The organism is Actinokineospora sp. NBRC 105648 (assembly GCF_030269645.1).
GTDB lineage: Bacteria > Actinomycetota > Actinomycetes > Mycobacteriales > Pseudonocardiaceae > Actinokineospora.
Genome location: NZ_BSTR01000022.1, coordinates 77,947 through 129,570 on the forward strand (window position 1 = coordinate 77,947; position 51,624 = coordinate 129,570).

Annotated in this window: 43 protein-coding genes and 1 tRNA gene (1 of these 44 only partly in view); 18 read left to right on the forward strand and 26 right to left on the reverse strand. The window is 71.2% G+C overall.

Translation table 11 applies throughout. The features are described from left to right. Positions 1–279: the 3' end of an SURF1 family cytochrome oxidase biogenesis protein gene (locus QSK30_RS20225; RefSeq protein ID WP_285504864.1), read on the forward strand. It extends 513 nt beyond the left edge of the window; only the last 279 of its 792 coding nucleotides appear in the window; its start codon lies off the left edge, out of view; its stop codon occupies positions 277–279. Here the strand turns inward: QSK30_RS20225 and QSK30_RS20230 are convergent. Then, positions 266–1,195, reverse strand: a complete 930-nt coding sequence (locus QSK30_RS20230; protein ID WP_285504866.1) for a cobalamin biosynthesis protein — start codon at positions 1,193–1,195, stop codon at positions 266–268. The two genes, QSK30_RS20225 and QSK30_RS20230, sit on opposite strands and share 14 nt — an antisense overlap. A 100-nt stretch (positions 1,196–1,295) precedes the next feature. On the opposite strand from QSK30_RS20230, the gene QSK30_RS20235 reads away from it, so the two are divergent. The 4 genes from QSK30_RS20235 to QSK30_RS20250 are packed head-to-tail and all read left to right on the forward strand — an operon-like array spanning position 1,296 to position 9,322. Then, positions 1,296–2,855 (forward strand): DUF2397 domain-containing protein, encoded by a 1,560-nt coding sequence (locus QSK30_RS20235; protein WP_285504867.1) that lies wholly within the window; start codon positions 1,296–1,298, stop codon positions 2,853–2,855. After that, positions 2,845–4,086 (forward strand): TIGR02678 family protein, encoded by a 1,242-nt coding sequence (locus QSK30_RS20240; protein WP_285504868.1) that lies wholly within the window; start codon positions 2,845–2,847, stop codon positions 4,084–4,086. The genes QSK30_RS20235 and QSK30_RS20240 overlap by 11 nt, the downstream gene beginning before the upstream one ends. Further along, the gene (locus tag QSK30_RS20245; protein ID WP_285504870.1) at positions 4,083–8,207 is read left to right on the forward strand and encodes a TIGR02680 family protein; all 4,125 of its coding nucleotides are present in this window, start codon (positions 4,083–4,085) and stop codon (positions 8,205–8,207) included. The genes QSK30_RS20240 and QSK30_RS20245 overlap by 4 nt, the downstream gene beginning before the upstream one ends. Continuing rightward, entirely contained in the window at positions 8,204–9,322 is a 1,119-nt protein-coding gene (locus tag QSK30_RS20250) for a TIGR02679 domain-containing protein (RefSeq protein ID WP_285504872.1), read from the forward strand. The genes QSK30_RS20245 and QSK30_RS20250 overlap by 4 nt, the downstream gene beginning before the upstream one ends. On the opposite strand, the gene QSK30_RS20255 is transcribed toward QSK30_RS20250, so the two are convergent. Next, entirely contained in the window at positions 9,312–10,031 is a 720-nt protein-coding gene (locus QSK30_RS20255) for an IS30 family transposase (protein WP_285504873.1), read from the reverse strand. The genes QSK30_RS20250 and QSK30_RS20255 overlap by 11 nt on opposite strands. Positions 10,032–10,495: 464 nt before the next feature. After that, positions 10,496–11,170 (reverse strand): FadR/GntR family transcriptional regulator, encoded by a 675-nt coding sequence (locus tag QSK30_RS20260; RefSeq protein WP_285504875.1) that lies wholly within the window; start codon positions 11,168–11,170, stop codon positions 10,496–10,498. 100 nt (positions 11,171–11,270) lie between these two features. Here QSK30_RS20260 and QSK30_RS20265 point away from each other — a divergent pair, with 100 nt between their 5' ends. Together QSK30_RS20265 and QSK30_RS20270 are read left to right on the forward strand one after the other, a co-directional pair. Beyond that, positions 11,271–11,750 carry a gluconokinase gene (locus QSK30_RS20265; RefSeq protein ID WP_285504933.1) on the forward strand — a complete coding sequence of 160 codons (480 nt, stop codon included), beginning with the start codon at positions 11,271–11,273 and terminating at the stop codon, positions 11,748–11,750. Then, positions 11,747–13,102, forward strand: coding sequence for a GntT/GntP/DsdX family permease (locus QSK30_RS20270; protein WP_285504876.1), 1,356 nt, complete (start codon positions 11,747–11,749; stop codon positions 13,100–13,102). Before QSK30_RS20265 ends, QSK30_RS20270 begins: the two co-directional genes overlap by 4 nt. Before the next feature lie 608 nt (positions 13,103–13,710). On the opposite strand, the gene nudC is transcribed toward QSK30_RS20270, so the two are convergent. From nudC to QSK30_RS20295, 5 genes are all read right to left on the reverse strand, one after another. Continuing rightward, positions 13,711–14,679 (reverse strand): NAD(+) diphosphatase, encoded by a 969-nt coding sequence (nudC, locus tag QSK30_RS20275; RefSeq protein WP_285504877.1) that lies wholly within the window; start codon positions 14,677–14,679, stop codon positions 13,711–13,713. A gap of 68 nt (positions 14,680–14,747) precedes the next feature. Beyond that, a complete protein-coding gene (locus tag QSK30_RS20280) occupies positions 14,748–16,103 on the reverse strand; it encodes a M16 family metallopeptidase (RefSeq protein WP_285504879.1) in 1,356 nt (451 codons plus the stop codon). Positions 16,104–16,557: 454 nt separating this feature from the next. Further along, positions 16,558–17,841 (reverse strand): M16 family metallopeptidase, encoded by a 1,284-nt coding sequence (locus QSK30_RS20285; protein ID WP_285504880.1) that lies wholly within the window; start codon positions 17,839–17,841, stop codon positions 16,558–16,560. A gap of 61 nt (positions 17,842–17,902) precedes the next feature. Further along, positions 17,903–19,357 (reverse strand): hypothetical protein, encoded by a 1,455-nt coding sequence (locus QSK30_RS20290; protein WP_285504881.1) that lies wholly within the window; start codon positions 19,355–19,357, stop codon positions 17,903–17,905. 86 nt (positions 19,358–19,443) lie between these two features. Next, on the reverse strand, positions 19,444–21,177 hold the full coding sequence (locus QSK30_RS20295) for a DUF2207 domain-containing protein (RefSeq protein WP_285504882.1): 1,734 nt from the start codon (positions 21,175–21,177) through the stop codon (positions 19,444–19,446). A gap of 83 nt (positions 21,178–21,260) precedes the next feature. Between QSK30_RS20295 and QSK30_RS20300 the strand changes: the two genes are divergently transcribed. Beyond that, positions 21,261–22,466, forward strand: a complete 1,206-nt coding sequence (locus QSK30_RS20300) for a neutral zinc metallopeptidase (protein WP_285504883.1) — start codon at positions 21,261–21,263, stop codon at positions 22,464–22,466. Here QSK30_RS20300 and QSK30_RS20305 read toward each other — a convergent pair. Next, the gene (locus tag QSK30_RS20305) at positions 22,444–22,860 is read right to left on the reverse strand and encodes a hypothetical protein (protein WP_285504884.1); all 417 of its coding nucleotides are present in this window, start codon (positions 22,858–22,860) and stop codon (positions 22,444–22,446) included. The two genes, QSK30_RS20300 and QSK30_RS20305, sit on opposite strands and share 23 nt — an antisense overlap. A gap of 29 nt (positions 22,861–22,889) precedes the next feature. Beyond that, complete coding sequence (locus QSK30_RS20310) at positions 22,890–23,954, reverse strand: potassium channel family protein (RefSeq protein ID WP_285504885.1); 1,065 nt, start codon at positions 23,952–23,954, stop codon at positions 22,890–22,892. Positions 23,955–24,066: 112 nt separating this feature from the next. Here QSK30_RS20310 and QSK30_RS20315 point away from each other — a divergent pair, with 112 nt between their 5' ends. Beyond that, entirely contained in the window at positions 24,067–24,435 is a 369-nt protein-coding gene (locus tag QSK30_RS20315; RefSeq protein WP_285504887.1) for a DoxX-related protein, read from the forward strand. Positions 24,436–25,373: 938 nt separating this feature from the next. On the opposite strand, the gene QSK30_RS20320 is transcribed toward QSK30_RS20315, so the two are convergent. From QSK30_RS20320 to QSK30_RS20330, 3 genes are all read right to left on the reverse strand, one after another. Beyond that, a complete protein-coding gene (locus QSK30_RS20320) occupies positions 25,374–26,726 on the reverse strand; it encodes a ribosomal protein L7/L12 (protein WP_285504889.1) in 1,353 nt (450 codons plus the stop codon). 56 nt (positions 26,727–26,782) lie between these two features. Then, positions 26,783–30,031, reverse strand: a complete 3,249-nt coding sequence (locus QSK30_RS20325) for an ATP-dependent helicase (protein WP_285504891.1) — start codon at positions 30,029–30,031, stop codon at positions 26,783–26,785. Positions 30,032–30,184: 153 nt separating this feature from the next. After that, positions 30,185–33,355 carry an ATP-dependent helicase gene (locus QSK30_RS20330; protein WP_285504892.1) on the reverse strand — a complete coding sequence of 1,057 codons (3,171 nt, stop codon included), beginning with the start codon at positions 33,353–33,355 and terminating at the stop codon, positions 30,185–30,187. Positions 33,356–33,430: 75 nt separating this feature from the next. Between QSK30_RS20330 and QSK30_RS20335 the strand changes: the two genes are divergently transcribed. Beyond that, positions 33,431–34,156 (forward strand): alpha/beta fold hydrolase, encoded by a 726-nt coding sequence (locus QSK30_RS20335; protein WP_285504894.1) that lies wholly within the window; start codon positions 33,431–33,433, stop codon positions 34,154–34,156. 2 nt (positions 34,157–34,158) lie between these two features. After that, the gene (locus tag QSK30_RS20340; RefSeq protein WP_285504934.1) at positions 34,159–34,479 is read left to right on the forward strand and encodes an MGMT family protein; all 321 of its coding nucleotides are present in this window, start codon (positions 34,159–34,161) and stop codon (positions 34,477–34,479) included. A gap of 18 nt (positions 34,480–34,497) precedes the next feature. On the opposite strand, the gene QSK30_RS20345 is transcribed toward QSK30_RS20340, so the two are convergent. Together QSK30_RS20345 and QSK30_RS20350 are read right to left on the reverse strand one after the other, a co-directional pair. Beyond that, on the reverse strand, positions 34,498–34,692 hold the full coding sequence (locus tag QSK30_RS20345) for a hypothetical protein (protein ID WP_285504896.1): 195 nt from the start codon (positions 34,690–34,692) through the stop codon (positions 34,498–34,500). Positions 34,693–35,034: 342 nt separating this feature from the next. Beyond that, positions 35,035–35,919: an oxidoreductase gene (locus QSK30_RS20350; protein ID WP_285504898.1), complete on the reverse strand. Its 885-nt coding sequence runs from the start codon at positions 35,917–35,919 to the stop codon at positions 35,035–35,037. An 81-nt stretch (positions 35,920–36,000) separates the two neighbouring features. Here QSK30_RS20350 and QSK30_RS20355 point away from each other — a divergent pair, with 81 nt between their 5' ends. Beyond that, positions 36,001–36,540, forward strand: a complete 540-nt coding sequence (locus QSK30_RS20355; RefSeq protein WP_285504899.1) for a TetR/AcrR family transcriptional regulator — start codon at positions 36,001–36,003, stop codon at positions 36,538–36,540. Between the two features lie 84 nt (positions 36,541–36,624). Here the strand turns inward: QSK30_RS20355 and QSK30_RS20360 are convergent. From QSK30_RS20360 to QSK30_RS20375, 4 genes are all read right to left on the reverse strand, one after another. Then, positions 36,625–36,713, reverse strand: a tRNA-OTHER gene (locus QSK30_RS20360). Between the two features lie 490 nt (positions 36,714–37,203). Continuing rightward, positions 37,204–37,563, reverse strand: a complete 360-nt coding sequence (locus QSK30_RS20365; RefSeq protein ID WP_285504901.1) for a tetratricopeptide repeat protein — start codon at positions 37,561–37,563, stop codon at positions 37,204–37,206. Then, positions 37,560–38,546, reverse strand: a complete 987-nt coding sequence (locus QSK30_RS20370) for a pirin family protein (RefSeq protein WP_285504903.1) — start codon at positions 38,544–38,546, stop codon at positions 37,560–37,562. Before QSK30_RS20370 ends, QSK30_RS20365 begins: the two co-directional genes overlap by 4 nt. An 849-nt stretch (positions 38,547–39,395) precedes the next feature. Beyond that, positions 39,396–39,914 carry a hypothetical protein gene (locus QSK30_RS20375; protein WP_285504905.1) on the reverse strand — a complete coding sequence of 173 codons (519 nt, stop codon included), beginning with the start codon at positions 39,912–39,914 and terminating at the stop codon, positions 39,396–39,398. Between the two features lie 124 nt (positions 39,915–40,038). Between QSK30_RS20375 and QSK30_RS20380 the strand changes: the two genes are divergently transcribed. After that, positions 40,039–40,836, forward strand: a complete 798-nt coding sequence (locus QSK30_RS20380) for a DUF1206 domain-containing protein (RefSeq protein ID WP_285504907.1) — start codon at positions 40,039–40,041, stop codon at positions 40,834–40,836. An 18-nt stretch (positions 40,837–40,854) separates the two neighbouring features. On the opposite strand, the gene QSK30_RS20385 is transcribed toward QSK30_RS20380, so the two are convergent. From QSK30_RS20385 to QSK30_RS20400, 4 genes are all read right to left on the reverse strand, one after another. Next, positions 40,855–41,646, reverse strand: coding sequence for a TIGR02569 family protein (locus QSK30_RS20385; RefSeq protein WP_285504909.1), 792 nt, complete (start codon positions 41,644–41,646; stop codon positions 40,855–40,857). 131 nt (positions 41,647–41,777) lie between these two features. Further along, positions 41,778–42,956, reverse strand: a complete 1,179-nt coding sequence (gene moeZ, locus QSK30_RS20390) for an adenylyltransferase/sulfurtransferase MoeZ (protein ID WP_285504910.1) — start codon at positions 42,954–42,956, stop codon at positions 41,778–41,780. A gap of 124 nt (positions 42,957–43,080) precedes the next feature. Then, positions 43,081–44,160, reverse strand: a complete 1,080-nt coding sequence (locus QSK30_RS20395; protein WP_285504935.1) for a DUF3152 domain-containing protein — start codon at positions 44,158–44,160, stop codon at positions 43,081–43,083. A 59-nt stretch (positions 44,161–44,219) separates the two neighbouring features. Next, positions 44,220–45,221: an alpha/beta fold hydrolase gene (locus QSK30_RS20400; protein WP_285504911.1), complete on the reverse strand. Its 1,002-nt coding sequence runs from the start codon at positions 45,219–45,221 to the stop codon at positions 44,220–44,222. Positions 45,222–45,405: 184 nt separating this feature from the next. Here QSK30_RS20400 and QSK30_RS20405 point away from each other — a divergent pair, with 184 nt between their 5' ends. The 3 genes from QSK30_RS20405 to QSK30_RS20415 are packed head-to-tail and all read left to right on the forward strand — an operon-like array spanning position 45,406 to position 47,497. Further along, positions 45,406–46,041, forward strand: coding sequence for a TetR/AcrR family transcriptional regulator (locus QSK30_RS20405; RefSeq protein ID WP_285504912.1), 636 nt, complete (start codon positions 45,406–45,408; stop codon positions 46,039–46,041). A 56-nt stretch (positions 46,042–46,097) separates the two neighbouring features. Then, complete coding sequence (locus QSK30_RS20410; RefSeq protein WP_285504913.1) at positions 46,098–46,814, forward strand: PP2C family protein-serine/threonine phosphatase; 717 nt, start codon at positions 46,098–46,100, stop codon at positions 46,812–46,814. Next, entirely contained in the window at positions 46,802–47,497 is a 696-nt protein-coding gene (locus QSK30_RS20415) for a hypothetical protein (protein WP_285504915.1), read from the forward strand. Before QSK30_RS20410 ends, QSK30_RS20415 begins: the two co-directional genes overlap by 13 nt. Here QSK30_RS20415 and QSK30_RS20420 read toward each other — a convergent pair. Genes QSK30_RS20420 through QSK30_RS20430 form a run of 3 tightly spaced genes read right to left on the reverse strand, consistent with a single transcriptional unit; the run spans position 47,415 to position 50,182 of the window. Next, positions 47,415–48,353 (reverse strand): alpha/beta fold hydrolase, encoded by a 939-nt coding sequence (locus tag QSK30_RS20420; protein ID WP_285504917.1) that lies wholly within the window; start codon positions 48,351–48,353, stop codon positions 47,415–47,417. The genes QSK30_RS20415 and QSK30_RS20420 overlap by 83 nt on opposite strands. A gap of 12 nt (positions 48,354–48,365) precedes the next feature. Next, on the reverse strand, positions 48,366–49,274 hold the full coding sequence (locus QSK30_RS20425) for an alpha/beta fold hydrolase (RefSeq protein ID WP_285504919.1): 909 nt from the start codon (positions 49,272–49,274) through the stop codon (positions 48,366–48,368). Then, entirely contained in the window at positions 49,271–50,182 is a 912-nt protein-coding gene (locus QSK30_RS20430) for an AurF N-oxygenase family protein (protein WP_285504920.1), read from the reverse strand. The genes QSK30_RS20425 and QSK30_RS20430 overlap by 4 nt, the downstream gene beginning before the upstream one ends. A gap of 67 nt (positions 50,183–50,249) precedes the next feature. On the opposite strand from QSK30_RS20430, the gene QSK30_RS20435 reads away from it, so the two are divergent. Together QSK30_RS20435 and QSK30_RS20440 are read left to right on the forward strand one after the other, a co-directional pair. Next, positions 50,250–50,996, forward strand: coding sequence for a TetR/AcrR family transcriptional regulator (locus tag QSK30_RS20435; RefSeq protein WP_285504922.1), 747 nt, complete (start codon positions 50,250–50,252; stop codon positions 50,994–50,996). 8 nt (positions 50,997–51,004) lie between these two features. Further along, a complete protein-coding gene (locus QSK30_RS20440) occupies positions 51,005–51,328 on the forward strand; it encodes a DUF4873 domain-containing protein (RefSeq protein ID WP_285504924.1) in 324 nt (107 codons plus the stop codon). Positions 51,329–51,624 lie beyond the last annotated feature (296 nt).

Consider the following 51,624-nt stretch of genomic DNA (forward strand, 5'->3'; position numbering starts at 1 on the left):
AACTTGAGCATCCGTCCGGGCTACCTGCAGTTGGAGGTAGGAGCACCGGGTGTGCTCGGCGCGCTACCGCTACCGCAACTGGAAGCTGGACCGTTCTTGTCCTACGCGCTGCAGTGGATCGCGTTCGGCACGATGGCACTGCTCGCGCTCTTCTACTTCACCTGGCGCGAGATCAAGCCCGGCGGCTCCCTGGCGGAGACCCGATCGCGCCGCCAGTCCGTCTCGGAGATCTTGGCCGAAGACGAGGAACGCGAACGCGCGGAACTCAGCGGCGGCTGAACAAGGCCACCACGGCAGCGACAAATGCCGTAAGAGCACCGACCACGCGAGACAGCTCTACCGCGCGCGTCACGTGACCCGCGTCGGGCATCCGACCGTCACCCAGCACCGGGCGGTCCTCGACGCCGTAGGAATAGGCCGTCCGCCCGCCTAGCCGGACCTCCAGCGCCCCCGCGAACGCCGCCTCGACCCTGCCCGCGTTGGGGCTCGGGTGCGCCGAGGCGTCCCGCTGCCACGCCACCCATGCGCTGCGCCGGTTGCCGCCCACGACCGGGGCGCCAACGACCGTCAACCCCGCCGCTACTCGCGCGGGGACCAGGTTGACCACGTCGTCCAGCCGCGCCGACGCCCACCCGAAGCGCAGATAGCGGGGGGACCGGTGGCCCACCATCGCGTCCAGTGTGTTCACCGCGCGGTAGCCCAAGAGGCCGGGGACACCGAAGACAGCGCCCCACAGCAACGGCGCCACCACCGCGTCCGAGGTGTTCTCCGCCACCGACTCGACCGTCGCCCTGGCCATCGCCGGGCCGTCGAGCACCTCGGGGTCGCGGCCGCACAGGTGCGGGATCCGGGTCCGGGCGGCCTCGATCTCGCCCGCGTCCAGGTGCTTGCCGATCAACGCGCCCTCAGCCGCCAGCGACCGCCCGCCGAGCACGACCCAGGTGGCGACGGCCGTCGCGGCGGTCCGGACCAACGGGTTGCGCGCGCGCTCCGCGAGCACGCCCACGCCGACCGCGCCGCCGGTGAGCAGCGCCGTGTACACCGCGCCCGCCACCCGGTTGTCGCGGTAGGCGAGCTTCTCCAAACGCTGCGCGACCTGGCCGAACCCGGCGACCGGGTGACCGCGGCGGGGATCCCCGTAGACCGCGTCGGCGGCGACCCCCAACAGCAGTCCCAACGCGCGTGCGGCGGCCACCGGGCCCTCCTCCTGAGCTTTCCCCCTGGTGGGGGAACCGTATCGCGGGCGGGCGGCCGGGGTGCGCGGGTGTCGGCGGCTCGGGCTATCGTGGCCCGCCGTGGAGGACGAGCAGGGGCGCGACGTGGGCAGGCTCCAGCTCTACGCCTACCTGCAGCCGCGGGAGCACCACCACACCTACCTCGCGATCATGCGGCTGTTCACCTCGACGCTGCTGGCCGACCTGTCCGCGGGCGAGGTGTCCAGCGCGCTGGCCGCCGCCGAGCGCGACGGGCGCGTCGACATCGGCGAGTCGCACATCGACGTGGTGATCCCCCGGCTGCGGCAGCTGGTGGAGTGGGGCAACCTGGTGCACGGCCGCCGGGAGACGATCGCGGCGAGCATCGCGGAGTTCCAGCAGGGCTCGATGCGCTACCAGGTCAGCAAGCTCGCGGTCCGCGTCCAGCGCGACGTCGACGAGCTGCTGCGGGTGCCCGAGGGCGCCCGGGAGGTCTCCCGCGAGCTGCTCCCGGCGATCGAGCGCGGGGTCAGCGAGCTGGGCGAGGCGCTGGCCGTGGCGCTGTCGCGGTCCCAGCGCGACCCGGGGTCGCTGCCCGCCCGCCGGGCCCGCGAGCAGTTGGCCGAGCGGGTCACCACGCTGTTCCTGCAGCACGCCGAGCTCGCCGTGACGGTGCGCGACTTCTACGCCTACCTCGGCCAGATCCTCACCCGGCACCACCTGGCGCCCGAGGAGATCGCGGGCTTCCGCGACCTGCTGGTCGAGTACATCCAGCTGGTCGTGGAGGACGTGCTCCGGCACACCCCGGCCATCGCGGGCGCGTTGGCGAGCCTGGCCGGGGCGCGTCCCCAGCTGCTCGGGCTGCTGCGTCCCGCGGAGCAGCTGGGCACCGCGGTCGAGCGCACCCGCGGCCGCGGCAAGGCCGACTGGCAGGAGCTGACCGACTGGTTCGCCGACCGGCCGGGCAACCCGAGCCAGGTCACCGCGTTGCGGGAGGCGACCACCCGGGCGATCGGCACGCTGCTGGCCACGGTCCGCCGGGCCACCACCGGCGGCGGGTTGCTGCCGAGCAGGCGGGCCGAGCTGATCACGCTGGCGGGCTGGCTCGACGCGGCTGAGCCTGACCGGGCGCACGCGATCTACGCGGCCGCCTTCGGCCTGTACTCCGCGCGCAACCTGCTGCCCGCGCCAGAGCACGACGGCGACGACGAACACACCCCCTGGCGTGACGGGCCCGCGCTGGACGTGTCGGTCAGCGTGCGCGGCCGGGGCGACCGGGGCGCGCGCGGGCGGACCTCGCGGATCATGGACGACCCGATCACCGAGCAGGGGCTGCTCGCGCAGGCCCGCGAGGCCGACGAGGCCCGTGAAGCCGCGGCGGCGGAACTCGCGGCGGCCGCGGCGAACCTGGACGAGGTCACGCTGTCCGGCCCGGCGCTGGGCGCGCTGTGCGAGCTGCTGACGCTGGCGATGGCGCAACGCGAGGGCGCCGCCGACCCGGGCGCGGCCACCGACCAGGTGCGCGGCTTGGCGCTCACCCTCACGCCGGAGAACGGTCACACCACGCGCATCCGCAGCACCGCGGGCACGTTGACGTTGCGCGACACCATCTTGGGGATCAGTCGCGTCGAGACGGGTAAGAAGGTGCGCGATGGCCGCTAAGACGGAGGTCTTGGGCAACCTCTCCGACATCGACGCGGGCAACGTCGCCCGTTGCGCGAAAGTCTTGCTGCGTCACCCTCTTCTCCGCCCCGGCGGGCCGGACGGCGACCTCTTGCCGCTGGTTTACCGCTATCGCGTGTCACTGCAAGAGATGTTCGCGAGCCTCTTGGGCTACCGCTTGGTGGTGGAGCGCCGCTTTGCGCGGCTCTACAAGACCGGCCCAGGCGAAGACAGCACGCGCGGGGAGCCCGGCCTCTCCCCAAGGGCGTACGCGTACGTCTGCCTGACGATGGCAGCGCTAACCGGTGTGGGGCGCCAAGTCCTGCTCTCCCGACTGGTGGCCGACGTACGCGCCGCCTCAGCCGAGGCGGGCATCCGACTGGCCGACGACGTCACCGATCGCCGTGCGCTCACCGCCGCGCTGCGCCACCTGATCGGCCTCGGGGTGATCACCGAGACCGACGGCACGGTGGCGGGCCTGATCTCCGAGGTGCCGCCGGAGGCCCTGATCACCATCCACACCGACCTGCTCGGCCAGCTGCTCGCGGGCCCGCTCGCCGAGGCGCGCTCGGCCGACGAGCTGGTCGAGCTGGCCGCCGCGCCGGGGCAGTTGGGCACCGAGCACGCGGTGCGGCGCAGGCTGGTGGAGAACCCGGTGACGCTGCACGCCGACCTGCCCCGGGCCGAGGCCGAGTGGCTGCTGCGCGGGCAGCGCCGGGAGTCGGTGCTGCTGGAGCGCTGCTTCGGGCTGATCACCGAGATCCGGGCCGAGGGCGTGGCGGTGACCGACCCGGAGGAGTACCTGACCGACGTGGTCTTCCCGTCCACCGGCACGGTCGCCCGCATCGCCCTCTTGGCTTTGCCGGAGCTCTTGGCCGAACGGTTCGAAGAGTCCACAACGGACACGGAGGACTCGGGACCCGCAAGAGCGGACGGTCGGGTCGCGGTGAGCCACGCGACGCTGCGCGAGGTGTGCGAGCGGCTGGTCGAGGACTACCCGGCGGCGTGGTCGCGGCAGGCGACCGAGGACCTGGACGCGCTGGTGGCCGACGTGGCCGAGCTGCTGGTCCGGCTGACGCTCGCGCGCCCGGACGGCGACGGCTGGCTGATCAGCCCCGCCGCGCACCGCTGGCTGCCGCAGCCCGACGACTCCCCCGGCAGGCCTGCCGTGGTGTCCGAGCTGCCGCCGGAACCGGGGTGGTCGTTGTTCGACGAGGAGGGGACACCGTGACCGTTGGGCTCGGGCACGACCCGGACGAGCGGGACGAGCCGCTGTTCGGTCGCTGGCGGCTGCACCGCGGCGGGATCGTCAACATCTGGCAGTACCGCGAGCAGACCTTCGACTTCTCCGGCGGCCGGGCGATCTTCCAGGGCACCAACGGCTCGGGCAAGTCGCGCACGCTGGAGCTGCTGCTGCCGCTGTGCCTCGACGGCGACCTGCGCTACCTGGGCTCCAAGGGCGCGGGCACGGTGTCCATCCGGCGGCTCATGCTCGACGACTACGACGGCGGCCCGAACCGGATCGGCTACGCCTGGATCGAGCTGCACCGCACCACGCCCGCGGGCGCCGACGAGTACCTGACCTGCGGCATCGGGGTGAAGGCCTCGGCGACCTCCCAGCAGATCAGCGACTCGTGGCGGTTCGTCACACCGTCGCGGGTGGGCACGCACTTCCAGCTCGCTTCCGCTGACCGCGTACCTCTTGGACCGGCCGCGTTGCGCGAAGTCCTTGGGGCAGACAGGGTCTACGACGAGGCCGCTTTCCGCGCGAAGGTAGCGGAGACCGTCTACGGCGTGCCTGCCGCGCGCTACGGCGACCTCTTGCACCTACAGCGCACCTTGCGCAACCCAGACATCGGTCTGAAGGTCCAAGACGGTCAGCTGGAGCAGATCCTCTCCGACGCGCTACCGCCGCTGGACGCGGGCGTGGTCGAGCAGTTGGCCACCTCGTTCGAAGACCTCGAGTCGATCCGGGAGAACATCGGGCGGCTCAGCGCGGCCGACGCGGCGATGAGCGCGTTCCTCTCCGGCTACTCCGGCTACGCCCTCGGCGCGCTGCACGCCGCCGGTAGTCGTTCCCAGGCCGCCGGTCGCGCGCTGGAGAGCGCGCACGCGGAAATCCGCAAGCTGGAAGGGAAGCTGACCACCGACGGCTCCCGGCACAGCGCGGCCGAGGAGCACGTGCGCGTGCTGGAGGAGCGCGACGCCGAGCTGGAGAACAGCATCGACTCGCTCAAGTCGTTGCCCGCCTACCAGGGCCTGCGCGACCTGCAGGACCGCGAGAAGCTGGTCGAGCGCACCCGCGAGGCGGCGGGCGCGGCGCTCGACAACGCCGGTGTGCAGCGCAACCACGCCGACCGCGCGGTGGAGACCGTGCTGACGGTGCTGCGCAGACTGGGTGGCGACCTGGAGGACGCGGGCGAGCTGGCGCAGTCCACCATGGCGGACGTGGCCGCCGCCGGGCTGGACGCGGCGCTGTGCCCGCCGGTCCCGGTCGCGCCGAGGCCGGTGCCGCGCACCGAGTCCGACACCGTGCGCGCCAAGCCCGACCCCGAGGCTGAGCCGATGGCCATCCAGCGCCGCACGCCGCCGGAGGTGGCGCCCGACCAGCTCGCCGAGGCGCTCGCCACGGCCGCCGGGATGGCGGGTGACCTGGCGAGCGTGGTCGCTCGCCGGGCCGCGCTGGCGATGTCGCTGCACGACCGGTCGAACGCGCTCGACGCCGACCGGCAAGAGCTGGACAAGCTGCAGGCCGGGGCCCGGGACGCGCAGATCGAGGCCACCGAGGCGGCCGGGCGGCGCAACGAGGCCCGGCAGGGTTTCGGCGTGGCCGCGCAGATGTGGCGCGAGCAGGCGGCGCGGTGGACCAGCGCCGGGCCGTTCGCCGAGGAGCACGCCGCGCGTCCGCCGCGCCCGCCGTCGGCCGAGGACGTGCAGGCCGGGCCGGAGTCGACCCGGGCGGCCAGGGACGCCGCCCGGCAGTGGGCGGCCCCGCACCTGGCCGGGCTGCGCCAGCGGGTCGTGGCCGCGCGGCAGGGCGTGGACGAGCTGGTCGGCCGGATCAAGGACGGCGAGGCCCGGCTGATCGAGCTGCGCAAGGGCACTGACGCGATCCCGCCCGGCCACCTGGCCGAGGGTGTCGCGGGCGCGCCGTTCTACCGGCTGGTCGACTTCGCCGAGGGCCTCGGCACCGCCGAGCGCGCGGGCGTGGAGGCGGCGTTGCAGGCCAGCGGCCTGCTGACGGCGTGGGTGCACCCCGACGGTGGCCTCGGTTCCGCCGACCTGGCGGGCCTGCTGGCCACTGTGGACGGTGCGGCGCCGCGGTCGCTGGCCGCCGCGCTGGTCCCGGCGGTGGAGCCGGGCGGACCGGTGCCCGCGTCGGTCGTGGCCGCGCTGCTCGCGTCGGTGTCCTACGACGAGGAGTACGCCGGTCTGGCCGTGTGGCCGTCCGGCCGGTGGCGCGCGGGCGTGCTGCGCGGGTCGATGACCAAGCCGGAGGCCGAGTTCGTCGGCGCGGGCGCCCGCGCGGCGGCCCGCGAGCGGGCGATGGCCGAGCTGTCGGCGACCCTGGAGTCGCTGCACGACTCGGTCGCCACCGCCGAGGCGGAGCTGCGCGAGCGCACCCGCGGGGTGGAGGTGTGGGACCAGCACCTGGACGCGTTCCCCGACGACCGCGAGTTGATCGGTGCCCGCGCGACAGCCGCGCAGGCGGGCCGCCAGGCCGACGAGGCGGCGGCCAAGGCCGAGCGCCGCCGCACTGAGCACCTGGCGGCCGAGGGCCGGTTCCTGGCGATGGAGACCGAGCTCGCTCAGGACGCGGGCGCCGCGGGCCTCACCCCGGACACCGAGGCGCTCGGACAAGCGCACCGCGCGGCCACGCAGGCGCGCGGGTCTGCGGAGAGCCTGCGCGATGCGTTGGCGAAGAGGTCTGCGGGCACCGTGCGCGACTTGGTCGAGGCGCTGCACGACCACAACGCGGCGGTCGACGATCGAGAGACCGCCGAACGAGTCGCCGACGAAAAGTGTGTGGCCTTCCACCGTGAGGCGTCAGCGCTAGCCGAACTGACAGCGGCGGTAGGCGGTGAGGCGGAAGAGGTCGCGCAACAGCTCGCGGACCTTGAGCGTCAGCGGCGCGCCGCGCGACAAGAGCTTCCGGAGGCCCGGAAGGCCGCTGGCGAGCTGTCGAACCAGGTAGTGAAGACCCAGACTCTCTTGGACACCCGCGCCGGAGAGATCGACGGCAAGCGGTCAGCCGCCCGAACAGCGGCGCAAGCGTTTGCCGAGGCGTTGGACGCGCCCGGCGCCTGGCCTGCGGCGCTCGACGAGGACCGGCCGTCGAGCGACGACGACGCGTGGGCGCTGGTGGAGACCGCGGTCGCCGAGTCGAAGCGGTTGCCGAGCGAGGAGAACGTCCTCACCAAGTTGCAGGCGTTGCAAGCCTCGTTGGCCGGGACGCACAACGTGCTGCCTGAGCGGCACGCCGGGATCCTCACCGTGGTCGTGTCGGCCGAGGAGGGCCCGGCACCGGTCGCGGTCGCCGCCCGGCGGGTGGCCAACCGGCTGGCCGAGCGGCGCGGGTTCCTCACCGAGCAGTACCAGGGGATCTTCGCCCTGCACCTGGTGCGCGAGCTGGCCGAGCGGCTCTCGGCGCAGATCTCCGTGGCCGAGGACCTGACCCGGCGGATGAACGAGGTGCTGGACTCGGCGCGCTCGAGCCAGGGCGTGCACGTGCAGCTGGAGTGGCAGCCTGCGGCGTGGCTCGACGAGGCCACCCTGGAGGCGCTGCGGCTGCTGCGGGTGCCGTTCGCCCAGCGGACCGAGGAGCAGGACACCCGGCTGCAGCAGGTGTTCACCGAGCGCATCGAGTCCGAACGCGACAGTGCGGCAGGCGGTTACGGCGAGATCTTGGCGCGGGCGCTGGACTACCGGTCGTGGTTCGCCTTCACCGTGCGGGTGCGCGACACCGGCCCGGACGGCAAACCGCGCTCGCGGCGGCTGCGCCAGCTGTCCTCCGGTGAGACGCGGTTGATCTCGTACGTGACCCTCTTCGCCGCGGCCGCCGCGTTCTACGGCGCGATCTCGGCGGGCCTGGCCGCGTCGATGTCGCCACTGCGGCTGGTGCTGCTGGACGAGGCGTTCGAGCGGCTCGACGACCCGACCATCGCGCGGATGCTGGAGCTGCTGGTCGACCTGGACATGGACTGGGTGATCACCTGGCCGAGCGGCTGGGGCGTGTCCGACCGGATCCCGCGGATGCACATCTACGACGTGCTGCGCCCGAAGTCCGGCCACGGCGTGGCCTGCACGCACACCACCTGGGACGGCGCCGGACTGGAGCGCGACGACCCGTGACCGACGTGGAGCTGGGCCGCCCGGAGTACGCGGTGCTGTGGAAGCAGGCACGCACCGCGGTGGCCCGCGGGCAGGTCCGGCTGGGCTACAAGGCACCGGACGCGGCGGCGGCCACCGCGGTGTCGGCGCTGCTCGGCCGCGAGCTGACCGCGGGCGTGGGCACCACCATCGCGGTGACCGACCTGGACGCCCGCCTGCGCGCGGTGTTCCACTGTGGACTGGAGGACGTGCTGTCCGCCGGATTCGTGGCTCAGGCGGTCTCCGGGCCCGCGGCGGCGGACGAGGTCCTGCACGCGGCCGTGGCAGGCCTGCCGGTGCCGTGGGCGGCGCAGTGGGTCGACCAGGTGCGGCGCTACGCCAAGATCGCCCCGGACCGGCTCGCCGCGCTCGCGGGCACCGCCGTGCAGATCTTGAGCCGGATCCACCTCGATCCCGCGGGGCCGCCCAGTTCCTGGGTGGTCCGGGCCGACCTCGGGCCAGACCTCGACCGCGGCCGACGACTCGGCGGCGTGGTCCTGCGCGGGGCAGCCCTGGCCCACGGCTTGCCCCTGCCCCGGTCGGCGGAGGAGGAGCGCCGCCTGTGGGAACGCTGCGGCGTACTGGTCGACGGCCTGTCTACAACCGTGCTGACGTGGGCCTTTCCGGGTTTCGACGATCGGACGGCGGCCGGTCTGCCCGGCCACCTGACCATCCGGGACGCGGTGCCGGCGGGAACGGTGGCGGTGGTGTGCAGCAGCCCACGAGTCCTTGAGGAGGCCATCGCCGCCGGAGTACGCCACCCGATCGTGTGCTTGTCCGGCCACCTGAACCCGGTGGCGCGGCACGTGTTGCCGCGACTGACCGGCGCGCGGGTGCACTGCGACTTCGACGCCCACGGCCTCCTGATCGCGGGCCAAGCCCTGGCCCTGACCAACGGCACCCCGTGGCGGATGGGCGCGGACGACTACCGATCGGCGCTGGAACTCGCCCGCCGCGACGAACTCGACCTGCCACCGCTGGGCGCCGAACCCGGCCCGGCCCCTTGGGACCCGTCGCTGATCGAGGCGATGCGCGCCGGATGGGCGGTACCAGAGCACTTGGTGGCCGACTTGCTGGTGGACGACCTCAAGCCGTGACCGCCCGGCCGCACGCGGTGGGTGGGTCGCGCAGCAGGTCGTCCAGCCTTTCGCGCGGTGTATCCCAGTCGAGGGTCTGCCGGGGGCGACCGTTGAGTTCGAGAGCGACGGCGTCGAGGTCGACCTGGGTGTGCCCAGCGAGGTCGGTTCCCTTGGGGAAATACTGGCGGAGCAGGCTGTTGGTGTTCTCGTTGCTGCCTGCGCGCCAGGGCTCGAGCGGATCGCAGAAGTAGATCGGCATATCGGCGGCGATGGCGAGGTTCTCGTGCGCGGTGAGTTCGCGGATCTGAGCCCGCTTGGGCTTGACGCGCAGGAAGTCGGGCAGGGTTTCCATTTTCCTCGCCAAGAGGTAGGCGACGCGTTCCGGCGCGCGGTCATACGGAATCCGCACGAGCAGCACGAACCGGGTGTCCCGCTCCACGAGCGTGCCGATCTGGGAGGTGCCGTTCATCCCCAGGATGAGGTCGCTCTCCCAGAACCCGGGGACCGCCCCGTCCTCGGTCACCTTCGGCCGCTCACTGATCATGACCGTGTCCACCGTCCTGGTGCGGGTCCTCTGGGCCGGGTCGACCCGGCGCGTCCACCCCGTGCGCAGCGCCGACTTCAGCTGAGCCCGCAGCTCACCGCGAGCCTGCACGAACAGCGTCCGGTAGATCGTCTCGTGCGGCACGCACCTGTCCTCTTCATCGGGAATCTCAGATTCTGCCACTGATCTGCCCGTCGACTACGTGCTCCGCAGCGCACCCCACAGCGATTGTCGCGCCCGACCGGCCATGACCGAGCACCCCCTACGACACCGGTCATGACCACGCACGGCATCGCCCCCTGTGGACAACTCCCGTCTCGGCTCCCGTTCTTGTCGGTGCCACCTGGCAGAATTGACATCGGGGGTCCCCCTCATGCCGGAGGGTCAAGCGACCTCGTCCGGGAGGCGAGCGACCTCGTCCGGGAGGCAGACTCCCCCGTCCAGAAGGCAGGCGGCCTCGTCCAGGCGGCGAGCAACCTCGTCTGGGACGCAGGCTGCCCTTCCACGAGGCAGGAAACCTCGTCGAGAGGGCAGGCGGCCTCGTTCGGGAGGCGAGCAATCTCGTCTGGGAGGCAGGAAGCCTCGTCCGGGAGGCGTGCGACAGGATCGCCGACCTAGGAGTCCCGGCGCGCGGGGTTGGGGCGCCGTCAGGGGAGTTCCGACATCACCTCGGTGACGATGGCTCGCATGGCGGTCTCGGCCCGGTCCGGGTCGCCTGCCGCGATCGCCTCGGCCACCGCCGCGTGCAGGCGCACGGCCTCGGGGTGCGGCCGCTCGGGCATCAGGTGCAGGTGGGTGCGGGCGGTCAGCACCTCGCCGACGACGTCGCCCAACTGGGCGAACATCTCGTTGCCGGACGCGGCCAGCACCAGGCGGTGGAAGGCGATGTCGTGGACCAGGAACTCGTGGAGGTCGTGGGTCGAGGACCGCAGGCGCACGGCCAGGACGGTGAGGTGCCCGGCCTGCTCCGGGGTCGCGCGCCTGGCCGCGAGCGCGGCGGCCACCGGTTCGCTGGCGGAGCGCAACTCGGTCAGCGAGCGGAGCTGGTGGACGCGGTCGTCGCAGGCGAGGCGCCAGCGGATCACCATGGGGTCGTAGAGGTTCCACTCGGCGCGCGGGCGCACGGTGATCCCGACCCGGCGCCTGCTGGACACCAGGCGCATCGACTCCAGGACCCGTAGCGCCTCGCGCGCGACGGTGCGCGAGACGCGGTACGAACGCTCCAGTTCCTCGGTGCGTAAGACGGTGCCCGCGGGGTACTCGCCGCTCACGATGGCGGGGCCGAGCCCGGCGAGCAGCAGGCCGGGGAGTCCGGAGGTCATGCGGGCCAGTGTTCCACTCATATGACTTTTGCGTGGCGAACTCTTGAATAAGTAGTACTTATCAGCTTCACTGAGCGCTGTGCACACTGTCGTGGTCGTGATGGGCGTCTCCGGTTCGGGCAAGACCACCGTCGCCGCGCTGATCGCCGAGCGCCTGGGCGTCCCGCTGGCCGAGGCGGACGAGTTCCACCCACCGGCCAACATCGCCAAGATGAGCGCGGGGACGCCGCTCACCGACGACGACCGCTGGCCTTGGCTGGACGCCATCACCGCGTGGATGGCCGAACGCGGCCACCAGGGCGGCGGCGTGGTCACCTGCTCGGCGTTGAAGCGCACCTACCGCGACCTCTTGCGCCAGGCGACCGACGACGTGTGGTTCGTCCACCTCGACGGTCCCCGCGAGGTGCTGGCCGACCGGATGTCGCACCGCAGCGGGCACTTCATGCCGACGTCGCTGCTGGACTCCCAACTGGCCGACCTGGAACCCCTGACCGACGACGAACGCGGTGTCCGGCTGGACATCCGCTCGGCCCCGGACGAACTCGCGGGCGCGGCGCTCGCGGCGGAGGAGCGCTCATGACCATGGTCACCGCCGCGGGCTGGACCGGCCACGACACCCGGCTCATCGGGGCGGCCGTGCTCGGCATCGCGCTGATCGTCGTGCTGATCACCAAGGCGAAGCTGCACCCGTTCCTCGCCCTGGTGCTCGGCGCCGGGCTGCTCGGCCTGGTGGCGGGCATGCCGGTCGACAAGCTGATCGACAGCTTCACCAAGGGCGTCGGGTCCACGGTGGCGGGCGTCGGTGTGCTGATCGCCCTGGGCTCGATGCTCGGCAAGCTCCTGGCCGACTCCGGCGGCGCGGACCAGATCGTCGACACGATCCTGGGCAAGACCCCCGCCCGCAGGCTGCCGTGGGCGATGGCGCTGGTGGCGGCGCTGATCGGGCTGCCGATGTTCTTCGAGATCGGCCTGGTCATGCTGATCCCGGTCGTCCTGCTCACCGCCCGCCGCAGCGGGCAACCGCTGATGCTGCTGGCCATCCCGGCGCTCGCGGGCCTGTCGGTGCTGCATGGACTCGTGCCCCCGCACCCGGGACCGCTGGTGGCGGTGGACGCGCTCAAGGCCGACCTCGGCCTGACCCTGGCCCTGGGCGTGCTGGTCGCGATCCCGACGGTGATCATCGCGGGCCCCCTGTTCGCCCGCCTCGCCGCGCGCTGGGTCCCGGTCGTGGCGCCACCGGAGGAGGCGGAGGAGACCGAGCGCCGAACAGACCGGCCGAGCTTCGCCGCGACCCTGGCGACCGTCCTGCTGCCGGTGGTGCTGATGCTGGGCAAGGCCCTGACCGACATCCTGCTGCCGAAGGAGAACGGCCTCCGGCGCGCGATGGACTTCATCGGCAACCCGCTGGTGGCCCTGCTGCTCGCGGTCCTGGTCGGCATGTTCACCCTCGGCAAACACCTGGGCCGCGACAACCTCTCCACCTCGATCGCGGAAGCCCTGCCCCCGATCGCGGGCATCCTCCTGATCGTCGGCGCGGGCGGCGGTTTCAAGCAGACCCTGGTCGACGCGGGCGTGGGCGACGTGATCACCAGCCTGGCCAAGGACTCGAACTTCTCCCCGCTGCTGCTGGGCTGGCTGATCGCGGTGGCCATCCGCCTGGCGACCGGCTCGGCCACCGTGGCCACCATCTCGGCGGCCGGGATCATCGCACCGCTGGCAGCTGGTCTGGAACCCACCCAGTCCGCGCTACTGGCGTTGGCGGTGGGGGCCGGGTCGCTGTTCTTCTCGCACGTGAACGACGCGGGGTTCTGGCTGGTGAAGGAGTACTTCGGGTTGAGCGTGGGCCAGACGATCAAGACCTGGTCGCTGATGGAGACGATCATCTCGGTGGTGGGCATCGCGCTGATCTACCCGTTGAGCTTGCTGCTCTGAGCTTCTGGCCTCCGCGGCGGGGAATTGCCATCTTCGTTGCCTGGGTATGTGCGGGGGCGCGATCCAATGAACTCGCTCTTGCGTTGCCGTCTTCGTTGCCCGAGTTACGAGCATGGCTCGATCTAGTGAACTCGCTTCGTGTGGGGCCCCTAGAGCACCGCTGTGGGGAAAAAGCGTGGGGTGAAGGGCATCCCCACCACAGGTCAAGTTTAGCGGTGCTCTCCCCCCACACGAAGCGAGTCCACTAGATCGAGCATCCGTAGCGGGACTTGCGTACCAGCGGGGTCGGCCTCACCGCTGCGGCCTGGTGGGCGGGGCCGCCTTGCCGCTGCGGCCTGGTGGGCGGGGCGGCCTTGCCGCTGCGGCCTGGTGGGCGGGGCGGCCTTGCCGCTGCGGCCTGGTGGGCGGGGCCGCCTTGCCGCTGCGGCCTGGTGGGCGGGGCGGCCTTGCCGCTGCGGTTTGGTGGGGGTGGGGGCGGCCTTGCCGCTGCGAGAACCAGCGTGGTCGGCCTTCGGCTGCGGGACCAGCGGGGCGGGATTCCCTTGCGTTTTCAGCGGGGTCGGGAACCTGTCGTGTACCTGCCAGGTCGGCTTTTCTGCTATCGAGACTTAAAGAGCCCAGCCTGCGATCATCTGCCGCGCGATCGAGGTCTCCCCCGGCAGGATCAGGCCATCTACCTGTCCCCCTGCCGCCAATGCTCGTTGGATCTCGTCTCGGGATACCCACCGGGCTTCTTCGATCTCGCCGTCGGCTAGGACGAATGGCTCGCTTGGATCGGCTGTTGCCGAGAAACCGATCATGATCGACCGGGGGAAGGGCCACGGTTGGCTCCCCAGGTAGCGGATGTCGCTCACCTGGACGCCTACCTCCTCGGCGATTTCCCGCTCTACGCAGGCTTCCAGGGACTCGCCGGTCTCCACGAAACCCGCCAGTACCGAGTAGCGGTCTGCGGGCCAGATCGGTTGTCTGGCTAGCAGGACCTGGTCGGCGCCGTCGTGGACCAGGCAGATCACCGCTGGGTCGGTGCGCGGGTATTCCTCTCGCCCACAGCCAGTGCAGTGTGTTGCCCAGCCAACCGCCGTTCGCTCCACTGGTGCGCCGCACTTGGCGCAGAACGATGCTCGGGAGTGCCAGTTGGCCAGGCCGACGGCGGTGGTGAACAGGCCCGCGTCGGTGTCGTCGAGGAGGGCGCCGATGCCGCGCAGGTCGTGCCATTCCTCACCCGACTCCGATCGGGCTCCCGGCCACATGCCCCAGGCGTTGGCGGGCGGTGCCACGGCGTGGTCACCGATCGGCTCCACGGCCGATAGCGCCCAGTACGCCGTGTCCCCCTCTTCGCCGAGCAGCATTGCCTCGGGTGGGCGGGTGTCGGCGATGAGTGCCGCCGGGCGCAGGACCAGCTCGGTGCCGCCCGCGCGGACCGGGGTGCGGCCCTTGGCGTCGACCAGGAGGACCTGCCCGGCCTTCCACAGCCGGTCGAGCCGGGCGTCGTCCTTGCGGGCGGTCTCGTCGCGTTGGACGGTGGCGCGGGACAGGGTGGGGCGGGCACCGAGCTGGAAGGGCTCGCGGGGCGTCATGGGCTCATCACCTGTGGGGAGGGGACCGGGTGCCCGCCGCACGGGTGTGGCCCGTGCGGCGGGGGCGGTCAGGGGAAGCGGACTCCGCCGATGCGGCTGAGCGGGGCCAGTTTGTCCGGGTCGCCGACGATGACGCCGGTGAACCGGGACGGGGCGAAGAACTCGGCGGCGGCCTCGGCAACCTCGGCGGCGGTGACCGCCTTGAGCCGCTCCGGGTGGCTGACCAGCCAGTCGACCCCGAGGCCGAGCACGGCCAGGCCCGCGACCTGCGAGGCGATGCCGCCCTGCGAGGACGTACCGGTGAGCAGCGAGCCGACCGCGTACTGGCGCACGATGTCCACTTCGGACTCACTCGGCGCCACCAGGGCCAGCCTGCCCAGCTCGTAGCGGATCTCCAGCAGCGCGGCGGCGGTGACGTCGCTGGCGGTGTCGGTGTCGACGAGCAGGGTGGCGCCGTGCGGGGTGAACTCCGGGTAGGAGCGGGCGTGGTAGGTGTAGCCCTTGTCCTCGCGGATGTTCTCCACCAGCCGCGAGGAGAAGAAGCCGCCGAAGGCCAGGTTGGCCAGCTGCAGCGCCGGGTAGCGCGGGTCGGTCCGGGAGATCGACTGCGCGGACAGCCGGATCTGCGACTGCACCGCGCCCGACCTGGGCACCACGAGCAGGTCGCCCGGGGTGAGGTCGGGCAGCTTCGGCAGCACCGAGGCCGACCGGTCGGACTCCCAGCCAGCGAGCGCGGCCGAGACCCGGGCGACGGCCTCGTCCGGCACGACGTCGCCGACGACCACGAGCACGGAACCGCGCGGCAGCACCGCGGCGGTGTGCAGCGCGCGCACGTCGGCGGGCTCGACCTTGGCGACGTCGACAGCCTCGGGCATCTCCCGGGTGAACGGGTGGTCGCCGTAGCGGTGCTTCTGCAGGGCTTGGCGGGCGATCACGCTCGGCTGCGAGCGGGCGACGGCGATCCGCTCCACCAGCCGGGCCCGCTCCCCCTCGACCTCGTCGTCGCGGTAGATCGCGCCGGTCAGGGCGTCGGCGAGCACGTCGAGCAGCGTGTCCAGCCCGCTGGCCAGGGCGTTGCCGCCGAGCGAGAGCACCTCCGGGTCGACGACGGCGGACAGCTCGCCACCGACCAGGGCCAGCTCGGTGTCGACGGCCACCCGGTCGCGCCGCTCGGTGCCGGTGAGGATCGCGGCGGCCAGGACCTCGGCGGTGGCCGCGTGCGCGGGGGCGTCACCGGCGAACGGGATCCGCACCCGCAGCTCCACCATCGGCACGGTGGGCTGGTGCACGGCGATGACCCGCAAACCGTTGGCCAGCACGGTGTCCACTGAGGACAGGTTGCCTGCCGCCCGCTGGTCGCCGAGCGGTGGGAGCGGACGCGGCCCGACCTCGGTGCGCCCGATCTCCTCTGCGGTGCGGCTCACTGCTCTCCTCCTGCGTTGTGTGGCATGGGCTGTGGCGGGTTTGTTTGTGCGGGATTTCCGGAGGTCGGGCTCAGCTGGGTGCTCGATTGGGTGGAGCGCCTTTGCGCGGGGCCCCTAGGGGCGATCGTCGTGGGAAAAGCGGATGGGGAAGGGCATCCCACGACCACAGCGAGTTTACGATCGCCCCTCCCCCCGCACAAAGGCGCTCCACCCAATCGAGCAGTCGCGTTGTCAGGTCGCGAATGGCTGCGGGTCGGCTTGCCGAATCGGGGTGTTTCGACGAGGGGCGACTCATAGATGCGGTGCGATTCGCTGAGGGGCGACTCGTTGATGCGGTGCCATTCGCTGAGAGGGGCCTTGTTGGTACGGCGCGATTCGCCGGGAGTCGCCTCGCTAGTACAGCGCCATTCGCCGAGGGAGAGCCCGTTGGTGGGATAGGTGCCGATCACCGTGCTCACTCCTGGTCCGCTACCGGCGACACGGTGAGGACCGCGCGGGAGTCGGGGCGCAGGGCCTTGGCGGCCGCGGAGACCGCGTCGGGGGTGATGGCGTTGATGCGGGTCGGCAGTTCGTAGACCAGGGCCGGGTTGCCGTAGAGCAGTTCGAACGCGCCCAGGGCCAGGGTGCGGCTGACGATCCGGTCGTGCTCCTTGTACAGGCTCGCCGCCCAGCGGGCGGTGACCTTGGCCAGTTCGGCGGGCTCGGGCGGGGTGCTGGCCAGCTTCTCCAGCTCCTCGTCGACCGCCGCCAGGACCGTGTCGACGGTGACCTCGGGCGAGTGCATCGCGGTGATGGTGAAGGTGTCCGGGTCGCGGGCCTCGAACGGGCCGAACATGCCGCAGCCCGCGTTCACGTCGGTGACGAGCTGGTCGCCGTAGACGAGGCGCTGCTGCAGGCGCGAGCCGTCGCCGTCGGTGAGGACGCCCGCGAGGACGAGGTAGGCCAGGTAGGCGTCGAGCTCGTCGATCGGGTCGGGGATGCGGTAGCCGACGGCGATCGCGGGCAGCGGGGCCAGCGGGTCTGGGTGGTCGGCGCGGACCTCGGCGGCGGGCGGCGGCTCGGCGAAGGAGGGCCGCTGCGGGCGCGGGCGGGCCGGGACGTCGCCGAAGTGGCGCTCGATCAGCTCCTGGGCGGTGGCCAGGGCGAAGTCGCCCGCGACGGTGAGCACCGCGTTCGACGGGGCGTAGTAGGTGTCGAAGAACGCGGCGCAGTCGGCGACCGTCGCCTGCTCCAGGTCCTCGAAGCCGCCGTAGCCGTTGTGCGCGTTGGGGAAGGTCTCGAACAGGACCGGCGGCAGCAGGATCCACGGGAACCCGCCGTAGGGCCGGTTCAGCACGTTGAGCCGGATCTCCTCCTTGACCACGTCGATCTGGTTGCGCAGGTTCTCCTCGGTGAGCTTCGGCGCGCGCATCCGGTCGGCCTCGAGGAACAGCGCGCGCTCGAGCGCGGCGGAGGGCAGCACCTCGAAGTAGTCGGTGTAGTCCGGGTGGGTGGAACCGTTGAACGTGCCGCCCGAGGATTGCACGTGCCGGAAGTGCGCCAGCTTCTCCAGGCTCTCGCTGCCCTGGAACATCAGGTGCTCGAAGAGGTGCGCGAACCCGGTGCGCCCCTCCGGCTCGGAGCGGAAGCCCACGTCGTAGTGCACGCTGACGCCGACCACCGGCGAGGTGTCGTCAGGGGCGAGGACCACCCGCAGGCCGTTGGCGAGGGTGTACCTGTGCAGCTGGGAAACGGTCACGTCGCGAGCCTACGGGAGGTTCGGCACCCGCGGACACCGTGCGTGTTCGCCTGTGGATAACTCAGTTCGCCCGGCGCCTGCGGGCCACCACGAGCAGGAAGCCGCCCAGGCCGAGGGCCGCGGCGCCCAGCACGACCATGCCACCGATGGCGGCACCGGTCACCGGGAGACCGCCGTCGACCGACGGGCCCGCGCTGCCCTGGGCCACCGGGAGCGCGCTCGACGAGGTCGCCGGGACGGTGCCGGGCGAGGTCGTCGTCGTGTCCGGGTTGGACGGTGTGGACGGTGTGGTCGACGCGGGGGTGGTGGTCGGGGCCTTCTTGCAGTCCACAGTGAACTTCTCGACGGTCTTCAAACCGCTGCCGACCAGGTGGGCGGTGTACACGCCGTCGTCGAAGAGGCCGGTGCTGCGCGTCCACTGGTAGACCCCGGCACCGTCGAACCGGACCGTCTCGTTGAAGCGCGGGTTGCCGTCGACGCTGAACTTCCGCTCGGCCGGGTACGGCCCGACCGCGTAGAACCGGGCGGTGACGACGGAGTCGCCGTCCACGCACCGCACCGAGACCTGGAGGCCGTCGCGGTCGACGACCACGTCGGCGCAGTGGTCTACCGCGCCCCCGGTCTCTACCTCGGTGCCGTCTGAGCCCTTAACTGTCACCGGGTAGTCCCCCGCGGGGAACGCACCCAGGTCAGCACTACCGTGGCCCGCACCGGCAACAGTGACCTTCTTGGTCACCTTGCCCGCGGTGACCGTGTAGTCGACGGCCGCGCGGTTGGGGTTGTCGATTTCGACGAACACCACTGCCGGAGTCGTCACGTCGGTCTTGTCGTCGCACTGCGCATAGGTGCCCAGCTGCGGCGAGTTCTCCGAGGCGCACTTGACGGTGAAGTGCTTGACCAACGGCGTCTCAAACCCGTCGCCGCTAAGAGCTGCCTGGTAAGTGCCGTCGTCCCAGAGGTTCTCGTGGATGTTGAGGAACACCCCCGGGGAGAGCTCGATGTTGTAAGAGGTCGGGCCGTTGATCGCCAGCGCGTACGTGCGCACGTCGTCGCCGCTGGGGTTGGCCACCTCGAAGGTCACCAGGCCCCAACCGCCGCGGCACTTGACGTCGATGGACAGCTCGCCCTTGGTCGGGTCGAGGTCCGAGCACGGCTTGACCACCACCGGGACGCCGTCGGACGCCTCGTCGGCCCCCGCGACCTCGACGGTGTACTCGCCCACCGGGACCGGGGTGAACACGACCCGGTTGACCTCGTGCTCGTCGTCGTAGGTCGACTTCTTCGCGGGGAGGCCGGAGCCCGCGAGGGTGACCGTGTACGGCTTCGTCCGGTCGTCCAGGACGACCTCCACCCCGGAGGTGCCGCCGTCGCACACGCTGATCGCGGTGGCCAGCGTCGGCTGACCCACCTCGATCGGGTAGTCCGGCTCGTCCTGAGCGGAGGCGGGCGTCGCCGACCAGGCCAGGGAGAGGCCCACGGTGACGGCGAGGACGAACCGGGTCGCCATGGTGCGCAACGCGCCTCCCCAGTACACGATCGAGTGAAGTGCGCGAAACGTACACCGCGCCCCCGCCGGTTGGCGAGTCACCCCCTTTGCCCAGCTCAGCGCCCGGCGAGGGCCTCGTCGAGACCGGCCAGGAAGGACTGGAACTGGGCGGTGAACCGCTGGTGGTCACCGGCCGCCGCCTCGTCCTGGGTGGCGTACCAGTACAGGCCTGGCGCACCGTCGGCCGACGAGTCGAGAGTGGCGAACCGGGACAACCACTGCTCGGTCTCCCCTAGCGCGACCGCGTAGGGCAAGGAGCGGGAGAACACCATCTCGCGGTCTGCGGCGGGGACCGCGTCCGGCTGGGTCTCGCGCAAGAACACCAAGACGCCGCGTACCTGCTGCACCAGCACGCTGCCGCGCTTGGTGCGGGCTGGCATGAACCGCGCACCCACCAGAAGTCCTAGACCACCGACGGCTACCGCGATGCCGATAAGAGCGGGGCCGTTGCCAACCGCCAACAGGACAGTGCCGACCGCACCAACCACCAAGAGCCCCGCACCTGTGACGCCCCAGCGGCCGATGCCGTTCGGTCGCCTGCCAAACCAGTCACGCTTGACCGCGTCCGTATAGAGGGCAGAACGCACGGCGGTGACGTCCAGCGAAGTGGAGCGCAAGGCAGACAGGGTGACCGATTCGGCGCCGTTAGGTAAGAGGACGTCGTAGACAGCACGTTCGTAAGAGGTCAGTGAGTCGTCGGCAGGATTGCGTCGCACGAGCTGCCAATCGCCACCAGACTCGGTGATCCACAGGTAGTTGCGGACCGCGAGGTCGATCACGGTGGCGCTCAGATCACGGGCGTCCACCTTCTCGTCCACAACGGTTCCAGCCTGACCGGGCAGCACACCGTCCGGCGAGGCGAATGTGACCCGGTTGCCGTCCCTGGCCAAGAGGTCGACGGGCGCTACCTCGCTGACCAGTGCCTTCGCGTCACGACCGCGCGCCGACCACAACACGACGAAACCGCCGAGCAGCAAGAGGGTCACCAAACCCAGGCCGATGCCACCGGGCACGGTTAGCGCGAACGGACCGTTAGTACGACCGGATGTGTCGAACCGGGCGGTCGCAGGCACCATCCCCGCGTCCAGATCGGCGGCGAGATCGACCCGGGCTCCACTGTCCAGATCGGACTGGACGACCCGGAGGATCCCGCTCTCGTCGGTGATCGCCGAGTCACAGCGGTCCTCGGTGCCCGCCGCGCCCGCGAGGCAGACGAAGTCCTGGCCCGGTCGCGGGGTGAGCAGGGAAGCGCGCAGGAACACCAGTTTCGTGTCCCACCCGCTCGCGACCTGCCAGCGGAACTGCAGGCGGTCGCCCAGGTCGGCGACGGCGCCGTCCACGGTGTAGCGGACCGTCGACGCGCCACCCTCGAGCTTGATCGTGAGCGTGTCGCCGGTGACCTCGGCGGTGCCGTTGCCCTGCACGTGCGCGTCGCGCACGGTGAAGACCCGGTCACCGATCCGCAGCGGCGCGACCCGGGTCATGGTCTGCCGCGCCTGCACGACGACCTGCTCCTGCACGGTGAGCCTGCCGTCGCGCTCCACCTTGAGCTGGACGTTGACGCTGCGCGGCAGCACCGGCTGCACGCCACCGGTCGGGCGGGCCGGGCGACCGGTGGGCGGCACCGGGTCGATCGTCGGCGCCGTGCCGGACCCGGTCGGCCCCGGCCGGGGAACCGGGAAGTCGATCGACGGCACGCCCGTTGGCACCGACGGGAACGACGGCTGGGCCGCCGCGAACGCGATGCCTGCCGCCAGCGTGGTGGCGGCGACCCCCCAATTCGTCAACACGCCAGCGAACGATAGTCGAGCGCCCCTATGCTCACCGCCGGTCTGGCCAAATCGGGCGGACCGGGGTGACGCACGGGGGATCGATGAACCAGCCGCCGATGGGGCCGTGGCGTCCGCACGGGCCGTACCCGCCGCCGATGCCGGTGGCGCCGCCGCCGATGGCCCGGCCGATGCCGCCGTTCCCCGGTTACCACCCTCCACAGCAGACTTATGGCCCCGGGCCCTACGGCGCCCCTTATGGCTACCGACCGCCGGTGTGGGCGCCGCCGATGCGGCCGAAGTCGAACACCGGGCTGATCGTCGCGATCTCGGTGGTAGCGCTGCTGATCGTCGGGGTCGGATTGGTGGGGTTCGTCCAGGGGTCATCGGGTAAGCGCAAGTCGACTAACGACGTCGGTTACAGCTCTCCGACCACCTCTTACCGCGAAAGCCCCACAACGACCACCCGCACGACAACGACGACGACAGCCACCACCACTCAGTCCACTCGAACGACGTCGACGACCAGCACCACCACGCGCGCCAGCACGACCACCGCCACCACAACACCTACCCCGGCCGGTCCCCAGCCGGTGTACACGCTGGCCGACAACCCGCTGTTCAGCGCGAGCAACGGGCTCAGCGCGGTGACCTGCGCACTGCCCGCCTGGCGCAGCGACCCGCAGAGCACGAAGGCGTTCTTCACCACCGCGCTGCCCTGCTTCGAGCAGGCTTGGGCGCCCGCGATGCAACGCGCGGGCCTGCCGTACGCCACGCCCGGCCTCGAGTTCCCCTCCGGCACCCAGTGGGACAGCCCGTGCGGCACCAGGACCAAGGGAACCGCGGCGGCGTTCTACTGCTCGCGCAACAGCACCCTGTACATGCCGTTCGAAGGTCTGCAGGTGGAGACCAGCGGGACCAAGACCGGCGAGTACCTGGCGCTGTTCGCCCACGAGTTCGGCCACCACATCCAGGCGCTGGCGGGCATCGGTTCGGCGTACTGGGACGCCCGCTACGAGGCGGGCGACCAGACCGCCGCCGGGTTGGAGCTGTCCCGGCGCTCGGAGCTGCAGGCGCAGTGCTTCGGTGGGATGTGGTTCGCGGGCGGTCAACACGGCGGCGCAGCGATCACCGACAAGGTGATCCGGGAGATGCTCGCCGACGGCTACAACCGCGGCGACTGGGACAAGAGTCTCCCGCCCGACCACGGGACCCCGCAGCACTCCGGCGCGTGGCAAGAGCACGGGTTCACCAACAACCGCACCCAGCCGTGCAACACGTGGGCCGCTAACGCAGCGGACGTCGCTTGAACAGTTCGACGAAGCCCGCTCCGCCAAGACAAGCGAAGATGAGCAGTACTACCGCAAGAGGGCGTGCGTCGGTCGTAGCACCTACCGTCGCTTCAGCGAGGTGAACAACTTCACCCGGTCTTACCTCGACGGTCTCTCCCGATTGATGACCGCACGCGTCGAGCGTGGCCTCTTGGGTGGATCCGTCCAGTTGATAAGAGATCCGCTCTTGCCCCGACTGGTTGCACGGCACACCGGCCAGCACCTTGGCACTGACGCTCTTCACGTCACCTGGACCGGAAGACCAATGGCCCAGTGCGCCCATCATCGCCAACAGCAGTGACACCACGACGCTGCCCAGCGCGACACCCGCCAACTTGACGACGGACGCCGGGAGTGCGAACGGGACACGCATCCCCGGATAGTCGCAGACCGCGCAAGAGGTCAGTCTTCGGCGGGAGTGACCTTACGGATGTAGAGGAGGCGGTCGCCCTGTTCGATGGCGTCCGCCTCGGACGAGTCGACCCGGTAGAGCCGCCCGGCGCGCACGATGCCCAGCACGATGTCGGGCAGGTGCCGCGGCGAGCCGCCGATCTCGGACTCCTCGACCTCGCGCTCGGCGATGGCCAGGCCCTCGTCCGGGGTGATCAGGTCCTCGACCATGTCCACCACGGTCGGGGTGTGCGTGGCCATGCCCAGCAGGCGGCCCGCGGTCTCGCTGGACACCACGACCTGGTTGGCGCCGGACTGGCGCAGCAGGTGCACGTTCTCGGTCTCGCGCACCGCGGCCACGATCTGCGCGTTCGGCGACATCTCGCGGGCGGTGAGCGTGATCAGCACGGCGGAGTCGTCCCGGCTGGCGGCCACCACCACCGACTTGGCCCGCGGCACCCCGGCTACCCGCAGCACGTCCGAGCGGGTGCCCGACCCGTGCACGGTGACCAGCCCGAGCAGCGACGCGGCGTCGAGCATCGCCTGGTCGGTGTCGACCACCACGATCCGACTGGGCTCGACACCGTCGGAGAGCACCGCGCTCACCGCCGAGCGGCCCTTGGTGCCGTACCCGACGACGACCACGTGGTCCCGCACCTTCGACCTCCACCGTTGGATCTTGAAAGCCTGACGTGAGCGCTCGGTCAGCACCGCCAGGGTGGTGCCGACCAGGACGATGAGGAACAGGACGCGCAGCGGGGTGATCACCACGATGTTGATCAGACGCGCGGAGTCGCTGGCCGGGGTGATGTCCCCGTACCCGGTGGTCGAGAGCGAGACGGTGGCGTAGTAGACCGCGTCGAGGAACGAGATGCCGTCCTCGTTGACGTCGCGGTAGCCGTCCCGGTCCAGGTAGACCAGCAGGACCGCGGCGAACAGGGCCAGCACGGCCCAGACGATCCGGCGCAGGATCGAGGTGACCGGGCTGACGCTGCTCTCCGGCATGCGGATGATGCCGACCAGGTCGTGCTCGGCCCGCTCGGTCAGGCCGCCGGTCGACCGCTTGGGCCTGATCACCGGAAATCCCCCAACACCGTGTGACTCACGGGCGGAAGGTTAACCGCCGCGGCGCCCGGGTGTGTGGTGAGCCTCATCGCTGCCCGGGTGGCGCCGTGGCACGGTGGTCCGCGTGACCGAGTCCCGCCGAGCCATCGCCCTCGCCCTCCTGCTCGGCGGGGCGGGCACGCTGCACTTCACCGCACCTAGGCAGTTCGACGCGATGGTCCCCGGCTGGCTACCGGGCGGCCCGCGGCTGTGGACCCGACTCTCAGGCGTCGCCGAGGGAGCGGTGGCGGTCGCGGTGGCCGTCCCGCGCACCCGCGGCCTGGGTGCGCTGGCCGCGGCACTGCTGTTCGTGGCGGTGTTCCCGGCGAACGTGAAGATGGCCTTGGACTACCGGAGCAAGCCACTCCCACACCGACTGGTGGCGTGGGGCAGGCTGCCGCTGCAGTGGCCGTTGATCACCTGGGCCCTGCGCGTGCGCGCCTCGGCCCGCTGAGGGAGATCGACAGGGGTGCCGGGCAGGCCGACCGCCCTGGCGGTTGAGTGGACTGGGGCGAATCAGGTCGAGTTCGGAGAGGACCCAGGAAGCCCGGGGTTGGCGGATTCTGGCTCGCCGGTGGGCCGGGCTGAGCCAGGCCAGATCGGCGACGGCAAACCGGGCTGGCTGGGGTTGGGTTCGAGCGACCTGGCTGGGCCGGGCACGCCAGACCGACCGGAATCCCCGACCCAGGTCCAAGCGGACCGCCCGAGCCGATGGCCCAATCGACTCGGATTGACCACGCCGGCGCAAGCCAGGCCGGACCGGGGTGGGTCGGGCTGGTCGGGCCGGATCGGGTGGGCCGGGCGGGGTTTGGTCGGACCGAGTCAGACCGGTTGGGTTGGCGGGTCAGGTTGGTCGGGGCAGGCGCGCCGGACCGAGCCGGATCAACCAGTGCTGGCAGGAGCGGACCGACCATGTCGGATGGCCGAACCGAACCCGGATCGACCAAGCTGGCTGGGGCCGGACCGGACCCGGTTGAGGCGAGCCGGCGGAACTGGTCGGTCGGGGCGGGATGCCAGACCGAGCGGAATCATCTGAGCTGGGCCGAAGCGGACTGACCGAGCCGAGGCCGGGCCGAGTCGGTCGACCTTGCAGGCGCAAGCTGGGTGAGCTGGTTGGGCCGGGTCGGGAAGCGGCTGTGCCCGGCGAAGGACCTTGGCGTGGACCTCGTCCAGGCGGGAGTTGTGGCCGAGGTCTCGACCACGCCGTACTGCTCCTCCATCCCGTAGCACCGCAGCCCGTGCAGCGCGGCGTGGGGAATTGGGCCCAGTTGGGTTGCGGCCAGCCAGCGGGTTCGGCCGGGGCGGGAGCAGTGGGGTGGGGCCGTGAGTGGGGCTGGGTAGGCGGTTCCCCACCGTGCCCGGTCAGCTCCCGGGTCGGGTCCGGTGGGGTGGTCAGCTGATCTCAGCGGAGCTGCCGACCTCGCGGGCTTGTTCGACCAGGGCTTCGGCGGCGGCGCGGGTCAGGCCGGTGCCGATGGTGACCGGTGGCTCGCCCTCGACCAGATCCTTGGCCTCCTTGAGGCCCAGGCCGTTGTGCTCGCGGACCACCCTGATGAGCTGGATCTTGTTGTCGCCGATGTCGGTGACCAGCACGTCGAACTCGATGCGGCGGACGCCGACGACCTCGGAGAGGTGGATGTAGCCGTCGAGGGCGGTGGGGTCGCGTTCGACCGCCGCGGTGAGGCGGGCGATGGCGCGGTCGTTGCCCAGCAGGTTGACGGTCTTGTCCGCGGTGTCGGCGTCGGGGAGCAGCGCTTCGCGGGACTCGGTGAGTTCCTTGTAGAAGTCCGGGCGCTGGTACTGCACCACCAGCAGCGCCGCCAGGGTGCGCGCCTCGTAGCTGCCCGTGGCGAAGGTCTGCTTGGCCAGCTCGTCGTTGAGGATGAAGGAGTTGACGAACCGCTTGATCCGGCGCGGGTTGGTCCCCAGGCCCGCGACGATGTCCTCGGCGATGTCGTGCAGGCCGTCGGGCAGCAGGGTGCGCACGAAGGTGGTGGTCGCGGCCGAGGACACCGGCGGCAGCGAGAACGGGACCTGGACGATCTTGTCCAGGTACTGCCCGCTGATGTCGCGGTCGGTGTACTTGGTGCGGATGGTGTTCTCCAGCGCCTCCCGGTCGACGCCGAGCACGTAGACGCAGTTGGGCATGTTGAGGAACAGCTTGAGCGCCTCGAGGGTCTTGAGGATGTTCTCCGGCAGGCAGCGGTCGAGGTCGTCGATGAAGAAGACCAGCCGGGCGGTCGAGCCGTCGGGTGCCCGGGTCGCCTTGGCCAGCAGGGCCTCGAACCGCTGCCGCAGCCGGACCTGCTTGTCCCGGACCTGGAACCGCTCCTCCTCGAACTTCTCCTCGAACTTCTTGAAGTCGGTGGCGGCGTCGACCAAGGTCATCGCGCGCAGCGCGGCGTTGCTGAAGGCGCCCGCGATGGCGGTGAGCAGCTTGCGGCCCTCCTCGCCCATGCCGAGGGTCTCGACCATGGTGTGCAGCAGGGCGATCGCCGGGTTCTCGTCGAACTGGTGCTGCCAGGCGTCGAACCAGATGGTGTGGCAGTTGGCGCCCCTGGTGTTGTCGAGGTGCCTGCCGATCAGCCGCATCAGCGTCGTCTTGCCGCTGCCCCAGGACCCGTAGACGCCCACGACCAACGGGGTGTCGCAGACGAAGATCGAGCCGGCCAGCGCCCGGGCGATCTTGTCGCGGTCGAGCGCGTCCTCCCGGGCGGGCTCGTCGTTGCGGATCGCGATCGACACAGCGGCCCCCTCCACTCGGCTGCGGCCATCGTAGATCTTTTCGCCCCGGTGACCCGCTACGGGGCGTGAGGGACCGTGCGCAGCAGGGCTCGCAACCCGTCGGCGTCGAGGAGGTCGGCGGGGCGCAGCGTGGTGTCGTGGCGGACGTAGTGGAACGCCGCCCGCACCCGGTCCAGCGGCACACTGGACAGGCTCGCCCAGGCGAGGCGGTAGGCCGCGAGCTGCACGGTGAGGGCGGGTAAGCGGTCCTTCTCGGGGACGCGGCCGGTCTTCCAGTCGACGACGGTCCAGCCGCCGTCCGGGTCGAGGAAGACGGCGTCCATCCGGCCGCGCACCGCGACACCGTCGATCTCGGTGGAGAACGGGACCTCGACCTCGTGCGGGGTCCGGTCGGCCCAGTCGCTGCGCAGGAACGCCTCGCGCAGGGTGTCCAGGTCGGCGTCCGGGGCGGCGTCGTCGTCGGCCGCGCCGGGCAGCTCGTCGAGGTCGAGCAGGGCACGCGAACCGAACCGCTTCTCCAGCCAGGCGTGGAAGGCGGTGCCGCGGCGGGCGACCGGGTTCGGCGGGAACGGCAGTGGCCTGCGCAGCCTGCGGGCCAACGCGTCCGGGTCGGCGGCGAGTTCGACGAGCTGGCTGACCGAGAGCTGCTCGGGCAGGGTGACCTGCTCCCGGTGCCCGGCGGCGGCCCGCTCGGTCAGCAGGACGTCGGTGTCGCGGACCCAGCCGTCCGGGTCGTCGGGCGGGTCGTCGAACTCCTCGCCCGCGCGCACCGCGGCCAGCTCGGCCCGCACCAGGGCGGCGCCGGTGGCCACCTCGGAGCGCCGGTCCTTGAGCGGGTCGGCGGGCCACTGCGCGGACTTGACCACGCTGGCGATGGGGTTCTCCGCCCCCTCCTCGGGTTCGTCGGCCCAGAGGTCGACGAACTCGGTGCGGTCGGACAGCTCGGTGAGGAACTCCGACGGACCGCGCGGCTTGCCCCCGGTGCGCCCCCACCAGTGACCGGACACGAACAGCGTGCGCTCGGACCGCGTGAGGGCGACGTAGAACAGCCGCCGTTCCTCGACCAGGCCGCGCTCGGCGAACTCCTCGTGGTGGATCTTGAGCGCCTGTTCGACCTCCTTGCGGTCGCCCGCGCCCGCCAGGTTGAGCCTGGGCAGGTCGACCGCGTCGCCGCGCAGGTCGGCGGGCAGCTCGGTGACCGTGCGCAACCAGCTGCCCCCGCGCCTGCCGCTGGGGAAGACGTCGTGCACCAGGTGCGGGACGGCGACGACCTCCCATTCCAGGCCCTTGGCCGAGTGCACCGTGACGATCTGCACCCGGTCCTCGGCGACCTCCACCTCGCCGGGCTCCAGCCCGTCCTCGGCGGCCTCGGCGGTGGCCAGGTAGTCGAGCAGGGCCGACAGGCTGGCTGACGGGCTGGCCTGGGCGTAGTCGGCCACGACATCGGCGAACGCGTCCAGGTGGGCCCGGCCCGCACCGCCACGACGGGCGGTGGCCTCGATGTCGAGCAACATCGTGCGCTCGACGTCGGCGACGAGTTCGGGCAGCGGCTGGTCGAGCCTGCGGCGCAGGTTGGTCAACTCCCGCCCGAGGCCGCGCACCCGCTGGTACCCCAGCTCCGAGTAGGCGTCCTCCGCGCCCGGGTCGTCGATCGCGTCGACCAGGCCCGCCTGTTCGGCACCCTCGCCGGGCAGCAGGTTGCCCGGTTCGGTGGCGTAGGCGCCCGCCAGGGTGCTCGCCCGGCGCCACAGCGCGGCCAGGTCGGCGGCCCCGATCCGCCAGCGGGAACCGGTGAGCAAGCGGGCGGCGGCGGTACCGGCCAACGGGTCGATGAGCACCCGCAGGGCGCTGACCAGGTCGCGCACCTCGGGCTCGTCGAGCAGTCCGCCGAGACCGACCACCTCGACCGGCAGCCCGCGCTCGCGCAGCGCCACGGCCAGGTCGGACATGTCGGCCCGGCGCCGGACCAGCACCGCGGCCGTGGGCGGCGTGCCGCGTTCCTCGACGGCGGCGTGCCAGCGGTCGGCGACCTGGTTGGCCACCCACTGCACCTCGGTGTCCACATCGGACAGCAGGGCCAGTCGGATGTCGCCCGGGTGCGCGTCCTCGCGGGCGCGCAGCTCGTCGACGTCGACCCCGTGCGCGCGCAGCGGGGCGGACACCGCGTTGGCCAGGTCGAGCACCTCCGGCGGGTTGCGGAAGCTGGTGAGCAGACCGTACTTGTGGGCCGGTTCCTTGCGGCCGCCGTGCTTCTGCGGGAAGTCGGTGGTGAACCGGGGCAGGTTGGCCGCGCTCGCGCCGCGCCAGCCGTAGATGGCCTGCGCCGGGTCGCCGACCGCGGTGACCGGCATCGGCTCGGCGTCGGGGTGTTCGAGCGAGCTGCCGAACAGCGAGCGCAGCAGCACCCGCTGCGAGTGGCCGGTGTCCTGGTACTCGTCGAGCAGCACGGCGCCGAACCGCTCGCGCTCGCCGCGGACCACCTCGACGTGCCCGGCGGCGAGCCGGGCGGCCAGCGACATCTGGTCGCCGAAGTCGAGGGCGCCCTCCCGGCGCTTGCGGTCGGCGTAGGCGGCGACCAGCGGCAGCAGCGCGATGCGGAACCGTTGGGTGACAACGACCTTCTGCAGGTCCTGGGACAGGTCGGCGCGCTGCCCTTTGGCCCTGGGCGCGGACTCGATCGCGGCGCAGACCGCGGCGGCGTGCCCGGCCAGGGTGTCCGGGTCGACCAGGTGCTCGGACAGCTCGCCCGCGAGCGCGAGCAGGTACTGGGTGACGGTGGCGGGCACGTAGTCGGTGTCCAGGTCGTGCCCCCAGGTGGACACCACCCGGTGCGCGGCCTGCCAGGCCGCGGTCTCGGTGAGCAGCCGGGCGCCGGGCTCGACCGGCAGCCGCAGCCCGTGCTCGGCGACGAGCCTGCCCGCGTAGGCGTGGTAGGTCAGGATGGTCGGCTCGCCCGCGAAGACGGCGGCCCGGCGGTCACCGGTGGGGTCGAGCTTGTCGAGCAGGGGGGAACCCGCGAGCCTGCGCAGCCGGGCCCGGACCCGGTCGGCGAGCTGGCGGGCGGCCTTGCGGGTGAAGGTGAGGCCGAGGACCCGGTCGGGGGTGACCAGGCCGTTGGCCACCAGCCAGACCACCCGGCCCGCCATCGTCTCGGTCTTGCCCGCGCCCGCGCCCGCCACCACGAGCGCGGGCTCGGGCGGCGCGGCGATGACCTCGGCCTGCTCCCGGGTGGGCGGGGCGAGGCCGAGCTCGTGGGCGAGGTCGCGCGGGCTGACGAGCGCGAGACCTGGCAGCGGCAGACTCATGGCACGAACGCGCCCGGGTCGGCCGGCGGTGGGCAGCGCACGTCGACCCCGGGGACGACGAGCGGCTGCGTCGGACTCTTGCTCATGCGGCCAACCTACCTCGGCGAACTCCGGGATCCGGGGTTCGCGGGCATCGACCACCTGTTCGAGTGACTACTGCGTGACCTGCCTGCCGCTCGGGTGCAGCGGGCACGCCGTCCGCACCGGGCAGCGCGGGCAATCCGGGTTCTCGTAAGCGGTGTACTCCGGTCCGACCGTCGACGCGGCGGCCTCGCGGACGATCTTGAGCCAGTGGTCCAGGGTCTCGCCACGAACGGGGTCCTGCACGCGTTCGGTCGCCCCGGTCTTCTTGTTCGCCTTGGACACGTAGAGCAGGCGCGCGCCCCCGGGTTCGGTGCCCACGTCGGCGAAGGCGCCGTACGCGACGGCCAGCTGGTAGACCGCGAGCTGCGGGTGCTCCTGCGCGTCGTTGGCGCTGACCGGGGCCTTCCCGGTCTTGATGTCGATGATCACCGGCCGCCCCTCGGCGTCCACCTCGACCCGGTCGACCCGGCCGCGGACGGTGATCGCGTCGGGCAGCTCGACGCTCACGTCCTGCTCGACCGCCACCTGGGTGAGGTCGGACCGGGTGGCCCGCATCCAGGTCAGGAACGTGTCGACCATCCCGCGGACCCGTTGCTGCTCACGGCGGGAGAACCAGGGCGCGCCCGCGTCGACCGAGCTCCACGCCTTGTCGAGCTCGGCCATCAACTCCTCCCGGGAAGCACCGGAGGCAGCCGCCTGGGCCAGCGCGTGGACCAGGGTGCCGGTCACCGCGGCCAGTTCGGCCGGGTCCTGGCCGCCGTGCCGCTCGACCACCCACCGCAACGGGCACTTGGCCAGGATCTCCACAGTGGACGGTGACACGCGCACCGGCTGGTCGGCGGCGCGCAGGGGGGCGGCGGTGGACAGTTCCGGGAGTCCGTACCAGCTGTCGGGGTTCGCGCCCGGGACACCGGCCTCGGCGAGGCGCGCGAGCTGGCGCGCGGCAAGCGACCGACGGGCAGGGTCGACAGTGTTGTCACAGACTGCTTGCCGCAGATCACCTACCAGATCCGCTAGCACCAACGCGCGCTCTTGCTCAGCCATCGGGACTACGTTGTCCGCGTCGGCAGTCTCAGCGCCCGCGAGTTCGGCGAGGAAGCGGGAGGGCTGTTCCTCTTCCCCACGTACCGCGCTGACCAGGAGCTTCGACTTAGCACGTGAAGCGGCGACAAGAAGAAGACGGCGCTCTTCAGCCAAGAGCGGCGCGGTAGCGGAGACCACCTGTTCACGTACTCCAGCGAGCACGTCTACGAAGCGTTCCACGCCCAAGAGGGATCCGCGAAGACGAAGATCCGGCCACGCACCCTCTTGCACACCGGGCACCGCGACAACCGTCCACTCACGACCGGCGGCGGCGTGCGCGGTCAAGATGGTGACGGCATCCCCCTGCGGGGCACTAGGCGCGAGCGTGTCGCCCGCGATGCGCTGGGACACCAGGTAGTCGACAAACCCGACCACATCGGACCCGGGCAACCGCTCGGCGTAGCGCTCAGCCGTGTGGAACAACGCGACGATGGCATCGAGATCGCGGTCCGCCTGGGCGCCCACCGGCCCGCCGCGGGCAGCCGTGGCCACCCAACGCGTCTCCAGGCCGCTGGACTGCCATGTCTCCCAGAGGATCTGCTCCAGACTCGCGCCCTCGGCGATCCCCTTGCGCACCAACGCCATCAGGCCCGACACGCGGCGCACGGGGCCGACCTCGGTGTCGGCGAGGGCGGTTAGCCGATCGTCGTCGGCGAGAACCTCGACCAAGAGGTCGTCGCTGGACCGGTCACCGCCCGCGGCCAACTCCAGCCTACGCAGGCCGCGCCGCAATCTGCGCAAGGCCAACGGGTCGGCGCCACCGAGCTGAGAGGAAAGCAGCATCTCCGCAAGCGGCGGGTCAAGGAGAGCGGGGACGGCCGCGCAACGCAAGAGCGCTAAGAGGGGCCGTACAGCAGGCTGTTGCGCCAACGGCAATTCGTCTCCGGGAGCGGCTACCGGAACACCGGCGGACGCCAGCGCACGGTGCAGCACCGGTATGGACCGCGTGGCGGACCGGACCAAGACAGCCATATCGGCCCACGGCACGTCGTCTAGCAGGTGGGCTCGCCGGAGCTGGTTCGCGACCCAGCTCGCTTCCGCTGCCGCCGACGGGTGCAGCCGCACGGTCACCGTGCCGCCGTTGTCGCGCCCCTTGTCCACCCGCCGCGCGCCCGCGCCCGGCAACCGCGCCGCGAGGTGCGAGACCGCTCTACGAACCGCAGGCGCCATCCGGTGGCCTGGGCCGAGGACGACCGTGCCGCCCCCTGGATCTGCGTCGCGCAGCAGCGCGGGATCGGCGCCACGGAAGGAGAAGATGCCCTGATCGGGGTCTCCCGCGACCACGAACTCCTTGGCCGCGCCGCCCAGGCTGTGCAGCAGCGCGTACTGCAACGGGTCGAGGTGCTGGGCGTCGTCGACGAGCAGGTAGCGGACTCTGCCGCGCTCGGCGGCGAGCAGCTCACCGTCGGTGTCGAAGGCCAGCAGCGCGCTCGCGACCAGCTCCGCGGCGTCGAGCGCGGGCGCGGTCGTGTGTGCGATGCCGGTGTCCGCGGACCCCAGCAGCAGCGTGACCTGTTCGTACTGCCGGCCGAAACGCCCTGCGGCTACCCACTCGTCGCGGCCCTCGCGCTTCCCGAGGGCAACCAAGTCCTCGGGGCCCAGACCGCGCTCGGCGGCGCGCAGGATCAGGTCGCGCAGCTCCTCGGCGAAGCCGGGCACGGTGAGCGCGGGTCGCAACCGTTCGGGCCAGTGCCGGGCGCCCAGCTCGATGTCGCCCTCGAGCAGCTCGCGGATGACGGCGTCCTGCTCAGGTCCGGAGAGCAGGCGCGGACCAGGCCCGTCGTGCAACATCGCCTGGATGCGGAGAACCGCGAACGCGTAAGAGTGCACGGTGCGCACGAGAGGCTCGCGGACAGTGCGCAGGGAGCCCTCTTCGGTGAGCAGGGCGGTGATCCGTCCGCGCAGGTCAATGGCGGCGCGACGACTCGCGGTGAGCACCAAGAGCTGTTCGGGATCCACACCTCCGCGCAAGATGCGGTCTGCGGCCAGCTCCGCTAAGAGAGTGGTCTTACCAGTGCCTGGGCCGCCGAGGACGCGGACGAAACCGTCTGCGCCCGTCAAGACCCGCCGCGCGTCCTCGCTCCACCGCAGGGTGCGGCTCGGCGCCGCAGGCCTGCGGACGAGCTGCGGCGCGAGCGGGGACCTCCCGGCGACCATCCGCCGATTGGACCACGCCCGCCCCACGAGGCCGGACGCGGCACGCCCATCGGGGCGGGGTGGAATGATCCGGCCATGGCCGACGCCCTGAACGTGCACGTCTTCGGTGCCGACGACGCCCCGCCGTTGCTGGCACTGCACGGGGTGACCGGGCACGGCGCGCGCTTCCGCCGCCTCGCCCAGTGGCAGCTGTCCGCGTTCCGGGTGATCGCGCCGGATCTGCGCGGGCACGGTGACTCGCCGCGGCTACCGCCTTGGACCTTGGAGCAGCACACGGCCGACGTGCTCGCGGTGATGGACACCTTCGGTCTGCAACGCGTCTCGGTGATGGCGCATTCGTTCGGCGCTCTTATCGCTCTTCGCCTACCGCCGGACCGCGTAGGCGCACTGGTCTTGCTCGATCCGGCGGTGAGCGTCAAACCGCGAGAGGCGCTGGAGTCGGCCGAGGCGGCTAAGAGGGAGTGCTCGGATCCCTATGCCGCACAACGCCAAGACTGGCCGACAGCCGAAGAAGACGTGATCGCCGAAGAGGTTTCCGACAACTGGGTAACCAAATACGGTGTTTGGAGCCCCAAGTGCAGCCCGGCGGCCGTCGCTACCGCGTGGAGTGAGATGTGCAGACCTGTGCCGCTTCCCCGCGTGCGCACACTGGTCGTGCGCGCACTGCGGGCGCGCTACGTCGGACCTGAGTTCCTCGCCGCGGCCCGCGGTGTCGAGCTCGTCGACCTGGACTGCGGGCACATGGTGACGGTTGAGGAACCCGACCGCGTCGGCGGTCTGGTCTCGGGATTCGTGAGGTGAGCGTGGACGAGGAACTGCACGAGCGGGTTCGCGAGGCGATCCGGGCGATCCCGCCCGGCCGGGTGGTGACCTACGGCGACATCGCGGGCCTGACCCGTGCACCCTCGCCCCGGCTGGTCGGCAAGATCCTGTCCGAGGACGGGCACGACCTGCCGTGGCACCGGGTGTTGCGGGCGAACGGGACCCCGGCCCCGCACCTGGCCCGTGAGCAGCTGGAGCGCCTGCGGGCCGAGGGCGTCCTGGCGGCGGGTGAGAAGGTCGACCTGCGCACCTACCGCTGGGCGGACGTGGTGGCGGAGCCGGAGCCCGGGTTGTTCGACTAGCGGAGCGGCCCGACCGGACTAGTCGCGCTGCTTCCCGAGCGCGGGGTCGAGGCCGAGCATGTCGAGCAGCCGCTGGCAGTCGGCGGCGTCGTCGGCGTGGTCGGCCACCGTCCTGGCCGCCCGGCTGCACTGCTCGGCGTTGTGCAGCGACTCGATTTCACGGGCCGCAGCGATGCGTCCGGGGGAGGGAACGGCCTGTTGAGCAAGCGTCATGAAGCACCTTCCTAGAGACGGCCGCCGCAGGCTGAGCGTCGAGGTCCGCTCACAGGGGATCCACGCGGCGTGCCGGCCGGGAGTGTCATTCACTCTTTCAGCCCAATTGGGCTGAAGCAAGAGGCCGATTGGATGCGTTGTGTTAAGTCACCGTGAGCGACGGCGCGCATACCGTATCACCTTGGTCACCAGACGACTGCCTGCCGTGACGGAGCGCTCGCCGGGTGAAGGCCACCAAGCCCGACACCAGGAAGAACGCTCCGGCCACCACCGCGATCAGTCCGACGTCCATACCGGTAAGACGCGCGTCTACACCAAGAGGTTGACCTTTGCCAATTTTGGCTAAGAGGGCATGAACACCTTCATCGGCGCCAAGAGCTCCAGTGACAGGTCCCACAACTTCGCCGCCAAGAGCGGGTCGCGCGCGGTGCGGCTTGGGCGCTCGAGGACCGGGCGGCCGAAGTACCGGCGGTGCGGGCCGTAGAGGGCACCCTGGAAGGCGTCCGGGTCGGTGATGGCGCGCAGGGTGGGCTGGGCGCCCGCGGCGGCGGACTGGGCGACGAACCGGTCCAGGACGGCCGTCGCGGTGGCGACGAACCGGGGCTCGTCCTTGCCCAGCTCGGTGGCCGCGTAGCCGGGGTGCGCGGCGACGGAGAGCGTGTCGTGGCCGTCGGCGGCGAGCCTGCGGCCCAGTTCCGCGGTGAACAGCAGGTTGGCCAGCTTCGACTGGAAGTACGCGCGCCAGCGGCCGTAGCGGCCGCGCTCAAAGTTCGGGTCGGCCAGCCGGATCCGGCCGGGCCGGTGCCCCATGCTGGTCACGGTGACCACGCGGGCCGCGGGCGTGGCGGTGAGCAGCGGCAGCAGCCGCAGCGTGAGGGCCATGTGCCCGAGGTGGTTGACGCCGAACTGGGTCTCGAACCCGTCGGCGGTCGTGGACTGGGCGACCGCCATCAGCCCGGCGTTGTTCACCAGCAGGCCGAGCCTGCCGTGCTCGGCGATGACCTGGTCGGCGAACGCGGCGACCGAGGACTGGTCGGCGAGGTCGAGGGTGGCCAACTGGAGCAGGTCGGGGTCGACCCCCTCGGCGATGAGGGCGGCGCGCGCGGCCGCGGCCTTGTCCTGGTTGCGGCAGGCCATCAGCACCGTCGTGCCGCGGGCGGCCAGCGCGCGGGTGGTCTCGATGCCCAGCCCGGCGTTGGCGCCGGTGACCACTGCGAGGTCGTCCATGTTCGCTCCTTAACCTGAACTAGCGTTCACCATCTATAGTGAGCCAAGGTTCAGGTTCTGGCAAGTGCGGAGGTCCAGGCGGTGGCGAGAGCGGACTCGGTGCGCAACCGGCGCAACATCCTCGACTCCACCCGCGAGTTGCTCGCGGCCAACGGCGAGCAGGTGGGCATGGACGAGATCGCCGCCCACGCGGGCGTCGCCGTCGGGACGCTCTACCGGCACTTCCCCACGAAGACCGACCTGATCGACGCGGCCATGGCCGAGCTGACCTCGAGCCTGGTCGAGCTCGTCGCCGTGGCGGCGGACCGCGTCGAGGCCGGGGCGGACCCGGTCGAGGCGATGACGGGGCTGCTGCGGACCTTCGTGGGACTGGCCGCGCAGGACCGGGCGGTGAAGGCGGCAGCGGAGGGGCTGGCGTCGGACTCGTTGCGGGAGCTGGAAGAGCGCGGCTGGGGGCAGTTGCAGCGGATCGTGGATGTCGCGCACGCGCAGGGGGCCTTGCACGCGGACATCACCACAGCCGACTTGGCGCTGCTGGTGGCCACCGCGCCCACCGAGGCGGTGCCGGTCGAGTCCCGGGAGCGGTGGATCGCTTTGGCCATGCGGTCGGTGACTGCCTGACGGTTCTGCTCGCTGTGCTCGCTGTGCTTGACGGTGCGCCGGGACGGGACTGGCAGGGGGGCGGCCGCGTCCCGGCGCACTCGGCGGAGAGGGCAGGATTCGAACCTGCGCGGGCGCCGAGGCGCCCTTCCGGTGAAGACTGGAACCCGTTGAGCCGCTCCGGGCACCTCTCCTTGGCTTGCTGTGCATAGCTTGCCGGGTGGCGCTGATGTCGGGCTGACGGTTTGCTGTCTTGCTTGCCGACTTGCTTGCCGCGGGCGCGCCGTCTGGGTTGCCGCGGAGTGCTGCGGGGGTGCTCGATTGGGTGGAGTGGTTTGCCTGGGGCCCCTAAAGAAATGAGGCGCGGTGGGTAGAGCGGGTGGGGAAGGGAGTCACCCACTCGCGGGTCAGCTTAGCGCCTCATTTCTTCCCCAGACAAACCACTCCACCCAATCGAGCAGGTGGGAGGTGATGGTGACTGTGTTGCCGGGGAAGGGTTCCAGAGACTCCCTGGTCTACATAGGACTAACCGACAGAGGTCGAGGAGAGTTTGGGGTAGGGCGATCAAGGGGGGACCCGGCGTTTGTGGTGAAAGCGCTGCCGGACGCCGTCGAGTGGGCCAAGCGCCTCGTGGTGAGGGGCGGGTCGACGTCCGGCAGGTGCGCTATGCCAAGCGTTCCGCAGTTAGGACAAGCGTTCCCGGCAGTCCGCCAGGGCGGCCTCGGCCTTGGCCGTGCCGGTCATCGCGGCGGCCAGGCGCAGGTGGGGCAGGGCCTCTGCGTGCCTGCTCTGCCTGGCCAGCGCGCGGCCGAGCAGGGTGTGGGCGTAGGCGTCGGTCGGGTCGAGGGCCACCAGCTTGCGCGCGGTGGACTCGGCCGGGCCGAGGGCGGCCGACTGGAAGTGCGCCAGCGCCAACTCGGTCAGCACGGCGGTGGACTCCGGCGCGGCCTCCGCCGCCTCGGCGAGGTGGCGCGCGGCGGTACTGGGGTCACCGCTCGCCCGGAACAGCCTGCCCTGGTCCAGCAGGTCGAGCACGTCGGTCATGACTCCTCCAGCCTGATGTCAGCGGCGGTCCGGTGCGCGGCCGGGATCTGGCCGAGCCGCCCCGCCTGGTAGTCCTCGAACGCCTGGATGATCTCCTGGCGGGTGTTCATCACGAACGGTCCGTAGCGGGCGACCGGCTCGTTGATCGGCAGCCCCCCGAGCACCAGGACCTCCCAACTCGGCGAGTTCCCCGGCTGCGTCTCAGCGGCACGCGCGGTGAGCGCGTCACCAGGCCCGAACACGGCCAACTGCCCTTCCTCCAACGGCCTCCCCTCGGCCCCGACAGTGCCGCGACCGGACAGGACGTAGACCAGCACGTTGAACTCGGCAGGCCACGGCAGGACCAGCCGGGCACCCGCACTGACGGTCGCGTGCAGGTAGGTGATCGGCGTGTAGGTCGAGCCGGGCCCCCGGTGTCCAGCCAGGTCACCGGCGATGACCCGGACGAGCGCACCACCGTCGTCACTGGCAAGCAACATGGCGTCACCCGCCGCGATGTCCTGGTAGCGCGGCTGCGCCATCTTCAGCGAACGCGGCAAGTTGACCCACAACTGGACGCCGTGGAACAGCCCACCCTTGGCGACCAGCTCTTGCGGCGGCACCTCGTTGTGCAGAATCCCCGACCCAGCGGTCATCCACTGGGTGGAGCCGTCGGTGATCAGACCACCGCCACCGATGGAGTCGGTGTGCTGCATGGCACCGTCGATCATGTAGGTGACCGTCTCGAACCCGCGGTGTGGGTGCCAGGGCGCACCCTTGGCCTCCCCCGGGCCGTACTCGACCGCACCCATGTGGTCGAGCAGCAGGAACGGGTCGGCCAGGGCCAGGTCAGCCCCGGGGAAAGGCCGCCGAACCTGGAAACCCTCACCCTCCAGGAACTTCTCCGCCCGCACGATCCTGCGCACCCCGCGCCAAGTCGTAGCCGACTCGGGCAGGTCCGGCAGGCGGGGCAGGGTCAGGGTGTCAGCGGTGATCGCAGGCATCGGGCGCCTCCTCATCACTCTCGGGCCACCCGGTCGGCGACCCACAGCCGCTACAAGCTAGTTGCGCGCTCAATTATTCCCCGCCCACCCAGGACGCCCGGCCCCAGAGCCAGCGCCCCCACCGCCACCCCACGGCAGACCCACCCTCCCAACGAACCCAGCGAAATCCCCACCACCACACCCCGCAGCGAATAGGCCGACCCCGCTGGCACCCAAGCGAATCCCGCCCCCGCCAAACCGCAGCGGTGAGGCCGACTCTGCTAGCACCCAAGCGAATCCCGTCCCCCAGCAAACCGCAGCGGTGAGGCCGACCCCGCTGGAAAGCAACGCCCGCTACGGATGCTCGATCTAGTGGACTCGCTTCGTGTGGGGGAGGAGTACCGCTAAACTTGCCGTGTGGTGGGGATGCCCTTCACCCGCCCTTTTTTCACCACCGCGGTGCTCTAGGGGCCCCGCACGAAGTGAGTTCACTAGATCGAGCCCATGCTTTTACTCGGGCAACCCCAGCGATGAGCCACCATGCAGGTCGACCGTAGGTCGGCGTGCGGCACACCCCACGAGCTGCCCAAGTAAGAGCAGGGCTCGATCGGGTGGACTGCCTTCGCGCGGGGCCCCTAGGCGACCGCGTGGGGAAAAAGCGTGGGGAGAAGGGCATCCCCACCACAGGTCAAGTTTAGCGGTCGCCTCCCCCCACACGAAGGCAGTCCACCCAATCGAGCACAAACGTAACGGGACTTTCATACCAGCGGGCTCGACATTTAGAGATTGAAAGAAAAGAGCCAAAGGGATTAAGGCCGAAGGGACTTAGGGCTGAAGGGACTTAGGGTTTCTTTGGAAGCCTGTCGGCGCCTAGCGCTGGGGCCACATGCTGTAGATCGTGTTGTCCTCGTCCTTGCACACCACCTGCGGCAGCGATCCCTCCGGCACCTGGTTGCACGCCATCGGTCCGATCTCGAACGGTGCCTGCCCGGTCTTGGGGTCCGGCCGTGCTGCGTAGTAGTCGAACAGGATGGCAGCGGCCTGTTCGCAGTTGAGCCTGCCCGTCGGGGTCTCCACGACGACGGCGAGCATGTCCTTGCCCAGTGCGCCCTTGAACGGCCGGTCGCAGTACTGCGACGGTGCGCTCTCGTCCACCGTGAGGTCGACGCCCGGGGTCGTGGTCGTGGGCCGTGTGACCGTCTGCCTGCTCACCGTGGGTCGTGAGGCGGTCGGACGCCTGGCCGTCGTGGTCACTTCCGCCGACGAGGCCGTCGCCTTCGACGCCGTCGTCGTTGAACCGGTCGAGGTGCCGGATGCGGATCCGGTGACCGGGGTGGAACAGCCCGTGACCAGGGCGGCGAGCAACGCTAACGCGACCATGAACCTCATACCCGCTGCTTCGACTGTCGCACCCGGACCGTTACGCGCCCACCCCCGACAACGTCCACAGTGGACCCCTGAGTCTGGACGGGTGAGCGTGTCCGATACGGGGTATTCAGCACGTGTGCGCACCATGGGGCAAGTGAGAAGACACCCGGCGGTCCAGCGGCTGGGGCGGATCGGCATGGCCTTCTACGGGGGTGTGCACATCCTGATCGCCTGGCTGGCCATCCAGGTCGCGGCCGGGCAGACCGGTGAGAAGACCGACTCCAAGGGCGCCATCGCCGAGATCGCGGAGACCACCGCCGGTCCGGTGCTGCTGTGGGCGCTGACCATCGGCCTGTTCCTGTTCGCCCTCTGGCAGGTCACCGAGGGCCTCGCGGGCTACACCTACGTCACCGAACCGCGCAAGCGCCTGGGCAAGCGGATTGGCGCGGGCGCGCGGGCGATCACCGGGGCGGGCATCGGCATCGGCGCGCTGGACTTCGCCCGCGGGGTGGGCAGCACGAACTCGACCGGCAAGCAGCAGGAGCTCACCGCGAAGGTGCTGGCCCTGCCGTTCGGGCAGGTCCTGGTGGGCGCGGCGGCGATCGGCATCCTGGTGATCGCCGCGGTGATCTTCTACAAGGGCGTGAAGCGGTCCTTCGAGCGCGACCTGGACATGTCCGAGCTGCCCGACGGGTCCCGCCGGTTCGTCGAGCAGGTCGGCCGGGTCGGCTGGATCGGGAAGGGGCTGGCCTACGGGGTGATCGCCGTGCTGGTCGGGCTGGCCGCGCTGAACGCCGACCCCGAGCAGGCTGGTGGCATGGACAAGGCGCTGCACACGGTGGCGGAGCAGCCCTACGGCATGCTGCTGCTCACCGTGATCGCGATCGGCCTGGCCGCCTTCGGCGTGTACTGCTTCGCCGCCGCGAAGGCGCATCGCGACTAGTCCACTGAGGACAGTCGACTACACCAGCTTGACGATCTCCTGCGCCGCCCGTTCCAGCCCGCGCATCGAGCGGGGGGTGGACCTCGGGTGCAGCGCGTGCACCGCCAGCCGGAACAGCAGGGCGCGCAGCAGCGCCTGCGGCCACTCCGGCAGGTGGCCCCAGCGCTTGGCGATCGACTCGTCGGCGCCGCCCCAGGCCATCGCGTCGACCACGACCACCGCGGCCGCCCACTCCGGTGGGCGGTGGAACGCGGCGAAGTCGATGATGCCGGGCGCGGCGTCGCCGTCGAAGAGGACGTTGCCGAACAGGTCGCCGTGCACGACCTGGGAGCGCAGCGAGATCTCCTTGCGCGACTCGGCGTGCAGCGCGAAGAGCCTGCCGCCGAGGTCCGGGTCGAGCTTGGTCTTCTTGTCCTCGCCCCAGGCGGCCCGGTCGGCCATGGCGAACACATCCGCGCGGCCGCTGAGGAAGCGCGGCCGGTTCAGCTCCGCGGTGGCCTTGTGCAGCCGGAGCGAGGCGGAGATCACCTCGTCGTAGCGCGGCTCGGCGCGGCCGGGGACGTACCGGAACCCGACCCACCCGCCGACCACGTAGCGGCCGTCGCTGGAGCGGACCGGCTGGGCGATGCGCAGGTCCGGGACCCGCAGGTCGCCGAGCGTCTGGGCGACCCAGGACGCCTCGGCGGGGTTGGCCGCCTGCCGCAGCGCGAGGTCGTCACACCGCCAGACCGGCCCCTGCTCGATCAGCACGGGCTCGGCGTCCTTGGCGCCGAAGGCGGCGCGGACGTGCGGCGGGGGCGGAGTTCTCACGGGCGGGCACGCTACCTGCCCGAGGTGTCCGGTGGTCGTGCGACACGGGGACACGATTTGTTGATCTTGTCAAGTCGCCACCGGGCCCCGACCGCGTGGTCGGGGCCCGGTGGCCGAGCAGCTCGAGCGGCTCAGTAGGTCGGCAGCGAGGTGTCGATCTCGCTCGCCCAGCCGAGCACACCGCCGCCGACGTGCACCGCGTCCTTGAAGCCCGCCTTGTGCAGCGCCGCCAGCGCCTCCGCGGAGCGGACACCGGACTTGCAGTGCAGCACGATCGGCCGGTCCTGCGGCAGCTCGGCGAACGCCTCGCCGGAGAGGATCCGGTCCTTCGGGATCAGCACCGAGCCCTCGATCTTGACGATCTCGTACTCGTGCGGCTCGCGGACGTCGATCAGCGCGAAGTCCTCGCCCCGGTCGAACTTGTCCTTGAGCTCGCGCGGGGTGATCGTGCTGCCCGCCGCCGCGGTCTGCGCGTCGTCGCTGACCACGCCGCAGAACGCGTCGTAGTCGATCAGGCCCTCGATCGGCTTGGTCTCCGGGTCCTTGCGGATCTTGATGGTGCGGTACGACATCTCCAGCGCGTCGTAGACCATCAGCCGACCCAGCAGCGGCTCGCCGATGCCGGTCAGCAGCTTGATCGCCTCGGTCACCATGATCGACCCGATGGACGCGCACAGCACGCCCAGCACGCCGCCCTCGGCGCACGAGGGGACCATCCCGGGCGGCGGCGGCTCGGGGTAGAGGTCGCGGTAGTTGAGGCCCTGGCCGTTGGGCGCGTCGTCCCAGAAGACGCTGACCTGGCCCTCGAACCGGAAGATCGACCCCCACACGTACGGCTTGCCCAGCAGCACCGCGGCGTCGTTGACCAGGTACCGGGTGGCGAAGTTGTCCGTGCCGTCGAGGATCAGGTCGTAGTCGGCGAAGATCTCCAGCGCGTTGGTGGAGTTGAGGTGCTCCTGGTGCAGGACCACGGTCACCAGCGGGTTGATCTCGGCGATCGACTCCTTGGCCGAGACGGCCTTGGGCTTGCCCACGTCGGAGACGCCGTGGATCACCTGGCGCTGCAGGTTCGACTCGTCGACGATGTCGAAGTCGACGACGCCGAGCGTGCCCACGCCCGCCGCGGCCAGGTACAGCAGGGCCGGGCTGCCCAGCCCGCCCGCGCCGACCACCAGGACCTTGGCGTTCTTGAGCCGCTTCTGCCCGTCCACCCCGACGTCCGGGATGATCAGGTGGCGGCTGTAGCGCGCCACCTCATCCTTGGTCAGCTCCTGCGCCGGCTCGACGAGCGGCGGCAAACTGCCTGGCATCGGTCCTCCTAGAACACGGGGTACGCGCGGCGATTCTCACCGGTACAACGCCAGAGTCCCACCCGGTCTTCCCCCGCTCCCACGATCCGGGACGACTGGACGGGCCAGGTACCGGGGCTGGGTACTAGGGCCGGGCCTGCGGGTTCGGCCAGGCGTTCGGCTTGCACACCAGGCCGTCCTCCTTGACCGCGTCCCGGTTGCCCACCGCGCGGTTGAGCTGGGCGACGTAGTTGTTGGCCACCCCGAAGCTCTGCTGCATCATCACCGGCGCCAGCGCGCCCGCCTCCGGGCAGCCGACGTGGTTGTTGCGGAAGGCGTGGCCGACCTCGTGGTTGAGCGCGTACTGCCGGTAGGTCAGCAGGTCGCCCGCGAAGGCGACCGCGCCGCGCACCCAGCGGGCCAGGTTGATCATCACGCGCTTCTCGCTGCCGCGGTAGCAGGAGGACTCGTACTTGATCGAGTAGCCGCACATGTCGGCCCGGTGCGCGGTGTCCGGGCTGGTCAGGCTAATCCGGAAGCTCGGGTTGGCGAAGTCGGGGGCGACCCGCTGCACCGAGATCTCGCCCAGGCCGGTCCACCCGCGCGGGTCGGCCAGGGTCTTGTCGACCAGGGCGGCGAACGCGTCGTCACCGCCGAAGGCCGAGCTGTCGACGCCGTCCTCGATCTCCACCGTGTAGGTGAAGAACTTCGCGCCGTTGCCCACCTTGGGGCCACTGCCCGCCACGCCGTGGAACTTGCCCGTGCCCGCCTGGGTGAACGCCCCGCCGTTGGGCAGCTCGGCCGACGGGATGTTCACGTCGACCGGGCCAGAGGGTCGCTCGGTGACGTCCGGCGCGCTCGGCGTCTGCTCGCCCGCGCCGACGTCGCCCTGTCCCCCGCCGTCTTGTCCGGTGTCGCCCCGCGCGGCCACCGGGGTGCTGCCGCCCGCGGTGTCGCCGCGGTCGCCCGCCGTCTGCACGAGGACGAGCACCGTGACGGCGAGCAGCACGGGCAACGCGTAAACGCGCCACCCGTAGGTGGCGATGAACCCGCGCTTGCGCCGTGCCCTGGGCTTGTCCGGCTGCCAGGAGGCCGCCAGCGGCTCGGCGGTGGTGCGGCGGGAGCCCTTGCGGTAGCGGTCCTCGGTCACGACCTGGCCGCCCGGCTCACCGGCCGATGCGGAGCGTGACGACTCGGCGGCCGGGTCCGGCTCCCCCTGCGTCATTCGGCTCACGGCGACCAGGGTGCCACATCACGCAGCGCTCCCAAGGACGAGCACGCCGCTCACCAGCGATCCGCGGCGGCCGTCTCCCACAGCCCCAGAGTCGCCCGCGCGACCAGCGCGGGCCGCTCCATCTGCGCCACGTGACCGGTGCGCGGCAGGACCAGCAGCCGCGCGCGCTGCAGCAGGCGGGCGGTGCGCGGGGCCTTGCGGACGGTCATCAGCTTGTCCTCGGTGCCCCAGACCACCAGCGTCGGCGCCTGGACCTGCGGGATGAACCGCCACAGCGACCGGGTGCCGCGGGCGAACCAGGCCCGGATCAGCCCGATGGTGCTGCCCGCCAGCGCGGTGGCGGCCCAGGCCTGCTCGGCCCGCTCGGCGTACTCCTGCACCGCCTCCTCGATCCGCTCCTTGGGCACCGAGCCCGGGTCGGCGTAGCAGAGGTTCAGCATCTGGGTCAGCCGTTGGCGTGGCGTCAGCTGGGCGAGCTGCCTGCGCACCGAGGTGCCCACCACCGGCAGGAAGGCCAGCGCCATCCGCCGGTCGGACATGCGGTTGACGTTGGGGCGCAGGTCGGGGACCGCGGGCGAGATCAGCGTCAGCGTGCGCACCAGATCGGGGTGGCGGGCGGCCAGCACGATGCACACGGCGCCGCCCATCGAGTTGCCCAGCAGGTGGATCGGGCCGAGGTCCAGCGCGCGCAGCCAGGTGGCGAGCGCCTCCGCGTGGCCCTCGGGGGTGTACTGGTAGTCCGGCAGCGGTGGGGTGCGGCCGAAGCCGGGCAGGTCGACGGCGATGCCCGGGGCGTACCCGGCCAGGTGCGCGGCCAGGTCGGTCCAGTTCGTCGCCGAGCCGCCGAGGCCGTGCACGTACACCGCGGTGACCTCGCCGACCCCGGGCGTCCGGCGCACGTGCAGGCGGATCCCACCAGCCTCGATGTCCTCACCCGGCCACGCCTTGGTGGCCGGATCGATCACGGGCAGCTCAGCGGCGGAGAAGGGGACCTCGGTCAGCGGGGCCCGCTCCGATCTGAGTGTTGTTGCGGAGTTCATCAATCCGGTCATCAATCCAGTGTGCATCCGTTCTGCGGGGCTCACCGTAGTGAGACGCGCGTCACACTGAATACTTGTTGTAGAGCACGGTCGTTGAATCAGTTGCCCCGAACGGGGATACCCGCGAGTAAGGTCGAACCACCCGTGCGGGTTGGCGATCCCGACCCGACGACGCGGTAAGTGAGGGTGGAGGCACATGTCCGAGACAATTCAGGCCAACGGTGTGGGCCGGGGGGCGCGGCTCCCCCGGACGGCCCGGCGCGCCCAGCTGCTCGCCGCGGCCCAGGACGTGTTCGCGGCCAACGGCTACCACGCGGCGGGCATGGACGAGATCGCCGAGCGGGCCGGGGTCAGCAAGCCGGTGCTCTACCAGCACTTCCCCGGCAAGCTCGAGCTGTACATGGCGCTGCTGGACAAGCACGTCGACGAGCTCATCCGCCGGGTCACCGACGCGATGGCGGCCACCACCGACAACAAGATCCGGGTGCGCAACGCGGTCGGCGCCTACTTCGACTTCGTCGACGGCGAGAGCCAGGCGTTCCGGCTGGTCTTCGAGTCCGACCTGCGCGGCGAGCCGCTGGTGCAGGACGCGATCGAGCGGGCCACCAGCGCCAGCGTCGACGCCATCACCGCCACCATCACCGCCGACGCGGGCCTCGACGAGCACCGCGCGCGGCTGCTCGCGGTCGGCCTGGTCGGGGTGAGCCAGGTCGCGGCGCGCGCGTGGCTGGCCGACAACCGGGTGCTGCCCAAGGACGAGGCCATCGGGCTGATCTCCAACCTGGCCTGGCGCGGCATCGGCGGCGGCTTCCCGCTGCACCCGCACGAGTGAGCAGGGGAGAGCGCTCCCCCTGTTGATCTCGGCAGGCACCAGGCACCGTTGACCGCATGAAGTTCTCGGCGGCGAACGTGAGCGCCCTCGGCGGGCGCACGACGAACCAGGACGCCAGTCACGCGGGCGGCCGCCTGCTGGTGGTCGCCGACGGCGTCGGCGGCGCGCCCGCGGGCGAGGTCGCCTCCGCGCTGGCGGTCCAGGCCGTGGTCGAGCACGGCGGCGAGGCCCCCGGCACTGCGGCGTCCCTGGCCAACGCGGCCGTGCGCGCCCACGGTCGGGAGCACCCGGCCACCGCGGGCATGGGCAGCACGCTCGACGTGGCCGCCATGGTCCGCCGAGAGGGTCGTTGGCTCGTCCGCGGAGCGCACGTCGGCGACAGCGTCGTGCTGGTGGTCGCCACCGACATCCACCCGTTGACCAGGGCGCACACCCTCGCGGACGAGCTGGTGGCGGCCGGGCACCTGACCCCAGAGGAGGGCGCCCGGCACCCCCAGCGCTCGGCGCTGATGCGGGCGATCGGGATGGAAGACCAGGTGCGACCCGATCTGTGGGAGCGGTCCGCGATCCCCGGTGAGCGCTACCTGTTGTGCAGCGACGGACTCCCTAACGCGCTCGGTAAGGGTCTGCACGACCTCTTGTTCTCACTGCGCAAGGCAACCGCGGCGGAGTGCGCGAACGAGTTGGTGCGCGCCGCGGTCGAGGCGGGCGCCCGGGATAACGTGACCGCAGTGGTCGGTGATGTGGCGGGCGGTGCGGGTTGGCGGAGCTGATCGTCGACTACCACGCCTACCCGGCACCCAGGCTCGTCCCGCCGGGCGAGCAGCTGTCCCTGGACCGCGACTTCCTCAGCGGCGGCACCGACGAGCGCATCTCGCGGGCGCCGAACGCGCCGTTCCTGCGGCACATGGACGGCCGGTGGTGGCTGGTCAACGGCCACGACCAGCTCACCGTGTACGTCGTGGCGGAGAGCAGGCGGTTCACCGTCAGCGAGCGGTGTGCGTTCCCGCTGCCGGACGGCGAGACCGAGGTCCGGGTGTGGGACGCCCGGCTGCGGATGGTCGTGCACGGCTCGGCGACCTGGGAGATCCCCCGGGACGACTCGGGCCCGGAGACGATGATCGGCCTGGACGGGGCCGCGGTGAAGGTCGCGCTGCTGCTGGGTCGCAAGCCGCGGCACCGAGCCGTGCTGGCGGCCTACTACCGGGAGTACTTCACCCCGGGCATCCACGCGCCCCGGCCGCTGGACCGGATGCAGACCCGGCTGTGCATGGGGCTGACCTCGTTCACCGCCCTGGAACGGGCGCTCAACGAGGTGGTCACCGAGATCTGGGGCGAGCCGCAGGGCCACCGGCACGAGCTGCCGGACTACCTCATCCGCGAGCGGCTCCTCGTGGCCGCCGACCAGGACCTGGTGCCGCACCGGCTGTGCGCGCACCGCGGGCCAGGCCCATGATCCGCGTGACGACCTCGCCGACGCGCTCGTACGGGAGCATGTGGCCCGCGGCCGGGTAGCGGACGAACTCGGTCCCCGGCATGGCCCGCGCGATCTCGGCGGCGTGGTCGACGGGGGTTATCCGGTCGAGCTGTCCCACGAGCACCTGGGTCGGGATTTGGCTGTACACCGCCAAAGCGGCCACCCGAGAGTGCTTTCCGACGATCTCCCGCCGCAGACCGCCCGCGCTCGCGCGGTGGGACTTGGCGAGTTGGTCGGCGACCGACCGCACGTCCACCAGCCGGAACCGGGTCCCGAACACCAGCCAGCGCAAGAACAGCAGACCGCCCAACACGCGCAACCGCGACGGTGGTTCTACCGGCTTCTTGGGCGCCTTCTTAGGCCCAGCAGAGCTCTTACGCGGTCGGTCCTTCACGGCGAACCGCACCAACGGCTTGGGGAGACCGAAGGTGACCTCGCCCATCCGGCCTGCCGAGGTGGAGATGAACATCGCCGCCGCCACCCGGTCCGCGACGAGCTCCGGGTGCAGCTCGGCCAACGCCATCATCGCCATCCCGCCCATCGAGTGACCCACCAGCACCAGCGGCCCGGTGGGTACCCGGTCGGCGATCAGCTCGGCGAGGTCGTCACCGAGCCTGCCGAGCGTGGCGCCACCGCGCGGGGCGGCACCCGAGCCGCCGTGGCCGCGGTGGTCGAACCGGATCACCCGGACCCGGCCCGCCAAGGCCGCCGCGACCTCGTCCCAGACCCGCAGGTCGCTGGTCCAGCCGTGCGTGAGCAGCACGGTCACGCCTGGTCCGCGGTCGTCGAGGACGTTCAGCTCGACCCCGTCGGAGGTGCGGAAGATGTCGGCCACGCGCCGAACTTACTACGCAGTAGCAAGCGTGGGCACGGCCGCGCGCGCCACCAGGGTGCTGAGCTGGGCGACGACCTCGGACGAGCGCTCGTAGTTGAGCATGTGGCCCGCGCCGGGGTAGACCAGCAGGTCGGCGTCTGGCAGCCGGCCTGCGATGATCCGCGAGTCCGGCACCGGGCACAGCCGGTCCAGCTCGCCCGCCATCACCACGGCGGGAACGCCCTGGTAAGCGCTCAGGGCGTGCACCCGCTCGTGCTCGTTGAGCGAGGAGCGGAACCCGACCATGTTCGCCGGGTTGCACCGGCCGACCTGCGCGGCGGTCGCGGCGATGTGCGCGGCGACCGGGTCGCGGCCGAACACCAGCCAGCGCACGCCGGGGCGGGCGAACCCGCTGAACCGGCCGAGCAGGGCCGGGCGGCGGAACCTGGCGATCCGCTTGTTCACCAGCTTCTCGAGGTAGAGGACCGGGGCGGCGACCCAGCGCGGCAGCCCGAGCGTGAGCCGGGACAGGCCGCCCGAGGTGGTCGCCACGAACGCCACGCCCGAGACGCGCTCGGCGATCAACCGGGGGTGCCGTTCGGCGAGCGCCATCAGCGTCATCCCGCCGAGCGAGTGGCCGCCGAGCACGACCGGGCCGGTGGTCCGGGCGGCGACCAGTTCGGCTAGGTCGTCGGCCAGCCGGTCGATGGTGGCGCTGCCCTGCGGCGCGGCCCCGGACCTGCCGTGCCCGCGCAGGTCGAACCGGACGACGCGGACGCCCACCGGGTGGTCCACTGGGTCATCCGCCAGGAGGTCGTCGACCACGGGGTCCCAGGACGTGTGGTCCATGGTCCAGCCGTGCACGAGGACCAGGGTGACCGGTCCGGACCCGGCCTCGGCGACGTGCAGCGGCACGCCGTCCGAGGTGGTGAACGCGCTCACCTCGGGAGCAGCATCGAGCGGCGCCACAGGACCATGCCGGGCCCGCCGACCAGGTCGGCCTCGGCCAGGAACTTCATGATCCGCTCGCCCCAGTACCGGATGGTCTCCTGGAAGTGCGGGTTGGCCTTGGCGGCCTTCCACGCCGTCTTCGGGTCCAGGCCGACCGACCGGTAGACCTCGGGGTTGATCAGGCTCAGCGCCACGAAGTAGGACACGAACGCGGTCAGCGCCCGGTGGTAGTGCTTGGCCAACCACCCGGCCCTGGCCATCCCCTGGGCGACCTCCTGGCGGGCGAAGGTGACGTGCCGCGCCTCCTCCAGGACGTGGATCCGGTTGACCATCCGGATCAGCGGCTGGAGTTCGGGGTCGGCCATGTTCTCCCGCTGCATCCGGTCCAGCACCTCCTCGGCGACCAGGATCGCGGCGTAGGCCGAGGGCCCCTTGCCGATCGCTGGGAGGATCTTGGCCAGCGACCTGACCCAGCCGCGCGGCCCGTAGGCGGGCACCCCGAAGCGCTTGCACGCCTTGCCGAACATGGTCGAGTGCCTGCACTCGTCGGCGATCTCGGAGAGCATGTAGTGCACGTGGTCGGTGGTCGGGTCGTGCCGGTAGACCTGCTTGAGCAGCATCTGCATCAGGATGACCTCGAAGAAGATCCCGGTGCTGGCGATGCTGGCGATCTCGTGCTTGCCCAGCTCGATCCGCTGCTCGGGGCTCAACCGCTCCCACAGCTCGGTGCCGTAGAGCGAGATCCGGTGCTCCGGGTGGTAGCGCAGCCCCTCGGTGACCGGGGCGTCCCAGTCGATGTCGATGTCCGGGTCGTAGAACTTGTCCGCGGAGGACTTGAGCAAACGACCCGCGGTCTTCTCCCGATCGGCTACCTTGGCCACCTGCATCGCGCGGCTCATCGTCGAGTCACTCCTTACGCGGTCAGACTGTCACGCGTTACTTCCGGTAACAGTTACTTCTGGTAGCATGAATCGCATGGCGGATCGTGTCAAGCGACACAGCTCAGGTGACTCCGGGGACGCACGACGAGACCGGTGGAAGTCCCACCGCGCCGCCCGGCGCGAGGAGTTCGTCGAGGCCGCCCTGCGCGCGCTCGCCGAACACGGCCCGGACCTGGGCATGGAGCACGTCGCGGCCGAGGCGGGCGTGACCAAGCCGGTCCTCTACCGGCACTTCACCGACAAGGCGGACCTGTTCCTGGCCCTGGGCCACCGGGGCACGGAGATCCTCTTCGAACGCCTCATCCCGGCGATGAACCGCGAGGAGGCCCCCCTCCCGCGCATCCGCAAGAGCCTGGACGCCTTCTTCTCGATCATCGAGGAGTACCCGAACCTCTACCGGCTCCTGGTCCGCAGCACCTTCGCCGACCGCAAGATCGACTCCGACATCGTCGCCGAGGACAAGGAAGTCATCGCCAACGCACTCTCCACCCTGCTCGGCGACTACATGCGGACCTACCAGATCGACTCCGGCGGCGCCGAGGTCTGGGGCCACGGCATCGTCGGCATGGTCCAGAACGTCGGCGAGTGGTGGCTGGAACGAAGGACCATGAGCCGCGACGCGGTGGTCGAGTACCTGACCATGACCATCTGGGCCGCCATCGACGGCACCATGCGCGGCTACGGCGTGACGATAGATCCGCACAAACCCCTGGAAATCAACCGACTCGTCCAACTGTCCAACGGCGACCCCGGCGACGCGGCCGCAGGCTAGGAGCTCCGATGACCGACCACCCCGAGGACGACGGCTACCAGGGCCAGGCGACACTGGTCGTGGGCGACACCGAGTTCACGGTCACCGTGGAACTACGCGGCCACTTCCAGCCGATCGACGGCTACTACCGGTGGTACGGCCGGATCGCGGCGGACAAGGCACTGTCCGAACTGGTCGCGGGCAAGAAGACACAAGCGGTCCTCAAGACACCGGGCGGACAGGCACAGGGCGAACTCTCGGACCCGGACCCCTGGGACCGGTACCGGATCACGGGCACCAGCACTCCCCCATTCGTAGTCCAGACCACAGTGGACCACCGCCAAGACGCCTAACCCCAACAGATTTCGCTCTTGCCCTTCGCTCTCAATCTTTCAATCCCTGAATCCCCAGCCCGCTGGTACGCAAGACCCGTTACGTTTGTGCTCGATTGGGTGGACTGCCTTCGTGTGGCAGTCCACCCAATCGAGCCTCCGCTTTACTTGGGCAGGTCATAAGGTGTGTCGCCCTGGGGCCACGGGCTGCTCATCGCTTGGGTTGCCCGAGGAAAAGATGGGGGCTCGATCTAGTGAACTCGCTTCGTGCGGGGCCCCTAGAGCACCGCGGTGGTGAAAAAAGGGCGGGTGAAGGG

Bases quoted from the DNA above. Each gene is read 5' to 3' on its own strand.
- QSK30_RS20330 (WP_285504892.1), bottom strand. From the start codon at position 33,355: ATGGTCGCCGGGAGGTCCCCGCTCGCGCCGCAGCTCGTCCGCAGGCCT.
- moeZ (WP_285504910.1), bottom strand. From the start codon at position 42,956: ATGCCAGGCAGTTTGCCGCCGCTCGTCGAGCCGGCGCAGGAGCTGACC.
- QSK30_RS20430 (WP_285504920.1), bottom strand. From the start codon at position 50,182: ATGAGCCGCGCGATGCAGGTGGCCAAGGTAGCCGATCGGGAGAAGACC.
- QSK30_RS20345 (WP_285504896.1), bottom strand. From the start codon at position 34,692: ATGACGCTTGCTCAACAGGCCGTTCCCTCCCCCGGACGCATCGCTGCG.
- QSK30_RS20435 (WP_285504922.1), top strand. From the start codon at position 50,250: ATGAATCGCATGGCGGATCGTGTCAAGCGACACAGCTCAGGTGACTCC.
- QSK30_RS20240 (WP_285504868.1), top strand. From the start codon at position 2,845: ATGGCCGCTAAGACGGAGGTCTTGGGCAACCTCTCCGACATCGACGCG.
- QSK30_RS20375 (WP_285504905.1), bottom strand. From the start codon at position 39,914: ATGAGGTTCATGGTCGCGTTAGCGTTGCTCGCCGCCCTGGTCACGGGC.
- QSK30_RS20380 (WP_285504907.1), top strand. From the start codon at position 40,039: ATGGGGCAAGTGAGAAGACACCCGGCGGTCCAGCGGCTGGGGCGGATC.
- QSK30_RS20335 (WP_285504894.1), top strand. From the start codon at position 33,431: ATGGCCGACGCCCTGAACGTGCACGTCTTCGGTGCCGACGACGCCCCG.
- QSK30_RS20300 (WP_285504883.1), top strand. From the start codon at position 21,261: ATGAACCAGCCGCCGATGGGGCCGTGGCGTCCGCACGGGCCGTACCCG.
- QSK30_RS20365 (WP_285504901.1), bottom strand. From the start codon at position 37,563: ATGACCGACGTGCTCGACCTGCTGGACCAGGGCAGGCTGTTCCGGGCG.
- QSK30_RS20350 (WP_285504898.1), bottom strand. From the start codon at position 35,919: ATGGACGACCTCGCAGTGGTCACCGGCGCCAACGCCGGGCTGGGCATC.
- QSK30_RS20305 (WP_285504884.1), bottom strand. From the start codon at position 22,860: ATGCGTGTCCCGTTCGCACTCCCGGCGTCCGTCGTCAAGTTGGCGGGT.
- nudC (WP_285504877.1), bottom strand. From the start codon at position 14,679: ATGACGCCCCGCGAGCCCTTCCAGCTCGGTGCCCGCCCCACCCTGTCC.
- QSK30_RS20405 (WP_285504912.1), top strand. From the start codon at position 45,406: ATGTCCGAGACAATTCAGGCCAACGGTGTGGGCCGGGGGGCGCGGCTC.
- QSK30_RS20400 (WP_285504911.1), bottom strand. From the start codon at position 45,221: ATGACCGGATTGATGAACTCCGCAACAACACTCAGATCGGAGCGGGCC.
- QSK30_RS20410 (WP_285504913.1), top strand. From the start codon at position 46,098: ATGAAGTTCTCGGCGGCGAACGTGAGCGCCCTCGGCGGGCGCACGACG.
- QSK30_RS20370 (WP_285504903.1), bottom strand. From the start codon at position 38,546: ATGCCTGCGATCACCGCTGACACCCTGACCCTGCCCCGCCTGCCGGAC.
- QSK30_RS20260 (WP_285504875.1), bottom strand. From the start codon at position 11,170: ATGACCTCCGGACTCCCCGGCCTGCTGCTCGCCGGGCTCGGCCCCGCC.
- QSK30_RS20265 (WP_285504933.1), top strand. From the start codon at position 11,271: ATGGGCGTCTCCGGTTCGGGCAAGACCACCGTCGCCGCGCTGATCGCC.
- QSK30_RS20440 (WP_285504924.1), top strand. From the start codon at position 51,005: ATGACCGACCACCCCGAGGACGACGGCTACCAGGGCCAGGCGACACTG.
- QSK30_RS20270 (WP_285504876.1), top strand. From the start codon at position 11,747: ATGACCATGGTCACCGCCGCGGGCTGGACCGGCCACGACACCCGGCTC.
- QSK30_RS20395 (WP_285504935.1), bottom strand. From the start codon at position 44,160: ATGACGCAGGGGGAGCCGGACCCGGCCGCCGAGTCGTCACGCTCCGCA.
- QSK30_RS20325 (WP_285504891.1), bottom strand. From the start codon at position 30,031: ATGAGTCTGCCGCTGCCAGGTCTCGCGCTCGTCAGCCCGCGCGACCTC.